This is a genomic window from Gilliamella sp. BG1, from assembly GCF_046635625.1.
In the GTDB taxonomy this organism is placed as follows: Bacteria; Pseudomonadota; Gammaproteobacteria; order Enterobacterales; family Orbaceae; genus Gilliamella; species Gilliamella bombi.
In genome coordinates this window covers 1-57,451 of the sequence record NZ_JBIDFG010000017.1, presented here as the reverse complement: position 1 = coordinate 57,451, position 57,451 = coordinate 1, and the positions used below count along the sequence as shown (strand labels likewise).

63 protein-coding genes, 1 tRNA gene and 3 pseudogenes (1 of these 67 cut by a window edge) are annotated in these 57,451 nt (G+C 33.4%); 53 read left to right on the top strand and 14 right to left on the bottom strand.

Annotated elements, in window-relative coordinates:
- The 3 genes from ACGH80_RS09960 to ssb form a co-directional block, all read left to right on the top strand.
- Window positions 1-473: the 3' portion of a PFL_4669 family integrating conjugative element protein gene (locus ACGH80_RS09960; RefSeq protein ID WP_174798377.1), read on the top strand. The gene continues 190 nt to the left of window position 1, outside the view; only the last 473 of its 663 coding nucleotides appear in the window; its start codon lies beyond the left edge, outside the window; its stop codon occupies window positions 471-473.
- A 17-nt stretch (window positions 474-490) separates the two neighbouring features.
- Window positions 491-1,006: a DUF3158 family protein gene (locus tag ACGH80_RS09955; protein WP_174798376.1), complete on the top strand. Its 516-nt coding sequence runs from the start codon at window positions 491-493 to the stop codon at window positions 1,004-1,006.
- 184 nt (window positions 1,007-1,190) lie between these two features.
- Window positions 1,191-1,688: a single-stranded DNA-binding protein gene (gene ssb / locus ACGH80_RS09950; RefSeq protein WP_174798375.1), complete on the top strand. Its 498-nt coding sequence runs from the start codon at window positions 1,191-1,193 to the stop codon at window positions 1,686-1,688.
- Between the two features lie 53 nt (window positions 1,689-1,741).
- Here ssb and ACGH80_RS09945 read toward each other — a convergent pair whose 3' ends face one another.
- On the bottom strand, window positions 1,742-2,041 hold the full coding sequence (locus ACGH80_RS09945; protein WP_202115371.1) for a transcriptional regulator: 300 nt from the start codon (window positions 2,039-2,041) through the stop codon (window positions 1,742-1,744).
- A gap of 99 nt (window positions 2,042-2,140) precedes the next feature.
- On the opposite strand from ACGH80_RS09945, the gene ACGH80_RS09940 reads away from it, so the two are divergent.
- Entirely contained in the window at window positions 2,141-3,073 is a 933-nt protein-coding gene (locus ACGH80_RS09940; protein WP_065606432.1) for a hypothetical protein, read from the top strand.
- 38 nt (window positions 3,074-3,111) lie between these two features.
- Here ACGH80_RS09940 and ACGH80_RS09935 read toward each other — a convergent pair whose 3' ends face one another.
- Window positions 3,112-3,564, bottom strand: a complete 453-nt coding sequence (locus ACGH80_RS09935; RefSeq protein WP_081297996.1) for a hypothetical protein — start codon at window positions 3,562-3,564, stop codon at window positions 3,112-3,114.
- A 163-nt stretch (window positions 3,565-3,727) separates the two neighbouring features.
- Here ACGH80_RS09935 and ACGH80_RS09930 point away from each other — a divergent pair, with 163 nt between their 5' ends.
- The 21 genes from ACGH80_RS09930 (at window position 3,728) to ACGH80_RS09830 (ending at window position 24,557) form a co-directional block, all read left to right on the top strand.
- Entirely contained in the window at window positions 3,728-5,752 is a 2,025-nt protein-coding gene (locus tag ACGH80_RS09930) for a DNA topoisomerase III (protein ID WP_174798374.1), read from the top strand.
- A gap of 767 nt (window positions 5,753-6,519) precedes the next feature.
- Window positions 6,520-7,086 carry a hypothetical protein gene (locus tag ACGH80_RS09925; RefSeq protein ID WP_065590115.1) on the top strand — a complete coding sequence of 189 codons (567 nt, stop codon included), beginning with the start codon at window positions 6,520-6,522 and terminating at the stop codon, window positions 7,084-7,086.
- Window positions 7,083-7,886 (top strand): hypothetical protein, encoded by an 804-nt coding sequence (locus tag ACGH80_RS09920; protein ID WP_174798373.1) that lies wholly within the window; start codon window positions 7,083-7,085, stop codon window positions 7,884-7,886. Before ACGH80_RS09925 ends, ACGH80_RS09920 begins: the two co-directional genes overlap by 4 nt.
- 2 nt (window positions 7,887-7,888) lie before the next feature.
- A complete protein-coding gene (locus tag ACGH80_RS09915; RefSeq protein ID WP_174798372.1) occupies window positions 7,889-8,653 on the top strand; it encodes a TIGR03759 family integrating conjugative element protein in 765 nt (254 codons plus the stop codon).
- Window positions 8,653-9,168, top strand: a complete 516-nt coding sequence (locus ACGH80_RS09910) for a PFL_4695 family integrating conjugative element protein (protein ID WP_174798371.1) — start codon at window positions 8,653-8,655, stop codon at window positions 9,166-9,168. Before ACGH80_RS09915 ends, ACGH80_RS09910 begins: the two co-directional genes overlap by 1 nt.
- Window positions 9,169-9,184: 16 nt before the next feature.
- Window positions 9,185-11,359 carry a type IV conjugative transfer system coupling protein TraD gene (traD, locus tag ACGH80_RS09905; RefSeq protein ID WP_174798370.1) on the top strand — a complete coding sequence of 725 codons (2,175 nt, stop codon included), beginning with the start codon at window positions 9,185-9,187 and terminating at the stop codon, window positions 11,357-11,359.
- Window positions 11,359-12,054, top strand: coding sequence for a TIGR03747 family integrating conjugative element membrane protein (locus ACGH80_RS09900; RefSeq protein WP_174798369.1), 696 nt, complete (start codon window positions 11,359-11,361; stop codon window positions 12,052-12,054). Before traD ends, ACGH80_RS09900 begins: the two co-directional genes overlap by 1 nt.
- Before the next feature lie 95 nt (window positions 12,055-12,149).
- Entirely contained in the window at window positions 12,150-12,464 is a 315-nt protein-coding gene (locus ACGH80_RS09895; RefSeq protein ID WP_411579504.1) for an RAQPRD family integrative conjugative element protein, read from the top strand.
- Window positions 12,457-12,702: a hypothetical protein gene (locus tag ACGH80_RS09890; protein WP_411579505.1), complete on the top strand. Its 246-nt coding sequence runs from the start codon at window positions 12,457-12,459 to the stop codon at window positions 12,700-12,702. Before ACGH80_RS09895 ends, ACGH80_RS09890 begins: the two co-directional genes overlap by 8 nt.
- A gap of 23 nt (window positions 12,703-12,725) precedes the next feature.
- Entirely contained in the window at window positions 12,726-13,103 is a 378-nt protein-coding gene (locus tag ACGH80_RS09885) for a TIGR03745 family integrating conjugative element membrane protein (protein ID WP_174798366.1), read from the top strand.
- 16 nt (window positions 13,104-13,119) lie between these two features.
- Entirely contained in the window at window positions 13,120-13,494 is a 375-nt protein-coding gene (locus ACGH80_RS09880; protein WP_174798365.1) for a TIGR03750 family conjugal transfer protein, read from the top strand.
- The gene (locus tag ACGH80_RS09875; protein WP_411579506.1) at window positions 13,491-14,159 is read left to right on the top strand and encodes a PFL_4703 family integrating conjugative element protein; all 669 of its coding nucleotides are present in this window, start codon (window positions 13,491-13,493) and stop codon (window positions 14,157-14,159) included. The genes ACGH80_RS09880 and ACGH80_RS09875 overlap by 4 nt, the downstream gene beginning before the upstream one ends.
- Window positions 14,152-14,964, top strand: a complete 813-nt coding sequence (locus ACGH80_RS09870) for a TIGR03749 family integrating conjugative element protein (RefSeq protein ID WP_411579508.1) — start codon at window positions 14,152-14,154, stop codon at window positions 14,962-14,964. The genes ACGH80_RS09875 and ACGH80_RS09870 overlap by 8 nt, the downstream gene beginning before the upstream one ends.
- 1 nt (window position 14,965) lies before the next feature.
- Complete coding sequence (locus ACGH80_RS09865) at window positions 14,966-16,372, top strand: TIGR03752 family integrating conjugative element protein (protein WP_411579510.1); 1,407 nt, start codon at window positions 14,966-14,968, stop codon at window positions 16,370-16,372.
- Window positions 16,372-16,785, top strand: a complete 414-nt coding sequence (locus ACGH80_RS09860) for a TIGR03751 family conjugal transfer lipoprotein (RefSeq protein WP_411579511.1) — start codon at window positions 16,372-16,374, stop codon at window positions 16,783-16,785. The genes ACGH80_RS09865 and ACGH80_RS09860 overlap by 1 nt, the downstream gene beginning before the upstream one ends.
- Window positions 16,785-19,550 (top strand): conjugative transfer ATPase, encoded by a 2,766-nt coding sequence (locus ACGH80_RS09855; protein WP_411579513.1) that lies wholly within the window; start codon window positions 16,785-16,787, stop codon window positions 19,548-19,550. The genes ACGH80_RS09860 and ACGH80_RS09855 overlap by 1 nt, the downstream gene beginning before the upstream one ends.
- Window positions 19,550-19,942, top strand: a complete 393-nt coding sequence (locus ACGH80_RS09850; protein WP_174798359.1) for a hypothetical protein — start codon at window positions 19,550-19,552, stop codon at window positions 19,940-19,942. Before ACGH80_RS09855 ends, ACGH80_RS09850 begins: the two co-directional genes overlap by 1 nt.
- Window positions 19,939-20,352: a TIGR03757 family integrating conjugative element protein gene (locus ACGH80_RS09845; protein ID WP_174798358.1), complete on the top strand. Its 414-nt coding sequence runs from the start codon at window positions 19,939-19,941 to the stop codon at window positions 20,350-20,352. The genes ACGH80_RS09850 and ACGH80_RS09845 overlap by 4 nt, the downstream gene beginning before the upstream one ends.
- A complete protein-coding gene (locus ACGH80_RS09840; RefSeq protein WP_174798357.1) occupies window positions 20,349-21,281 on the top strand; it encodes a TIGR03756 family integrating conjugative element protein in 933 nt (310 codons plus the stop codon). Before ACGH80_RS09845 ends, ACGH80_RS09840 begins: the two co-directional genes overlap by 4 nt.
- 2 nt (window positions 21,282-21,283) lie before the next feature.
- Window positions 21,284-22,600, top strand: coding sequence for an integrating conjugative element protein (locus ACGH80_RS09835; RefSeq protein ID WP_174798356.1), 1,317 nt, complete (start codon window positions 21,284-21,286; stop codon window positions 22,598-22,600).
- Between the two features lie 349 nt (window positions 22,601-22,949).
- Window positions 22,950-24,557, top strand: a complete 1,608-nt coding sequence (locus tag ACGH80_RS09830; RefSeq protein ID WP_411579515.1) for a conjugal transfer protein TraG N-terminal domain-containing protein — start codon at window positions 22,950-22,952, stop codon at window positions 24,555-24,557.
- A gap of 147 nt (window positions 24,558-24,704) precedes the next feature.
- Here ACGH80_RS09830 and ACGH80_RS09825 read toward each other — a convergent pair whose 3' ends face one another.
- Entirely contained in the window at window positions 24,705-24,968 is a 264-nt protein-coding gene (locus ACGH80_RS09825) for a hypothetical protein (RefSeq protein WP_411579517.1), read from the bottom strand.
- A 460-nt stretch (window positions 24,969-25,428) separates the two neighbouring features.
- Between ACGH80_RS09825 and ACGH80_RS09820 the strand changes: the two genes are divergently transcribed.
- From ACGH80_RS09820 to ACGH80_RS09795, 6 genes are all read left to right on the top strand, one after another.
- Window positions 25,429-25,782: a hypothetical protein gene (locus tag ACGH80_RS09820; protein WP_065590133.1), complete on the top strand. Its 354-nt coding sequence runs from the start codon at window positions 25,429-25,431 to the stop codon at window positions 25,780-25,782.
- Window positions 25,783-26,087: 305 nt separating this feature from the next.
- Entirely contained in the window at window positions 26,088-26,474 is a 387-nt protein-coding gene (locus ACGH80_RS09815) for a hypothetical protein (RefSeq protein ID WP_174798353.1), read from the top strand.
- An 85-nt stretch (window positions 26,475-26,559) separates the two neighbouring features.
- Entirely contained in the window at window positions 26,560-27,111 is a 552-nt protein-coding gene (locus ACGH80_RS09810) for a DUF3275 family protein (RefSeq protein WP_160430877.1), read from the top strand.
- Window positions 27,112-27,190: 79 nt separating this feature from the next.
- Window positions 27,191-27,769 carry a hypothetical protein gene (locus ACGH80_RS09805; protein WP_174798352.1) on the top strand — a complete coding sequence of 193 codons (579 nt, stop codon included), beginning with the start codon at window positions 27,191-27,193 and terminating at the stop codon, window positions 27,767-27,769.
- 15 nt (window positions 27,770-27,784) lie between these two features.
- A complete protein-coding gene (locus tag ACGH80_RS09800) occupies window positions 27,785-29,263 on the top strand; it encodes a DUF6094 domain-containing protein (RefSeq protein WP_411579519.1) in 1,479 nt (492 codons plus the stop codon).
- 81 nt (window positions 29,264-29,344) lie between these two features.
- Entirely contained in the window at window positions 29,345-31,645 is a 2,301-nt protein-coding gene (locus ACGH80_RS09795; protein WP_411579521.1) for an SNF2-related protein, read from the top strand.
- Window positions 31,646-31,761: 116 nt separating this feature from the next.
- On the opposite strand, the gene ACGH80_RS09790 is transcribed toward ACGH80_RS09795, so the two are convergent.
- From ACGH80_RS09790 to ACGH80_RS09755, 8 genes and pseudogenes are all read right to left on the bottom strand, one after another.
- Window positions 31,762-33,024 carry a restriction endonuclease gene (locus ACGH80_RS09790; protein WP_065637651.1) on the bottom strand — a complete coding sequence of 421 codons (1,263 nt, stop codon included), beginning with the start codon at window positions 33,022-33,024 and terminating at the stop codon, window positions 31,762-31,764.
- Window positions 33,021-35,535: pseudogene (locus ACGH80_RS09785) on the bottom strand (DNA cytosine methyltransferase). Before ACGH80_RS09785 ends, ACGH80_RS09790 begins: the two are co-directional and overlap by 4 nt.
- A gap of 356 nt (window positions 35,536-35,891) precedes the next feature.
- Window positions 35,892-36,149, bottom strand: coding sequence for a hypothetical protein (locus ACGH80_RS09780; protein ID WP_174798349.1), 258 nt, complete (start codon window positions 36,147-36,149; stop codon window positions 35,892-35,894).
- A gap of 107 nt (window positions 36,150-36,256) precedes the next feature.
- A complete protein-coding gene (locus ACGH80_RS09775) occupies window positions 36,257-36,670 on the bottom strand; it encodes a hypothetical protein (protein WP_174798348.1) in 414 nt (137 codons plus the stop codon).
- A 74-nt stretch (window positions 36,671-36,744) separates the two neighbouring features.
- On the bottom strand, window positions 36,745-37,137 hold the full coding sequence (locus ACGH80_RS09770) for a hypothetical protein (RefSeq protein WP_174798347.1): 393 nt from the start codon (window positions 37,135-37,137) through the stop codon (window positions 36,745-36,747).
- Window positions 37,138-37,403: 266 nt separating this feature from the next.
- Window positions 37,404-37,694, bottom strand: coding sequence for a type II toxin-antitoxin system RelE family toxin (locus ACGH80_RS09765; RefSeq protein ID WP_065583136.1), 291 nt, complete (start codon window positions 37,692-37,694; stop codon window positions 37,404-37,406).
- Window positions 37,684-38,061, bottom strand: coding sequence for a HigA family addiction module antitoxin (locus tag ACGH80_RS09760; RefSeq protein WP_174798346.1), 378 nt, complete (start codon window positions 38,059-38,061; stop codon window positions 37,684-37,686). Before ACGH80_RS09760 ends, ACGH80_RS09765 begins: the two co-directional genes overlap by 11 nt.
- A 178-nt stretch (window positions 38,062-38,239) precedes the next feature.
- Window positions 38,240-38,701 carry an STY4534 family ICE replication protein gene (locus ACGH80_RS09755; protein WP_296302663.1) on the bottom strand — a complete coding sequence of 154 codons (462 nt, stop codon included), beginning with the start codon at window positions 38,699-38,701 and terminating at the stop codon, window positions 38,240-38,242.
- Between the two features lie 367 nt (window positions 38,702-39,068).
- Between ACGH80_RS09755 and mobH the strand changes: the two genes are divergently transcribed.
- The 9 genes from mobH to ACGH80_RS09710 all read left to right on the top strand — a co-directional run bounded on the left by mobH (window position 39,069) and on the right by ACGH80_RS09710 (window position 45,957).
- Entirely contained in the window at window positions 39,069-40,925 is a 1,857-nt protein-coding gene (gene mobH, locus ACGH80_RS09750; RefSeq protein ID WP_174798344.1) for a MobH family relaxase, read from the top strand.
- Window positions 40,926-40,951: 26 nt separating this feature from the next.
- Window positions 40,952-41,269: a phage integrase SAM-like domain-containing protein gene (locus ACGH80_RS09745; protein WP_174798343.1), complete on the top strand. Its 318-nt coding sequence runs from the start codon at window positions 40,952-40,954 to the stop codon at window positions 41,267-41,269.
- Window positions 41,263-41,910 (top strand): site-specific integrase, encoded by a 648-nt coding sequence (locus ACGH80_RS09740; RefSeq protein WP_174798342.1) that lies wholly within the window; start codon window positions 41,263-41,265, stop codon window positions 41,908-41,910. The genes ACGH80_RS09745 and ACGH80_RS09740 overlap by 7 nt, the downstream gene beginning before the upstream one ends.
- Window positions 41,911-42,139: 229 nt before the next feature.
- Window positions 42,140-42,208 (top strand) — tRNA-Met (locus ACGH80_RS09735).
- A 161-nt stretch (window positions 42,209-42,369) separates the two neighbouring features.
- Window positions 42,370-43,605: an integrase domain-containing protein gene (locus ACGH80_RS09730; protein ID WP_411631064.1), complete on the top strand. Its 1,236-nt coding sequence runs from the start codon at window positions 42,370-42,372 to the stop codon at window positions 43,603-43,605.
- Between the two features lie 430 nt (window positions 43,606-44,035).
- Entirely contained in the window at window positions 44,036-44,848 is an 813-nt protein-coding gene (locus tag ACGH80_RS09725) for a hypothetical protein (protein WP_411631062.1), read from the top strand.
- Between the two features lie 104 nt (window positions 44,849-44,952).
- Entirely contained in the window at window positions 44,953-45,132 is a 180-nt protein-coding gene (locus tag ACGH80_RS09720) for a helix-turn-helix transcriptional regulator (protein ID WP_065569266.1), read from the top strand.
- Between the two features lie 11 nt (window positions 45,133-45,143).
- Window positions 45,144-45,431, top strand: coding sequence for a helix-turn-helix transcriptional regulator (locus tag ACGH80_RS09715; protein ID WP_065560022.1), 288 nt, complete (start codon window positions 45,144-45,146; stop codon window positions 45,429-45,431).
- Window position 45,432: 1 nt separating this feature from the next.
- A complete protein-coding gene (locus tag ACGH80_RS09710; protein WP_296207384.1) occupies window positions 45,433-45,957 on the top strand; it encodes a Bro-N domain-containing protein in 525 nt (174 codons plus the stop codon).
- Window positions 45,958-46,265: 308 nt separating this feature from the next.
- Here the strand turns inward: ACGH80_RS09710 and ACGH80_RS09705 are convergent, their stop codons facing one another.
- Complete coding sequence (locus ACGH80_RS09705) at window positions 46,266-46,433, bottom strand: YlcI/YnfO family protein (protein ID WP_065566595.1); 168 nt, start codon at window positions 46,431-46,433, stop codon at window positions 46,266-46,268.
- A 28-nt stretch (window positions 46,434-46,461) separates the two neighbouring features.
- Here ACGH80_RS09705 and ACGH80_RS09700 point away from each other — a divergent pair, with 28 nt between their 5' ends.
- From ACGH80_RS09700 to ACGH80_RS09645, 12 genes and pseudogenes are all read left to right on the top strand, one after another.
- A complete protein-coding gene (locus ACGH80_RS09700; protein ID WP_296207386.1) occupies window positions 46,462-46,791 on the top strand; it encodes a host cell division inhibitor Icd-like protein in 330 nt (109 codons plus the stop codon).
- Complete coding sequence (locus ACGH80_RS09695; protein WP_065636761.1) at window positions 46,784-47,011, top strand: hypothetical protein; 228 nt, start codon at window positions 46,784-46,786, stop codon at window positions 47,009-47,011. Before ACGH80_RS09700 ends, ACGH80_RS09695 begins: the two co-directional genes overlap by 8 nt.
- Window positions 47,004-47,225 carry a hypothetical protein gene (locus ACGH80_RS09690; RefSeq protein ID WP_296207387.1) on the top strand — a complete coding sequence of 74 codons (222 nt, stop codon included), beginning with the start codon at window positions 47,004-47,006 and terminating at the stop codon, window positions 47,223-47,225. The genes ACGH80_RS09695 and ACGH80_RS09690 overlap by 8 nt, the downstream gene beginning before the upstream one ends.
- Window positions 47,212-49,623 (top strand): phage/plasmid primase, P4 family, encoded by a 2,412-nt coding sequence (locus ACGH80_RS09685; RefSeq protein WP_296207389.1) that lies wholly within the window; start codon window positions 47,212-47,214, stop codon window positions 49,621-49,623. Before ACGH80_RS09690 ends, ACGH80_RS09685 begins: the two co-directional genes overlap by 14 nt.
- A 4-nt stretch (window positions 49,624-49,627) precedes the next feature.
- Window positions 49,628-49,948 (top strand): hypothetical protein, encoded by a 321-nt coding sequence (locus ACGH80_RS09680; protein WP_065560015.1) that lies wholly within the window; start codon window positions 49,628-49,630, stop codon window positions 49,946-49,948.
- Window positions 49,949-50,171: 223 nt separating this feature from the next.
- Complete coding sequence (locus tag ACGH80_RS09675) at window positions 50,172-51,329, top strand: phage major capsid protein (protein WP_411631058.1); 1,158 nt, start codon at window positions 50,172-50,174, stop codon at window positions 51,327-51,329.
- A 32-nt stretch (window positions 51,330-51,361) separates the two neighbouring features.
- On the top strand, window positions 51,362-51,916 hold the full coding sequence (locus ACGH80_RS09670; RefSeq protein WP_411631057.1) for an HK97 family phage prohead protease: 555 nt from the start codon (window positions 51,362-51,364) through the stop codon (window positions 51,914-51,916).
- 2 nt (window positions 51,917-51,918) lie between these two features.
- The gene (locus ACGH80_RS09665; protein WP_411631055.1) at window positions 51,919-53,121 is read left to right on the top strand and encodes a phage portal protein; all 1,203 of its coding nucleotides are present in this window, start codon (window positions 51,919-51,921) and stop codon (window positions 53,119-53,121) included.
- Window positions 53,114-53,413 carry a head-tail connector protein gene (locus ACGH80_RS09660; protein WP_174798137.1) on the top strand — a complete coding sequence of 100 codons (300 nt, stop codon included), beginning with the start codon at window positions 53,114-53,116 and terminating at the stop codon, window positions 53,411-53,413. The genes ACGH80_RS09665 and ACGH80_RS09660 overlap by 8 nt, the downstream gene beginning before the upstream one ends.
- 7 nt (window positions 53,414-53,420) lie before the next feature.
- Window positions 53,421-53,789 carry an HNH endonuclease signature motif containing protein gene (locus ACGH80_RS09655; RefSeq protein WP_065639114.1) on the top strand — a complete coding sequence of 123 codons (369 nt, stop codon included), beginning with the start codon at window positions 53,421-53,423 and terminating at the stop codon, window positions 53,787-53,789.
- Between the two features lie 149 nt (window positions 53,790-53,938).
- Window positions 53,939-54,283: a phage terminase small subunit P27 family gene (locus ACGH80_RS09650; protein ID WP_065639115.1), complete on the top strand. Its 345-nt coding sequence runs from the start codon at window positions 53,939-53,941 to the stop codon at window positions 54,281-54,283.
- A pseudogene (locus ACGH80_RS09645) lies at window positions 54,267-55,934 on the top strand (terminase large subunit). Before ACGH80_RS09650 ends, ACGH80_RS09645 begins: the two are co-directional and overlap by 17 nt.
- Here ACGH80_RS09645 and ACGH80_RS09640 read toward each other — a convergent pair.
- Window positions 55,929-56,585 (bottom strand): hypothetical protein, encoded by a 657-nt coding sequence (locus ACGH80_RS09640; RefSeq protein ID WP_411631052.1) that lies wholly within the window; start codon window positions 56,583-56,585, stop codon window positions 55,929-55,931. The pseudogene ACGH80_RS09645 and the gene ACGH80_RS09640 overlap by 6 nt on opposite strands.
- 440 nt (window positions 56,586-57,025) lie before the next feature.
- On the opposite strand from ACGH80_RS09640, the pseudogene ACGH80_RS09635 reads away from it, so the two are divergent.
- A pseudogene (locus tag ACGH80_RS09635) lies at window positions 57,026-57,070 on the top strand (hypothetical protein); the annotation flags it as partial.
- A gap of 9 nt (window positions 57,071-57,079) precedes the next feature.
- Here the strand turns inward: ACGH80_RS09635 and ACGH80_RS09630 are convergent.
- The coding region (locus ACGH80_RS09630) for a hypothetical protein (RefSeq protein WP_411578798.1) at window positions 57,080-57,451 on the bottom strand (372 nt) is incomplete at its 5' end.

Genomic DNA, 57,451 nt, shown 5'->3' with positions numbered 1-57,451 from the left:
CAGATATCAGATTGACTAAATTCTATGAGCATATTACTAAAATTGAAAAATTATTAGATGTTGAGAATTATCGTATTGATGAAATACTTAAATCAGTCCCGCCAGGTTTTAAAATAAGTGATGCGACATCAGTTAAACCCGTTGATCTGAACCTATTTATTAATGTGCCAAGTGGTTATCAATTAGTATTTTTACTGTGTAAATTTGATTTATTTGTCCGAAAAGTTCAGCTAGCTAAACATATTTCATTAATCAAAAATAGTGATGCATCAGATAGGCAGAATATGATTGCTCATGAATTACGTTCGTTAATTACTTATATTACTAAATATAAACGCACTGGTGTAACACGAAAAGATTTTGTCGATAATACCCCGTTAGCAACTAAAGCTATTGAGCAATTAGGGATTGTACCAGAAGAAATACTAAATGCAGATAAAATGCGAGACCGAACAGTATCAATAACTAATTAACATAATAAGGTGAGCTAATGAATGAGTTTTATAAAGATGAATATGCAAATACACTCTCTTCAGCAGATTATCAATTTGCAATACAACATCTATCCCTAAAAGGCCTTTTAAAGCCTTTTAAAGGTAAGGGGGAATATGAAGCTATTTTACAAGAAATTGAATCGTACATTTTTAGATTAGAAAACATTGCAGAAAGACTCATCAATGACACAAGAGATAAATTACCCATTAAGTATTTACCTTTTTATTTGAAAAAAAGACGCTTATCAAATGGTTCAGTATATTTAAGTTGGAAGTATAAGAAAATAGTTATTGTGAACGGTAAAACTAGTCGTACTGAGATTGAGGGAAAACGATTGATATTAGATGCATTGGAACAAAACAATTTGAGTCATGAGGATAAAAATTTTATCCGACAACTAGAAATTGATCGCTTAACGTTAAATTTTCAAATGCGAGTATGTATTCGAATCAGACACTTAATTAATGAAATGTTGCCCAAGTTTGATGAGCTTAACATACCAACTAAATAATATGAGTCGATAAATTATATTTAATTGACTGAGGCTTGGTTTCAAATGTTTGACTATGCTTAAAATTAGTTAGTAGTTAATTTACTGTTACGGGGGGTAACAGCTAGCTAAGTAGTCAAACTACTGTTTACTGTAACGGGGGGTTACAGTAAGCTAATATGTGTAATAATATAGGAGCAAAAGAATGGCAAGAGGAATAAACAAGGTAATTTTAGTTGGCAATCTGGGGCAAGATCCTGAGGTTCGTTATATGCCGAATGGTAATGCTGTTGCTAATTTTAGTGTTGCAACATCAGAAACATGGAAGGATAAACAAACGAATGAAACCCGTGATCGCACTGAATGGCATCGTATTGTTGTATTTGGTAAATTAGCTGAAATTGCTGGCGAATACTTAAAAAAAGGTTCCCAAATTTATATTGAAGGGCAATTACAAACTCGAAAATGGCAAGATCAGTCAGGACAAGATCGTTACACAACTGAAGTTGTAGTCAACCCAATTGGCGGTACTTTACAAATGCTAGGTTCACGGGATGGTTCACAAAATTGGGGACAAAGTGCTAACAACTCTTCATCTGCACCAGTGCCACAATCAACAACGCAAAATGCACCAACTACAGAACAAGCTACAGCTATGCCTGAGGAGCCACCAATGGACTTTGATGACGATATCCCATTCTAGAGTTTACTTTATAAATATTAAATAGATAATCTAGCTAAAAGTAGTTAGGCTATCTATTTTTCGAGGGTTATTTTTAAAATTCTTAATATTTCTTTTTTAGGTTTATTTTGCATTTCGTTGTATCTCATTTTTAATGATAATGCTTGAGTTGCTAATATGACTATGTGGGGAACTGACTCTGATTTTTCGTAATTTTGATATGTTCTTGTTGTCACGTTTAATTGTTCTGCTGCAATCTCTTGACACCAACCGAAACCTCTCCTCCAAATTTTTAATTCATATCCGTTCATATCGTCATTCTCTAATTTAAAAATACGAAAATTTTTCGTATTTTGGTTTGAAATTTTATTCATATTTATAACTGAATAAATCAGAAAATAAAATGATATATTGAATAATTTAAAAAAATTAATAATAATAAATTATAAGTATGTAGAAAGGTAGAAGATAATATGCACTTATATAAAGTTTTGCCTAATAGTACAATATTTCATGTCATTGAACGGAATCAATATGAAAAAGATACACAAAGTAAATTTCCTTTCGTTCAACAAAATGACAAAGGTGAAGCTTGCTATTTTGCTATTTGTCCTGCTTGTGATAATCCTATACAAATTATAAATCTATATCACAGCTCAGATAAATTATTGAAACCTTATGGAAAGCATTATCACAAACCAGTTAGTGGAGCTAATAATAACATTGTACAATTAGGTTATTTTAATCCAGATAATTATAAACAATGTCCATTTGCAGCCCATAACGCTAACAAACGCTATAAATCTTCTGATAGAAAATCAAAGCTAGATGAAACATCCAGAAAAATATTAACAATCTTGGGCCAACATTTAGATCGAATTATTTATCTTATCCAAAAAGATATTGGTTTTCACATAGGCAAGAATTTACTTACTAATATGTTACAAAATTATATTAACTTTGAAGGGTATCTTTATTGCGGAGCTACAATTCTTAATATCCCTTGGATATTTGCTTATATGGCTAAAAACCATTCTTTATTCGGTAAAAAAATAATTGACAGTACATTAAAGGACACAATTCTAGAAAAGACTAATAAATTTATAAAAATGGAAGAAGGATATTTCATTTTTTCTAGTAAAATTTTTACAGAATTAAATTTCTATTTTACAAATCATATTCCGCTTAGTGCTAATAATAAAAAAGAGTCTATCGATTTAGTCATTACTTATCGAGTTTCAAATAGTGAATTTCGTGAACCACAAGAAATTTACCGAAAAACTATCGAAATGAATCATGTTCATTTTAGTAATTTGATAAATCTGGATAAATGGCATAAAAATTCTTTTAGTGATTATTGTATAGAACAGGCAAATGAATTGATATCACCTATACTTATAAGATAAATTTAATATAGGTGATGTTTGTTGCAAAATTTACTAATTTAAAATTTATTGGATAAGTGGTAGCGATTTTCTACTAATATCCAAAATTGGACGTTTATTTGAGGTATATAGTTGTTTTGCTCTGCGATTTTTAAGCAATTAAGAATAGTAAAAAGCCCGATTTGAAACTCATGTTTGGTATCTTTAACTTTAAATAAAATAGGATTATCGCAATTGTCACAAATGCAGTTTGTAATAATAGCAGGGTTTTTCATACAAATTTTTTTATGAGCATTGTAACAGTCATCATTTTTATAATATTCATTTAACGTATTAGTCCATTTATCGTCTTTAGGAATATATCCGAGTTGCATTGCTAGTTGTGCAAAATAGATAATATTAAAAAGTCCAATACAAAAATTGAATTTGCCGTTTGACATGTTAAATATTAGCGTTTCGTGGTTTTTATAATCTAAAAATGAATGATTAACGGGAATAGCCATATCTATCATTATTTACTCCAATAATTGTTTATTGAACTTTAATTATAATTATGCTGTATATGTTTTTTATTATTAAATCAATATTCCATTTAGCAATATTGATTTAACTATCCCATATTTATTTCAATTAATTAATATTCAGTTATCAAAAACAATAAGAGAATGAATGTTAATGAAATTATTTATTTGTGAAAAACCTAGTCAAGCTAAAGATATCCAGAAACATATTGGAGCTACAGTTAATGATAACGGTTTTTATCGTAGCTCCGATGGAAAAATATGTATTACATGGTGTGTCGGTCATTTGCTGGAACTAGCAGAACCACATGTTTATGACGAAAAATTTAAGAAGTGGAGCATAGACGATTTGCCTATTTTACCTGAAAAGTGGGTTTATAATGTTGCTCAAAAAACGTCAAAACAATTCAAAGTGGTTCAAGGGTTAGTAAAAAAAGCTAACGTCATTATTATCGCAACAGACCCCGACCGAGAAGGTGAAGCTATTGCGTGGTCTCTGTTAGAGCGTTTTAACTGGAAAGGTGAAACTAAAAGATTATGGTTTTCAGCACTTGATGATACATCAATAAAAAAAGCCCTTGCTAGTCTTAAGGCAGCTAGTGAAACTTATCCGTTATATTTAGCAGCCCAAGCTCGAGCAAAAGCTGATTGGTTGGTCGGTTTCAATAGTACAAGACTATTTACTTTACTAGGTAGAGATTTGGGTTACGGCGTTTTATCTGTGGGTCGTGTTCAGACACCCGTCCTAAAGCTAATTGTCGATAGAGATAGAGAAATTAAAAATTTCATACCCAAACCTTATTTTTCTGTAAATATTCAGTTATCTAAGACATCCCAGACATTTAATGCCACTTGGATTCCAGAAGAAAATATAGACGAAGCGGGACGATGTCTTAATGAATCTTTTGCAAGACAAATAGCACAAAAGCTACAGCATTCAAGAGAAGCAAAAGTTATTGATGTTAACACTGAACGGGTTAAATTCTCTCCTCCTTTAGCATTTAGTTTAAGTGACTTGCAGAAAGCGTGCTCTAAAAAGTACGGTATGTCTATGCCTCAAGTACTTAATATTGCTCAATCACTTTATGAAACACATAAAATTACAACTTACCCAAGAACTGATTGCGGATATTTGCCTGAATCAATGTTTGATGAAGCCGAAACCATAATTTCTGTTATTATGAAAAATGATCCTGAAATGGCAAAATTTATGCCACAGATTAATTTAGCTTATAAATCTCGACTTTGGAATGATAAAAAAGTAACCGCACACCATGGCATCATCCCGACATCAAAGACTATAGAATTGTCACAACTTAGTGCAGATGAATTAAAAGTCTATGATTTGATTCGACGAAACTATTTAGCTAATTTTATGGTGCATAATGAAGTAGATAAAACAGTAGTTAATTTAATTAGTGCTGAACAGAAATTTCAAGCAAAAGGTACAGTGTTAGTTGAGCTGGGATGGAAAGTATTATTTACAAGAGACAACATTGAAAATGCTGAAGATGTTGATGATAAACAAAAACTTCCACTTTTATCTAACAATGATATTTGTACTATTTCTAAAGTTGACTTTAGATCGTTACAAACTAAGCCACCGACACATTTCGATGACGGTAGTCTGCTTGATGCAATGAAACAAATTGCCAAATATGTAGAAAACCCTCAATTAAAAAAAATGTTAAAAGAAACTTCAGGGATTGGTACAGAAGCAACAAGAGCAGGAATTGTAGAAACATTAGAAAAACGTAATTACATTGAACGAAAAAAGAAAATTATTCTGGCCACAAATATTGCATATGCACTGATAGATAGCCTACCTGATGTATTAAAAGATCCAGGTATGACAGCCCTGTGGGAGCAAGAATTAGAAAATATTGCAACAGGTCAACAGCAACAAAGCGAGTTTATGCGTAAACAGTATATTTTTATTAATCAACTAATTCAAACGTATAAAGGAGCCGAGTTACCTAAGAATATCACATCCCCAAAAGTCTCAAAAACAAAATCATACGATTGCCCTGAATGTCAAAGTGGTGCACTTATTAAAAGAGAAGGTAAAAACCAAAAAGGTAAATATATTTGGTTTGGTTGCTCTCGTTACAAAGATGGATGCAAATTTACTTGTTTTGGGGACAAGAAAGGTAATCCTGTTTTTGAGAAGACAGTGTGAATATAGTGATTATTACTAGAATAAAAACATACTTAATTAGATTCTATATTGTAAAATTAAACGAATTATGACAGAATCAAACTTCACTCCGCTTTTGTGGTTTTGCGGTCATAAAATCACTAATTTATTTTGGATTAATTTTTAACCCTTATTAATCTGAAATGTCCCAAGTCCATAATTTATGGCTGCTTGTAACAACTCTGTGTAAGTTACAACTATACATACGGTTGGATAGAGCTGTATGTGTATCAGAGCTGATTCAATTCACATCAATTTTGAAATAATATACAACAAGGAGCAAGGTGGTTCTTGTTCCTGTCTTTCCTGTCTTTGTCCGAACTCAGGGTAAATACCATTGTAAATTGTAGCAAGAAAAACAGTGGTATTTACCTTGTTTGTTCTATAACGACTAATAACAACACCAAACTGAATGGTAAAAAATCAGTAGCCCTTAGTGCGTTAACGCGTGCCTGATAAGACTGTTTAAAGCAGGCTTGTTTATTCGGTTCATCTCAGCTAACTAAATAGCGAATCGAGAATGTGTATGAAATTGCATGATTTTTGAGGGGAGAGTGCATTTTATCACTTTTTATTGAGTTGTCTTTAACTCTAATTATATTAATTACATATATACTTGGAAACAAAAGCCCATTTTGATAATTTTGATAAATGGGTTTTTTGTTGTACTCAGCATTGATTTATTTGTTTACTCAGTCATCATTGCATTTTACCTTTTTACTTTCTATATTAATCTAAAGGTAAATACAATGAAAATCGCTATCTCTATGTTAGCATTGCTTCCAATATTTGTATTAACAGCATGTACAAATAACTCTAAAACTATTAGTTCTAAGTCTAAAATAGAATCTAAACCTACACCAGTTTTGCAGACAGATCGATATACCATTGTTGAACTAGATGATCCAATTCATAAATATGTTTTAGATCAAATTATTAATATTTCACTACCTAAAAATTTAAATTTAACAGTTAAAGATGGAATGGAATATGCTTTAAAACAATCAGGTTATTCTCTTTGCACTAACTCAGATATCAATGTTCTTTATGAAAGCACTTTACCTAAAGTTCAATATAAAATGGGGCCAATTTTATTAAATGATGCACTACATGTTATGGCTGGCCCTGCTTGGAATTTAGATGTTAATGACGTTGAACGAGAAATCTGTTTTCATCTAAAAAAAGGATATTCTCGAAAACAACAACCTATTTCCTCAGTTAAACAGGAACCTCAATTTGAAACTTATCAAGCACCTCCTCAAATGATAGAAACAAAAGAACTAAAAAATGTTGAAACAAAAGGAGGCAAAAAATGAAGGATACGCTAATAAATAAATTAAATATAAACCAACCCATTGCAATAACTAAAAAAATGGTCGTTTTAATATGTGGTGTATTTGTAATCTTGTTTATATTAGTAGCAATAGCATTGCATTTATCTCTCCTTAACATGAATCAAGCATCTAATAACTATAAAGAACTGGAAGATAAAATAAACACGAATAATGTAAGTATAAATAGTATTAACACATTGGAAAAAAAATTAGATGAAATTCAGTTGGAACAGAAAAAAATCAATGTTGATTATGATAATTTAAATACACGCTCTGCACGAAGTCAACAGGACATAACGTCATTACAACTAATTCTAAATGATAAAAATCTCGATAGTAAATTAGATAATTTTGAAACAGCTATAGCAAATATTGAAGTTGAGTTAGAAGCAGTTAAGAATGTTCAAAAAATGCAACAAGAATCATTAGATGGCGTTGTGGCATCTTTCCAACAATTTAAAGATCAGATTATACAAAAAATTACAGTAATGCTATCAAATAACAATAGCAAGTCAACCAATACAACAAGAAGTAATATTATAAAGGCTAAAACTGCAACGGCAATAAATTTTAAATATCAATTATCTAGCATTGAATTTAGAGCTGGTGAATTAGTTGCTGTATTCCTACCTAAAAATGCGACATCACTATCTGCGTTGAAATTTGTAAATGAAGGTGAGTTTATAGATGATTTTTGGAAAGTTGCAAAAATTGATAAAAACTCTGTGAAATTAATAAATAGTAAGCAACAAACTTATACTCTAACAATAGATAAGGAGTAAATATGATACTAAAAAAACAAATATGTTTGTTATTGCTATTAAGTTTTATGTCTTGGGATTTATTAGCTAATTCTCAACTAGTTTCAAAGGATCTTGATTCCACAAAATCGGTTGAAAAATCTGATGAAGAATCTCGGAATACACAAGAAGAAAGAATTAAAGAGAAAGCATCTTATTGGGGATTGACAGTTACAGAATGGCAAAAATATGAAAAACTTATTAATGAAGGCGGACGGCGTTATTGGTCTCCTAATCTTGATCCTCTAACTACCCTTGGGGTTGAATCTGAAACTCAAGAAGAACGAGAACATTACGCAACACTTCTTGCAAAAAAAGAATTTGAACGTACGACTAAAGAACTTGAATTTCAACGGATTTATAATCGTATGTTTAAACAACTTTATACAAACGTATTACCTGTTGAGTTGGATGATAATCCTAATTTTGTAGCACCTCTAAATTATGAGGGGGACAGAATGATTTTATTTATTGATATTAATGATAATGTAAGAAGTGAAACATTATTAGGTAAAGCATTAAAAACACATAAAGAAATGGATATTTATTTGCTGAATACCAAACATGATGATCTAGCTGTCCAAAGGTGGGCTAGTCTAAATCATCTTCCAATTGATAAAGTAAAAAGTGGCAAAATCACATTAAATCACAATAGTGGTGAATGGGAACAAATCGGAAAAAATACCTTGCCAATTTTAGTACAAAATCAGGGTGGCAAATGGAGACAAATTGAATTGGGTGATTTGTAATGATTATAAACAAAAGAGCATTAATTTTTATTATCTCTATAACAGCTCATTCTGCAATAGCTGATTTGAATGTTGTCAGTGATTACGGCGGGAATTCGATGGGAGTGTATTATGAAATGTTAGATCCTCAAGATGAATATAGTGAGCAACAACAGCAATTTTTAGCCCCTGAAAACATGAAAATTGATGAGGGAACCTATTTACCAGTGCATAGTGAAAAACTTTCTCCAGGTATTTTTGAATCATATTCAATTGATTATCCGACATTGCAACCTTTTATCATCATAGGCGCTGATGAACTTTCTATTGAATGGTTGAAAGCTCGAAATAATGATTTAGAGACAATAAATGGTATTGTTGCCGTTGCTGTAAACATAGACAATGTCAATCAGATTAAAACATTAAAATCTCTTACTAATATTCCTATATATGCCATGTCTGGCGATGAACTCGCAGAGAAGTTTCAAATAACATCATATCCCGCTCTAGTTACTGCGAAAAGTATTGAACAATGATTATGGGAATAACATCATGAGTAATGAGCACAATATTGAGGCCATATTTAGACCCGCTTCTGAGCTGTATAGTGCTGTAACATCAATAAGTTGTGCATTTATTTGTCTTGTTGCTCCGTGGGCTGTAGCGTTGTCAACTTCTGTTAATATTGGTGTTGCAGGTGCTTTTTTATTGTTTGGCATTTACAGAGCCAAACAAGGTATTACCATTATTCGTTATAAAAGAAATATAAAACGTTTACCATTCTATTCACTGACAAGCGAACAAATTCCTGTTAGCCAAAAATTTCTTTTTCTAGGAAGAGGGTTTAAATGGGAGCAAAAACATTTACAACGAATTATTTTGTGTCGTAGAGAAGAATATAAGCGTTTTGTTCAACCATCAGCTATATATCGGGCTGCGAGACACTGGGAACAAAAACATGAAAGAAGCCTTATAGCAAAGTGTACTAGTTCAAATCGTTGGTTTAATCCAGTAAAACCATTACCACCAGTAGGCGGAAACCCATTCTTACACGGTGTCGAAATTAATGAGGTCGATATTATGATGCCATTTGTGGATAGGGGCGGTCATACGTTAGTATTGGGAACAACAGGTGTTGGAAAAACAAGATTGTTAGAAGTTCTTGTTACACAGGATATAGCTAGAGGTGATCCTGTTATTGTCATTGATCCTAAAGGGGATGCCGACTTATTAAAAAGAATGTATGCAGAAGCTAAACGGAATGGTAGACAAGACGAATTTTACATATTTCATTTGGGTTACCCTGAAATTTCAGCTAGATATAATGCTATCGGTCGTTTTAGTCGAATTACTGAAGTTGCGCAGCGTGTTTCAGCTCCACTGGCGGGAGAAGGCAATTCCGCAGCATTTAAAGAGTTTGCATGGCGATTTGTTAATATCGTTACTAAGGCGTTAATTGAACTGGGTCGTCGTCCAGATTACATTCAAATCAATCGTTATACAAACAATATGGATACCTTATTTTTAGAATATGCTCAGCACTATTTTGATAAACACGATCCAAAAGCTTGGATCACTATTAGTGAAATGGCAACAAAAGTTAATGACAAGAATGTTTCATTAGCAATGAGGGGAAGAGACAAGCTTGTCGTTGCTCTTTATGATTATATTGCTGCTAAAAAAATACGTGATGATGTTCTGGAAGGTTTACGTTCAGCTATTCAATACGATAAAACGTATTTTGATAAAATTGTTGCCTCACTAATGCCATTTTTAGAGAAGTTAACAACAGGAAAAACAGCACAATTATTAGCTCCAGACTACTTGGATATCAATGATGAACGACCAATTTTCGATTGGGAACAAGTCATTCGAAAAAAGGGTATTGTTTATATTGGGCTTGATGCTTTGTCTGATGCTGTAGTTGGTGCTGCCGTTGGAAACTCAATGCTAGCAGATCTTGTATCAATAGCTGGGTATATCTATAAATATGGTGTTGACGACGGATTACCAGGAGAAAATAGATCTAAAATCAATGTGTGTTTACATACTGATGAAGTGAATGAAATCATGGGTGATGAGTTTATTCCTCTTGTAAATAAGGCTAGAGGGGCAGGAATAAATGTTACTGCATACACACAAACGATTTCAGATATCGAAGTCAAAGTGGGGAGTGCCGCAAAAGCAGGGCAAGTGCAAGGTAATTTCAATAATATAATTATGTTACGTGTTCGTGAAACCAAAACAGCAGAACTTATTACATCACAACTTCCTAAAGTTGATATCTACAAAAATACGGTGGTATCAGGTGCAAGCGATACACCGAGTCCTGATACAAAAACGGATTTCACATCGAGTACACAGGACAGAATTAGTACTGAATCAATGCCATTACTTGAGCCATCGGAACTAATACAGTTACCAAGAGGACAAGCGTTTGTCCTGACTAACGGTGGTGTTTTATATAAAGTTCGCATGCCTCTTCCGTCTCAAGAGCAAGATATTATGATGCCTGATTCCATTAATACACTTTCTAAAGAGATGGCAAAAAGTTATTCAACAGGTGAACAATGGTGGGTAAATTCAAATTCAGTATGGGAAAAGCCTGAAATAGATAATGATTCAGATTGTCCTGAGGAAAATGAATTACCAGTTCATCTAGCATTGGACATTGATGATGATGAAAAAGCTTTTTTACATACTTTACAAGAGGAGAAAGATGAATAATGGCCAATGTTGAATCTGATTCAAATTCAAATAAGCCCAAAAAAAAGGGATTTATTTCATCTATAGTTTCTACACTTTTTTTTTCACTTCTTATAAGCATTGTTATTGAATGTATTGGCATAACGTTTTTTTGGACTGAACTCGGTGATAGTCATAGCGAAGAAATGCTCAATGTTGAGTTTAGTTATCTTGAACAAGACTTTGTCAATAGCTTTATTTTGTCTGAGCCTGTAGTTTTTGCTGAAAATATTATTACCAATACATATCAATTCATTGCTGTTAAAACGGGATTGATTGAAATAGTAGATGGAACTGTGAACGATGAAAGCTCGACTGTTTATAAATATATTAATTCGGTTGGCGTTTATGTAAAAGCCATTATTAATATTATATTGGTTTTTTTGGTTCGCTTAGTTATTTTGACTCTTTCAATACCGATTTTTATTCTTGCTGCTATTGTTGGTTGTGTAGACGGTTTGGTTCGGCGAGACATTCGGCGATTTGGAGCAGGTCGTGAATCAAGTTTTCTATATTATCATTCTAAAGCATGGATAAAGCCTTTGTTAATTTTATCATGGCTTATCTATTTATCAGTTCCTTTTACAATCCATCCAAATGCCGTTTTCATTCCCATGGCCTTTTTATTTGGTCTCAGTATTAGTATTACATTTGGTTCATTTAAGAAATATTTGTAAGCCAATTTTTTTTAAAAAATCAAAAAAGATTTAATTGATGTTTTTCGCATATTAATCATTATAGTAGAAATCCAGTTTAAAACTGGAGAAAAAATATGCGAAAGCATCCTAACATAATTCTTTCAATAGTTGGTTTATCTTTATTGTTAAGCTCTAATTTGAGTGTCGCAAATGAAAAAGAAGAACTCGCATTAGTGTTAAAACAACTTAAACAAGTTAAGCAATCGTTACTAAAAAGCGAGATTGTTTCAGGAACCGAGCAATCAGAACGTTATCATTTTAATTATAAAGCAATACAAAATGATATTGATCATGTTATGCACGGTATCGAAAGCTACATATCCCCGACAAGATCTCAACCTCGTACGCTTAACTTTCCAGTGATTGAAGGTGAATATCAAAATGAATGATATCAGCGAAAAAACTTATAAGGCTTTTAAAGATGGTGCAACATTTACAATGGATGACTCATTTAATTTTTTCGGTGCGATATGTTTTGCTGTAGGGCTATTTTTAATTGCTATCATTATTTTATGTCTTTTGAAGGGGGTCGGTGATGAAAGTATCAAAGTTGATGATTTGCCGTCAATCATTATTCGGGCTGTTGTGTTTTTATTAATACTGGGATCTTTTATTTATTTTCGATAAAAATGTTTAAGGAGAAAAAATTCATGTTCAAAAATACAAAAAAATTATTTCAAGTAAAAAATAATAAGATGTCTATAAACCTAATATTACTGTCTTTAGCTTTATGGGGACAAAATGCGTTGGCAAAAATGCCGAAAATAGATGATCCCACACAAGGGAAAAAAAGCGGATTTTTAGCAAATATGCAAGCATATATATATGACGGCTTCGTTTTTGGCGGATTGATTATCGTTGGCGGTGTTTTTATTGTTGCAGCAAAAAATATCATCGTTGAGTATAACAATATCGGTGAAGGGAAAGGGTCTTGGGCAAAGCTAGGCACTTTAGTTGTTATAGGTATTGTATTAGTTGTCGCTTGTATTTGGCTTGCAACATTGGCGGCTGAAACACTGCAAGATTAATAGAAAGGTAAATAAGATGAAAGAGAATGACATTGATATGCTTCCTGACCGTCTCAACCGTATGCCTGTAGTCTATAAGGGCATGACAGTCCGTGAAATATCGTTGATGGTAGGGGTTGGTGCAATTATTGGTGGTTTGTTCGGAATTATCTTATTTATCTTATTTGGTCGCTGGGTGTTAATTCCCTCAGCGATCGTTTTCATGCCATTGCCAACCCTTTTTTTTGGTGGAAATAAGATTACTAAATTAAAGCGAGGTAAACCAGAAACCTGGTTTGCACGGTCTATTGATTTGTTTTTTGCTAAAAAAGGATTCAATGGAAATAATCTAATTTTTAATGATCAAGAATTTATCGTTAGACGAAAAAACAATAAGGTAAAAAACAAATGAAATATTTACACGCACTTACAGGGCGAGATAAACACATCCAATCACTGAGATTTGTGATTATTGTATTGCTTGTAATTATTTTAGCCATAACCTGGGGCTGGCGGTCAGCGCCTAAACATTTGACTATTCATATTCCTCCTGATACTCGTTCAGGTAGTACTAGGCTTTGGTCAGATATAGATCCAAGTAACATTTATGGATTTGCATTTTATATTTTTCAGCAACTACATAACTGGCCAACGAATGGTGAAGTTGATTATAAACGTAACATCAATACGCTTACTCCGTTTTTGACACCTCAATGTAAATCACAGTTATTGAATGAATATGAGGAAAGAAGGCAGGGTGGTGAACTAAGAGAACGGGCTCGAAACATTGCTGAAATAGATGGCAGGGGCATTAATTCAGGAATTAAAAATTACGAAACAAATCAACTTGAGCATCGAGTAAAAATTTTATCAGATAAAGCATGGATTGTGACATTCGATTTATACATTGATGAATATTACAAAGGGGAAGCGGTTAAACGAGCGCTGGTTCGTTATCCGATTAGTGTTGTTAAGAGTGATACAAATCCAGAAGAAAATCCCTGGGGTTTAAAGCTTAATTGCTATGCAAGTCAACCGTTAAGACTCACTTCGTCTACAGGAGAACACAATGAATAATAAGATGATTATAAAACTTTCTCAACTAATCATAACATTATTTATTTTTGTATCGTCAATCAATAATGCTATTGCTGTTGAATTAATTACATGGGACAGAACACCTATTAAAATTACTATTAATCAAAATGATGAAAGAATGGTGATTTTAGAAAGAAATATATCAGTCGGATTACCTGGATCATTACAAGATAAGCTTCGAGTACAAAGTCTAGGAGGTGTTATATATTTAAAAAGCAATGCGCCATTTACTGAAACTCGATTAATGCTAAAAGATCTTGAAACAGGTGAAATTATTTTAGTTGATCTGACGGGAAATGGACCATCCAAAAAGAAATTAGAAACAATTAAAATCACGACCGATAATGAAAGTGAAGCTAATTTAAAAAAAGCAGAAGAAAATTATACTGAGCAGGTATTACCAACTCCCGTTTTGCTTACTAGATATGCTGCACAAAATTATTATGCTCCATTGCGTGCAATTGAAAAAGTACCTGGTATTAAACAAATTTCTATGTCATTACCCCCATTATTAACTAGGCTGGTACCACAGCTTCCTATCAGTGCTGAGCCAAAATCAGTGTGGCGTTTAAAAAATTATGAAGTTGTCGCAATTAAATTAGTTAATCAGAGTAAAAATCATGTCAATTTAGATGCAAGATTGTTACAAGGCAACTTTTATTCTGCAACATTTCAACACAACACATTAGGCCCTAATGGTGATCCGACAGATACAACAATGCTTTATATTGTTACTAAAGGTAAAGTAATCAATGCATTTTTACCTGAGTTAAGAGAGGAATAATATGGCGACAATTAAAGGAAATAAGCTGTTACCTCTTATCGTTGGTGGAGTAATATTAGTTGGAATTTTTATTGTAGTCATTGCAAATAAAAATAAAAAAAATGAATCTTCATCAAGTGATGAAATAGTTGAAATAGCTGATTTAAATGAAGAAGATTTATCTGTGCTCGGCATTACGGGTGATACGGAAAAAGATACCGTTCAGACGTTAGTGACGCTAGTTAAGACTCTAAAAAAGGATCAAGCGGATATAGTAAGTGAACTGAAAAAGTTAAAATCCGAAAATGAAAATTTGAAAAAGACAAGAGTACCACAGTATAAGATAGAGCCACCATCAAATGATTCAAAATCTAATGAGCCTACTGAGCTAGAAAAAAAAGTTTCAATTCTAACAGATAAGCTTAATCAATTAGCTTCAAGATCCCCTATATCTAGTGAAACAGCTGATTCCAAACCAGTTTCAATTCCAATTGGGAGAGGGCAAACAAGTAGTAAAGTTGATATGACTAATGATGATGAAATTCAATGGATTAATCCAGCTGACCAAATTGTTAGTAGCAATAAAGGTAAAAATACGACGGGATTTCAGTTTCCGACTAGCTTTGGTAGCGATCCTATTCGTTCAAAACTAAAAGACCATAAAGAGAGTATCAATCAGCCTATTGGTGAACGAAAAAATGAAAAAGATCGTCAACCATTTTATACAGTACCCGCCAATTCAACGTTAACAGGCTCTGTTTCAATGACATCATTGCTAGGTCGAGTTCCCATTGATGGTGTTGTATCTGATCCGTACCCGTTTAAAGCTGTTATTGGTCGAGATAATTTAATCTCAAATGGAATTGAATTACCACATATTGAGGGGGCGATTGTTTCTGGGACAGCCTCTGGTGATTACGTTCTATCTTGTGTAAGAGGCAACGTTAAATCAATTACATTTGTTTTTGATGATGGGCGAATTATAACGATCCCCGATTCATCAAAAAATAGCAAAGATGAAAGTATTGGGTGGTTATCTGACGAATACGGTATTCCCTGTGTTTCGGGAGAAATCAAATCTAATGCGAGCCAATATTTATCAACTGTAATAGGTCTAGGTACAGCAGCTGCTGCTGCAGATGCAATGGCACAACAAAATACTACTGTTGTAACAGATGGCTCAAATGTTACCAATGCAGTGACAGGAAATAACGGCCAATATGTTTTAGGTAAGGGGCTGAGTGGCGGAATTAATCAGACAATTGATTGGTTAAATAAACGTTACGGTCAAACTTTTGATGCTGTTTATGTCCCTCCAGGTAAAGAAATTGCCATTCACATTAGCAAGGAGCTGCAAATTGATTATTTATTTGAGGGCAGACTTGTTGATTATGAGATGAATACTAAAAAAATGGGAGGGCTTGATTAATGAAACAGAAACGAAAAATAACAATATTTTTATTAACTTTTGGCACAGCTCTATTTTTATTATCTGGTTGTAGTACTTCAAAAGAAAAAATGTTTCCACATAGTAGTGAGACGATGAGTGATATTTACAATAAAAAATCGGGAGGGGGAGCTTCTCAATTGTTTGATAATCGACTTCAACTTAGGAGAGAAGTTGATAATTTAACGCAAAATGTTGAAGTGGTAACGCATACACGAACAGCAGAACAAGAAATTAATAATCTTTTTCAACGATTACCAAATCCCGATTTAGTCATGTATGTCTATCCTCATTTGAGTGACGGAAAAGTTCCAGTTCCCGGTTATTCAACCGTACTTCCATTTTATGCGGAAGTGCAATATGCAATGCCAGGTGAGAGGGTGGAGAATTACTAATGAAGTTATTTGGTAAGAAAAAAGTTTCACAAAAAAAAGTTCAAGAGAAAAGACCGAAACGCAAAGGAAATTTGACTCATAGTCATAAAAAAAACTTTCTTTATGCCAATAATGGCAAAAAATCAATTATTGATTATTTACCGTGGATTGAGTTTGATGAAGAGCATAATTCAATTTTATTAGAAGATGGTCGATCTGTAGGTGCTGTTTTTGAAATTACACCTTACGGCACTGAAGCAAAACCAACATCTAAACTTCGTGCAATAAGTGATATTGTAACAAATAGTATTGAGGACTCTTTTGATGAACGAGATATGAACCCATGGGTTATACAATATTTTTGTCAAGATGAAGATAATTTACAAGATTATATCTCTTTATTAAAACAATATCCTAGACCTCACGCTCAGGGCACTGAATTTACAAAAAAATGGCTAGATATTATGGAATATCATTTAGATAGTATCACTAAAAGTGATGGCCTTTTTTTTGATAACACAGTGACAAAAACACCATGGAGAGGAAAGGTTCGGAAAACGAGGTTAGTTGTATATCGGTATATCGGACCAAAAGAACGTGAAGATTTAAATGCACAAGAAAAGCTAGATATTGTTTGTAACAATTTGATACTTGCGTTGAAAGGAGCGGGAATTGCTGTCAAGAGATTGGGGAAGAATGAGGTTTCTAGGTGGTTAGCTCAAATATTTAATCCAGCACCTTTACAAGGTAAAAAAGACTTTATTAAGCAATTAATGGATGATCAAAAACAGGCTGATGAACTGCCGATCATTAATGATTTTGCCGAAAGCCTTTTCTACAGTGAACCAGAGATTAAAGAGGGTTACTGGCATTTTGATAATATACCGCATGCTGTTGTTATGGTGGATCGATTAAAAACACCACCCAAAATTGGTCATATTACAGGCGAGACAAGTAAAGCCGATGGAATAAATGCGCTTTTTGATGTATTGCCTGAATCAACAATGATGAGTTTGACAATTGTAACTCATCCTCAAGATAAGCTAGAAGACCATATCAATTTTGTTCGAGGTAAAGCCATCGGTGAGAATGCTGAATCATTGTCTGTCAAGGAAGATTGTGACGAAGCAATGGAGTATATCAGGCAACGAGAAAAAATGTATTACAGCTCTATTGCATTTTATGTGAAAGATTCAAGTATCGGTGGATTGAAACGTAAAATACAGGGGCTGAGTTCAGTACTTAATAATAATGGACTTGTCACAGTAGCTGAAGCTAATGAAGTTGCTCCAGCATCGTCATTTTTAAGATGGTTACCTATGAATTATAACCCTCAAAATGACATAAAACGACTGTATGTTAAATTTAATTGGTGCAAGCATTTAGCCAATTTATTACCTGTTCTTGGAAGAAGCAGTGGAACAGGTAATTCTGGTGTGACATTTTTTAACCGCGGTGGAGAGCCGTTGAGTTACGATCCAATGGTCGATAAAGCACAAAATGGTCACAAGCTTATTTTAGGGCCAACGGGAGCAGGTAAATCAGCAACACTGAATATCGAAATAGCACAGCTTGTTGCTATGTATCGGCCTAGAACAATTATTGTCGAAACAGGTAATTCTTTTGGTCTTCTTGTTGATTTTATGGAGCGACTTGGAGTCAGTGTTCATCGAGTAAGTTTAAAGCCTGGAAGTGGTGTAGTGCTTAATCCTTTAGCTGATTCTCATTTAATTTTACAAAATAAGGATATTCAGTTTGAAATTGATGAAAACAATTTGAGCGATGACATTGTTAATGAAGCACTAGAACAAAATGAGGAAGATGATGCACAACGAGATGTACTCGGTGAAATAGAAATTTCTATACGTCTAATGATCACGGGAGGGGAAGAACGGGAAGATGAATTACTTCGTCGTTCAGATAGAGCAATGATTAGACAAGCTATAGTTATGGCTGCTCAAGTTGCTTATGATGAAAGACGGCAAGCTGTTCCCAGTGATGTTCAAGAGGCATTGTTTACCTTAAGCAAAGATACTCATTTACCTGAAGCTAGGCGTGCAAAAGCATATGAAATGGGTGAATCATTAAGTATGTTCACTCAAGGATTTGAAGGTGAAATATTTAATAAACAAGGCACACCATGGCCAGATGTTGATGTCATTCATGTCGATTTGGCAACTTTTGCAAGGGAGGGTTATGAAGCTCAATTATCAATTGCGTATATTTCTCTTATTAATCATATCAACAATATGGGCGAACAATATCAGCACCAAGCCAGAGCTATCGTTAATATTACCGATGAGTCACATATTATTACTGTAAAACCACTAACAGCAGCATACTTAACAAAAGCGTCAAAAATGTGGCGTAAACTGGGAGTATGGTTGTGGTTAGCCACCCAAAACATGGAAGATTTTCCCGACGCAGCTTCAAAATTATTGTCAATGATTGAGTGGTGGGAAATGTTAGTAACAGAATCATCTGAAGCAGAGAAAATACGTCGTTTTAAAGCATTAACAGATGAACAAATTTCAATGATCACGTCTGCTTGTAAAGCTGCTCGTCAGTACACGGAAGGCGTTGTGTTATCAAAAAATGTGGAATGCCTTTTCAGAATTGTTCCACCAAGCCTTTTCTTAGCTCTAGCTATGACAGAGAAAGATGAAAAAGCGGAGAGAATGAAACTGATGAATGAGTTTAATATCAGTGAGCTTGATGCTGCCATTAAAGTATCTGAAAAATTAGATGAAGTTCGAGGTATTACACGACAATATGAGGATTTATAATGAACGATAATAATTTTTTATTTAATGCTACTTCATTAAAAAAATCAAATATTAATATTGAACACAGTAAAGGTTTTGAACAATTCTGCTCTGAATTATTAGGAAAAATTGGGGCAATAATTTCGACTAAATTACGTTTATGCCGTATACCTGCAGATGATCCTACAGAATTTGGAATATTGTATCAGCAATATGCTTTAATCGCTTTCGAAGGCAAAAAATCAGCCTGTTTAATTGAGGTGTCATGCAATCCTAATTTGAACAAAATTCATTGGCCACAATTAGCTGATATTGAAACAGGGAAACGGCTATGTATCAATGTTGTTGACTGGATAGATGCCTTTTTGCTGATTAAAAATTTGATGGCTTTAACAGAGGTAGCTGATGCATGAAACGTATATTAGGACTGATTGTATTTGTAAGTTTTCAAAGTATTGGGGCAGATATTTATAGTATTGATGTTTTTGTGAATCATGAGCAAGCAAGTCGAGTTAAAAATTGTCATGATAATTGTCAAATATATGATCTAGATAGCACTGAAGTACTTTTAAATTCATTTTTTGGTGAGTTATCGAGTGATATTGATGAAGCTTATTCAGTTGTTGAAAAAAAATTAAATTTACCAGAATGGAAAACGCATGAAGCTCAAATAATTGAAGCTCAAAAGACAATTACAAAAGCATTTTATCTCGGTGTTAAAAAATATCCTGCGATTGTTATTAATGAAAAAAATGTGATTTACGGAATAACAGATGTTGCACGTGCAGTTAATGATTTTATGGGTAATGAGGATAAACGATGATAAAAAAAATAAAATGTAGTTTACTTGGACTCATAATTACTATGCCGAGTTTTGCAACATCTATTAGTACTCAACAAATAGTTCGATCAGCTCTCTCAACTAGTTGTACTGAATATAAAATTGCTGGAACCTGTTTTTGGCTGTTTTGTTCTTACGGTTGCAAAATTCGTACATCTGTAAAAGTAAAGCATTACATCCCCGATGTTGTTATGTCAGCATATGAACACCCATTTGAAAATCCGTGGACTGAAATTAACACTATTACCTCATCAGCAAGTTCATTAGTTGGGTCAAATATTCAAGGAGGGGGAGATACAAATAATCGTCAAGCAAATAATCGAACAAAAATTCGTTTTAAAGATGTTCAAGCAATCGGCCACCCTGGTGGGGCTGTTTTCTCTCAAATGCTATCAGGCATGGGCTACTATTGTAATAACGGGGTAACGCCATTTTATCCTTATTTTGTGAGTGAACTTGATTTTATTGCATGGCGATTAGCACTTGTTGAATCTGTATACCCAGAGGCATTAATACCAGGTAAAAGAGAAATTGGTAATTCATCCGATATGTGGGGAAACATTTATCCAAGAGCTGGGGCTGTTACTCAAAATGACGACTTCAAGGCAGGAGCGGTGGTTGTTCAACGAGGTGCTGATGTATTAACAAATAGTAATTCATTGCATGTCGTTCAAAATTACACTAAGCGTAAAAAAGATGGATTTTGGCCACCAGCTCCTGTTAAAGAAAATACAAAAAATCATAAATGGCAAGAATTGGCTCCAACATTAAATATGTCATGCGGTATTTTTCCAAATATTAATGATACAGCGAGCGTTGATGGAGCCTATGTTTATGCTTTGTGGAGACCTTATGCATGTTGTAAGAGACGTGGGCAAAAATTTTTATACAGTATCGATTTTGGGGGATGATCATGGCAAAGAAAACAACAATGACTATAACAGCATTATTATTGACAATTAGCTCCTATAGTTATGCTAATTCAACTGGCGGGATATCTGATAGTCTTTATTATCGTATCGGCGGTGGTTCGGTAAAAGGATCTACATATACATTTGATAAACCCAAATCCATTATGAATACGGGCAAATGGAACTCTATGATGTGCGGTAATTTTGATATTAGCTCAACAATCTCTAATCAACTAAATGGTGTAACAGAGGGGTTTAACAATATTATGAGTGAAGTTGTTAACAACGCCAAAGGCGCAGTTGCAAGTTTACCAGCCCTAGTTATACAACGAGCTAATCCTCAACTGTACGATTTGTTAACAAATGGTGTGTTACAAGCAAAATTAGATTATTCAGACATTAAGACAAGCTGTAAGCAACTTGCTGGAAAAATGGCTGATTACACAGATTCTGCAAGTTTGGTTCAAGTAGCTAAAGCCGAAAATATGGCCGAGATGTTAAATGGAAAGAAAGTTGATGCTATTCGAGCTGATAAACAAATTGATAGTGATGCAGGGAAAAACGGTATTTCATGGGTTGGGGGAGTGAAAAGGGGAGGGAAAGGACAAGATCCGATTAAGATAACCAGTGATGTTGCTTTAGCTGGCTATAACTCATTAATAAATCGAAACGTTACGGATACAACTCCCGTTGGTGATGCAAAAAATAAAGGGGGGGTTTATAAAACATGGAATAAACCTAGTGAGGCACAAGTGTGGCTAACTGATGTGGTTGGTGAGCGCACCATGGTAACTGATAGTGAAAATCAAAACGGCAATGATACAGGTAAGCCAGGAACTGGTTTAAGCCCTAAAACCGAAGAATACTACGAATTTTATTATAAAAAGTTGGTTGATTTAGTAAATGGTACAAAGCCTATTAGCAAAGCGGAATTAGAGGCACTAGAAGGTAGCTCTGTAAGTGTCACTCGAAGTGTCATTGAAACATTGAGAGAAGATAATGAGCGTGTTGTACTAGTGAAACGTTTAGCGAGTGAAATGGCGTTGTCTAGGACTATTGAAGAAGCGATGATGGCGCGACGTATCATGTTGGCAGGCCGTAAAGAGCCAAATGTTGCTAAAAATGAACCAGTACAGTCTACAATTTTGGACCAGATAGGTGAACTGGATATGGAGCTGAATCAAATTAAATTAGAGTACGATATGCGTAAATCCATTGCAGGCAATACTTTATCTGTCATACAAGAACGAAAGCAGCAAAGACAGCAAGGCGCTATTTTGCATATCGATAATCATGAATCTTTTGACGCAAATAAATAGCGAGTTAAATATGAATAAGAAAAAAATTATTAAACTTGCAATTTCTCTTATTTTTTTACTTGGATTAATTTGTTGCATATTATCTGTTTTTTCATTAACAGAACGTAAAATTGCTTCTATTAATGTATTTTTGAGTAGCTATTACTTTTTTTTTCTTGTAATGCGTTTGTGTATTTATTGTTTTACTGGTTTTCTTTTATTAAAACTAAAAAAAATGATAAAGACAAAAGTAGTAACAACTGAAAAAAAGATATATTACAACAGATTAGTTTTTAGAATTAGCATGTTATGTGTTGCTTTAATTTGTTTTAATGAAGTGATGCTATTTATTAAAATGGGGTAATGATATATGTCTGCAATGAGTTTTTTTGATTATGTGACATTGTCACTAGCATGGTTGGTAAATAACGGAATATGGAGCATTATATCATCTTCTGGTCTTTTTATTGTCCCTTTTATATTCAAAATGCTTAGCATCACGATAAATGTTATGGAGGATGGAGAATTAAAAGGTAAGCATGCAAACGTTATTCTGACTAGATTGGAAACGTACATTTATATTAGCATGGTTGTCATTTTCTTTGCATGTTATCCGTCAATCCCTCTTGATATTCGTGTATTACACTATGAGCACAGCGGATTTTCAGCAGCTATCGATAACGGAAAAATTACTCGACAGAAAATGGAATGTTCATACGCTGAAATATCTCCAGAATCGTCATCATTTAAAAAAAATAGTATTTTATTTAATGGACAACAAATTTATGTTCCTATTTGGTGGTATTTTGTTCATTCGTTATCTTCAGGCTTCACGCAATCTGTAGTTACGACATTACCGTGTAATACGGATTTACGAGAGATTCGTACAACAATTTCAGAGCTAGCAGTAAAAGATCCAATTTTGAAAAAAGAAGCTAATGAATTTTATTCATTTTGTTTCAATCCTTCGTTTAACAAATTAAGTACTGAGTTGTCTAAATTACCTGATGATTTAATTAGTGATGTGACATGGCCAGGATCGTCATACTATTTAAATACACCAGGATATTATGATTCGTTTAGAGCTCAAACTCCGCAACATCGCTGGCCATATGATGAACAACGAGATGTTGGATTAACACCAGGAGAAGGTAATACTGGCTATCCTTCATGTAAAGCGTGGTGGAGTGACAGTAAAAATGGCTTAAAAAAAGCACTGATTGCTGATATTAATCAGCAGATTAAGATCGAGTCTAATGAAAAATCAAAAACAGGTAATTTAAATCCAAACATTAATAAATTTTCGTTTTGGGAATGGTTGACAAACAGTAAAGAAGAGCTGAATGAAATTGTTTTACGTTCAGTTTTAAATCCCAAAAAAATGTTACAGAGCTCAGATTATCTGTTTGTTGACTACGAAAATAGGGATCCATCGATATCTGAGCAAGTTGGCAGTTCAATTGCGTCAGTCGGGGCATTTTTTTCTTCTATGTCGAACTTTATTGAAATTGATGCGTTGCGACAAGCAGCACCCATGATTCAATCGATATTAATAATGTCTATTATTATTTTATTACCTATCATTAGTTTAATTGGGGGATTTGAACCGAAGACGATAATCACGCTAACATTTGTCCTGTTTTCATTGATATTTTTAACATTTGTCTGGGAACTGGCACGTTTTCTAGATTCTAGACTGATTAATATTATGTATGAAAATAATGCTATTCATTTTATGTCAGATAGATGGAATATTAATAAATCGTTAGTTGATATTATTACGTCATTTGTGTTTATTGGGTTTCCTTTGATTTTACTTGCAAGTTTGTCGTGGGCTGGGTTTAAAGTTAGTTCAGGACTAGAGAGTTTTATGAATAAAAATTCAAGTAAAATGCAAGAGGCAGGAGAAGATGGAATAAGTAAGGCTAAACAAGGAAAAGACATTGCAATGAAAGTTGCAACAAAAGGGAAAAAATAGTTAAAGGGAATTAGATAAGTTGTGTCAAAATAACTGGCATTAGATTAAATGCCAGTTATTTAAAATAGATTGTGTTGACTTATCCTTATTTTCTATTTTTATGTCTCTGCTTAATTAGCTTATTATTTATAATAACCTTTTCTTTTATCACCACATTCTATCGCCATCGCTTGTGTAAGCATGACCTTCATCATCGTAATAAGATATTTCATTTCTTCTTCTTTTCTTTCTTCTTTCTTCATCTGGTGTTGTTTCCAAAAAAAACGGTAATACGTAGAGTATGCCTTTGAATATAAACAATATAAATGTTACAGAAACTGATAAAATTTTTATAAATAATTCAAATCCGTCGCTATTAAACAGCATTTTATGGTTTGTGTCAGATTGTGTTGACTTATCTTTATTTTCCATTTTTATGCCTCTGATTAAAATTTAGCCTTTATATATAAAATATATTTTGCTTTGTGTCAATGCTAAATACTTAAATGGCAAAAACAAAGGGTAAAAGGGTAAGGAAAAAAGGTAAAGGTTATTAATGGTAATGGGCCATAATGGGAATGGCCCTACCTTGAAAAGGCTGAAAAGGCTAAAAATAAAAAGGGCATAGCATAACTAGTTGTTGATTTTAAATTTAATATTGAATTTAGTGAATCATTTGCATTATAATGAAACTAGTTTTAGTTACTTTTTTAGTAACAAACAACGAGAAGATGATCGTTAATTCTCAGACATAGCCAGTAAAATGGTATGTTCCTTTTTTAAGGTGATCACACACTAACAGCCAACAAACTCACTACTTTCGTAGGTTGGTAACATCTGTTTGATGTTGAGTTTTTATAGACTATCACATTCACATATTGAGGAATACTCAATGTCTTATGCAATTACTTTTGACTTCGATACTAGCAGGTTAGAGCACTATTATCCTGGTGCATATACTAATGCTTATAAAGAAGTTAGAGATGAGTTAAAAAAGCTTGGTTTTGAATGGAAGCAAGGATCTGTGTATTTTGGTAATAGTAGTATTAATGCAGTAACTTGTGTTTTAGCCGTTCAACAATTGGGACAAAAGTTTAGTTGGTTTACACCTTCATTGAAAGATATTCGAATGCTAAGAATTGAGGAATACAATGACTTACTTCCAGCATTGGTGCAACAACGAGAACTAACTCATGCCTCATTAGAAAAAAATGAGATCCAAAATAAAACAAGAAAATTATTTTAATAAGTAATTAATTGTTTTTATCTTTTACCCATAGGGGAATATTTTCTCCTGTGGAAAGTATTCTCCTTTTTTATTCAACTTTTAATTAGGAGAATATCCATGTTAACTAACGAATACATACTTCTTTCGACAGAATATTTCCTTGCTTTAATCAATTGTGAAGCAACTATACCTGATGATGTATCATTAAGTTCAATCATTCAAGAATACTTACATAAGTCTTAATTTTAATGTGTCAACCAGGAGGGGGATTTTCACTCCTCTTGAGTGATATCTCCTGATTTTGTTTGAGGAGGTTTATTATTATGAGATGGTATTCAGAGCATAATATTCATACTAAATCTGAGTTAATTAATTCATTAATTGCTCCTGTTTATAGTGAACATTATGAAGAAAAAACATTGCAATTTCATGTTTGTAATGACTATATTCATGGAGTAACCATATTATGGTCATTAATTGAATTTAATGTCATAAACGATTATCGAAACATTTTACTGGCAGGTAAATACCGTTACATAAAATGTAATTTGATCAGACAAATTGACGAGGCTTGGAGCTATTCATATTATTGTGAATTATCTTTTCCTCCTTATTATTCATGTCCACTTAATTACCTTGAATTAGCTAATTTTGAAGTAAATCACGAATGGCGAACTCAAGTTAGAAATTATCATCAACTACAAAAATAGTTTTCCTATTTCATTTAAACCAGCTTACTTTATTACGCATAAAGTAGTTGGTTTTTATTTTTACTTTTTATACTGGAGCATTAATATGATTTCAATACCTGGTGAATTAGTCATTACAACAAGAACGGGTAAATATGGCAATTTCAATGTCGCCAAGCTTTTTACATCCATTGGTGAATTTTCTTTAAAAGATAATAAATTATTGGATCAGTATGAAGCTGGAAAATATGAAGGGTCGTTTGTGATTAAACAAATCAAATCTTCTTCATATAGTTATGGCAATCGTGTTGTTATTGAATGTTGTGCGTATATTGAAGATATGGATCTGGTTAATTCATCCAAATTAGATGAAGCAGATTCGGAAAAAATACATGTATCAGAAGACCCTATTTGTCAGACTGAGTCATCTGAAGTTCAGAAAGTTAATACTGAACATCAACATGAAGAAACTATGGCTACCTCAGGTTCAGGTGATGCTGAACTGTTTGGTATTTTATGGCCGATAGGTGATCAAGTTAAACTAGATTCAACGGAGGATCGCTTAAAAATACGTTCCCAGAAAAAACGTTTAATCGAACTTGGTTACCATTTTGACTATAAAAGCCAATGTTGGAATAAATTGCCAGAACAATTTTAACTTAACTTATCTATCTCTGGGGAGAAACAGGTCTTCCTAGAGATCGTTTCTCCTTATATTGATTTAAGGAGAAACTTTAATGAGTAACATTCTTACATTACAAGATATTCCAGATTTGAAATGTGATTGTTGTATTGCGAATAATGACTCCGAACTGATTTTTTTATCAGTATGGGGGAAAGATACCGCAATGCAGGAACTCTTTGCAAAACTTACGATTGGCGAAACAACTACACATGGTTTAACGGATATTAAGTTAAATCATCATCGAGTGTTTTTAGCTGAAGGAAAGTATTATGCAAAGCGCACATTGAAAGTAACTAAAACGTTATTTGGTTCGTTGATTCATGCTTTTATTTTTGATAAACGCATTATTGAGCCAAACCGTGATTCAAATTCAATGATCTCTATTTATAAGATAGAAGATGTTTCCACTAGACATAATCGTTACTTTGATGCAATTAAAACACTTTCATCTGTACCCATTTTAGAACATTGGGCTGACGAAATTGTGTCGATTGCTAAACAACAAGGAATGATTAAAGAACATAAAGCAATTGTTGGTGATATTGATGCAACAACAATCATTGTAAACGACACAATATTAACTCAAATCATGAGCCAAAAAATTCGTGATGGTATTTTAACTTTATCATAATCATAGGGAGTATTTATGGTTGCACTTATATCGCCGAGAGTGGCGCATAATTTTGCTAAAAATGGCTATTATCCAACGGATGATGCTACAACAAATGCAATTATTAGCCATTTTGTAAGAACTGATACTGCTATTCGAGTTTTAGATCCTTGTGTTGGTGAAGCTCGAGCAGCAAGTAATATTGCGTATTCACTTAGTCATAAAGCAAAACTATATGGTATTGAATACAATCGACATCGAGCAGAACTAGCCCAAAAATATTGTGATGTTTTGTTAAGAAGTGACTTATTTGATACCGTTATTTCACCTAATTCCTTTGGTTTATTATTCTTAAATCCACCATATGGAGATTTAACTAGTGAACATAATGGAGCAATTACAAATTATCAGAAAGACTACAAACGACTAGAGAAAATATTCTATCGTTTTACGATCCCGTCGCTTCAGTATAACGGTATTTTAGTATTAATAATTCCGTTTACTCAGCTTGATGAGATGCTTTCAAATTGGATTGCAAGTCAGTTCACTGATATTTCAATATTTACAGCTTGTGATAAACAATTCAAGCAGATTGTTATTTTAGGAAGAAAGGTTCGACAAAATGATATAGCACTTCAGGAAAAAAATGATATGAAGGCAAAATTTGAAGCTATTTTTGAAGGAGAAATTGTTCCTGATGAGATAGCTGTTACAAATAAGCCGATGTATCAAATTCCTGAGCCAGAAAGTGAAGTTAAATCTTTCTATAAACTATCATTTACTGATGAAGAGTTAGGTCAGGAAGTTCAAAAGATAGGTGGACTATGGAATGACTTTAATCTTTTTTTCAAAAAATGTTGTGAACGCAAACGCAAACCGTTGTGTAAAATGTCGGATTGGCATTTATCGTTAGCACTAGCTGCTGGTGAAATCAATGGTATTGTAAAATCCAATACAGGTAAAACTTATATCATTAAAGGTGATACTTACAAATCAAAGTCAAAAAGTGTTGAAAATACTTTGGATGATGAGGGCTTTATTGTTGAATCAAAAACAATTTTGACCGATAAATTTGTTCCTTCAATTAAGGCATTTGATTTCACTCCAAATTCTGAAACATTTGGTTCGTTATTGGTGATTTCTAGTCAAATTAACGAAGTTGATGAATTGGATGAATTGGATGAAAATGGTACACATGTTGAAGATAATCAATCCTGCTCAGTTGTAACTGGATTGATTTATTCCACAGAAGGGATTAAGTGCTTAGCTGATCGTGATTTTAATATGGCACTTGCTGTTTCAAGCGCTCTTAGTCGTTATAGAAATGGCGATTGGGGAGATGATATGGACGATAGTGACAAAAAATTAAATGATCAAGTGTTAAAGCAAGGACAAAAAAATGACCGCTTATTTGCAAGTTATAAGCTTTCTGATGATATAAAACTATGGATTATTACCGAATGGCATGGTGAGCGAGGTTTTATCACTACGTTGATGCTGCCAAATGAATATTAAATCTATATTAATTTAAACATTAACCCATAAGGGATACAATCCCTTGTGGAGCTTGTATCCCTTTTTTTCTAAGGATTAAAAATGGAACAAGTAACATTAAATACACAAATTGATTTAAATAGTTTTATTAATGAATTTAAAGATTCATTATTGGATAGTTTGAATGCATCTAATCCTCCAGTTTACAGCGAGGATGATATGTCATTTGAACGACAATCAATTATGGAACAGTTAAAACGTAAACCATTTAGTGAACAAGCTAATGTTGTACAGGCTGTTACAAAATTGTTATTAGATCAGAATGAACCAGCAGCGATTATCAACGCTGAGATGGGAACAGGAAAGACAATGATGGCAATTGCTGTGGCAGCAGTACTTCACTATGAAGCCCAGTATCGACGTAATCTGATAATTTCGCCACCTCATCTTGTATATAAATGGCGACGAGAAATTTTAGAAACGATACCAGGTGCAAGAGTATGGGTTTTAAATGGCTCAGATACACTTGTGAAGCTATTAAAATTGAGGCAAGAGCTTAAGTTAGGTATTACATCTAATGTGCCTGAATTTTACGTTTTAGGACGTGTTCGAATGCGAATGGGATACCACTGGAAACATGCACTGAAATCAAAACCTATTTACCAAAAGCAAAATATTCATGAACGTGGGGAAGTTAAAACAAAATACATAAAAAAAGACTGTGCTGCTTGTCCCGACTGTTATAATTTTTGTCGTGATGACGATGGGGAGTTAATTCTTTTTAGCGATTTTGTTTTGAAAGAACATCGAACAACTTGTGTGAATTGTGGCAGTGCTTTATGGACTTTGATTAGACCATTAAATAACTCGAATTCTAGTTTTAGAGACAGAGTTAAAAAATCGATGTGTCAAATTCCGACAGTTGGGCCAGTGAAAGCTGAATCTCTAATTAATAAATTTGGTGACGATTTTCTATCTGATCTGCTTGCGGATAATGCATCAGATTTTGTTAATCTTATGAATGAAAATGGTGAGTTTATTTTTACTGACAGACAAGCAATAAGAATGGAAAAAGCTTTAGCTAAACTTGAATTTGGTTTTGGCGAAGGTGCTTATCAAGCTACCGAATTTATCAAAAGATATTTACCACAAGGATTTTTTGATTTATTGATTGTTGATGAAGGTCATGAGTATAAAAATCAAGGCTCTGCACAAGGGCAGGCCATGGGGGTGCTTGCTAGCCAAGTTAAAAAGATTTTACTTTTAACTGGTACTCTTATGGGAGGATATGCAGATGACCTATTTTTTTTACTTTTTCGTGTATTAACGTCTAAGATGATTGAAGACGGTTATAAACCGAATAGCAGAGGTTCACTTGGTACCGCAGCAATGGAGTTTATGCGAGATCATGGAATCATTAAAGACCTATATACGGAAAGGCATGGAAATAGTCATAAAACAGCAAAAGGTAATCAGATTTCTCATCGAACACAAAAAGCTCCAGGTTTTGGACCAAAGGGTATTTTACGATATGTATTACCGTATACAGTATTTCTAAAGCTTAAAGATATTGGTGATAATATTCTCCCGAATTATACTGAAGAGTATATTGATATTCCAATGTCATATGAGCAAAGAAGTTATTACGATGATTTATCGAATAAACTTAAGAGTGAGTTGAGAAGTGCATTAGTGAAAAGAGATACAACATTACTTGGTGTTGTACTCAATACCTTACTTGCATGGCCTGACTGCTGTTTTAGAGCAGAAACAGTCACTCATCCAAGAACACGAGATAAGCTGGCTTTTGTGCCATCTGTATTTAGTGGTGATGAGGGTGATAGTTTTATTGAATGTTCGCCAAAAGAGCAATCTTTAGTTGAACATTGTTTAGCTGAAAAAACAGATGGTCGTAAAGTATTAGTATATGCAACTTATACTGGTACTCGAGACATAACTGGACGGCTTAAGCTTATTTTAGAACAAGCTGGTTTAAAAACAGCTATATTAAAATCAAATGTGTCGCCAGAAAAGAGGGAGGATTGGATCTTAGACAAAGTGGATAAAGATTATGATATTGTCATAACAAATCCAGAACTTGTTAAAACAGGTCTTGATTTACTCGATTTTCCGACCATTATTTTCTTGCAAACTGGTTTTAATGTTTACACATTGCAACAAGCAGCAAAACGTTCGTTCAGAATTGGCCAGAAAAATGATGTAAAAGTGATTTATTTGGGCTATGAAAATTCAGCACAAACAAGCTGTTTAAAATTAATGGCAAAAAAAATAGCGGTTTCACAAAGTACTTCAGGGGATATGCCTGAATCGGGATTAGATATACTTAATTCTGATGATGAATCCATTGAAGTGGCTTTAGCAAAACAGCTAATTGCCGTATAAAAATAAGTGATATAAAGTAAAAGCTGGCACGTTATGTGTCAGTTTTTGTTATTATAAATTCATCAACAACATGTTCCCCATTTTTGTATAGTTTAATGGGAAATATTTTCTAGTTTTTATATTACTGGATAATTACTTTCCACAAGAGCTGAATATGCACCTCCTAAATAATCACTACAGAAAAAATCAATTTGTTTAATTATAGATGCAAAATCTAATGGGGGAATATAATTAAATTTATCGGTTTTAAAGCCAACGTTTAATACAAAACGATAATCTTCGAAATCATAGATTTTTATGCCCTTTGAATGAGTTAAATTTTCCATAATAGATGAACATTTAGCAATTAAACAGATGTACTGAAAATTTTTATCAATATAAGCGGTCTTATTTTCAGGGTGTGCCATGCCAAAATGTTGATTTGGTGTTATAGCAATTAAATTTTCAAGGTAATCTGCAATTTCAGGAAAATCAGACTTTGTGAAAATATGATGAATCTGGCTTGCTAAAATATCTTCACCTAATTGATACACTTCAGATTTTCCGTTTCGATATAGATCGTTAAATTTACGCACATCTTTTTTAGCTTTCTGTACCAAATATTCGTGGTAATTTTTTGATTGTTGTTGTTCTAGTGATTGGTGTTCTTGACGTGAAATTTGTTTCGACTTTCCAGATAGTTGATCTCGCCAATTTAAGCGATTATAAGTGAGATCTTGCAGTGTAATTAGGTTTTTAGATATATGTCCTCTTTCTGTTCCCCGCTTTTTATATTTGAATGCTAATGGATTGATAATTTTTGTAAAAATTCGTCCACACTCTATACTACCGTTAATCGGTGTGTTGTCAATCGTAAATGATGTAAACGTATCTTTTAATTGTTGATAACTCTCTTTATTTTGGACTTTAAGAAAATCATTAAAACTAGTAGCCAATCCACTGTCTTTTAATACTTTTTCGATATAATGAGTAAGGAAATTCAGTGTATTTAATGGACGTAAAGCAATATGTTGTAATAATTCAAGGTTATTAATTCGATATAAGTACCTAGTACTAACTTTAGTTTCAATTAAAATTCGACTATAAGCGAGTAACTTAATAGGTTGTCCAAAATACTTATCATATTCATTGCGTGATTTTTGGCTAGGATCTGGTTTTGAAAATATCGTTTGCACATTTTCCTGAGCATATTTACTATCCCAAATGTCTTTAACTGTAAAAGAGGTTGATGTGCTTGATTGTGTATATTCTAGAATACAGTCAGCAATAATTTGCACAACATCATAAGTGCATTTTTGATCAATCCAACGCGCATTACCTGATAGTTTCACATCGTAATCATATTTTGATAAGAAATTTTGAATAAAGTCATTACTCATTTTATCTCCCTATTTTTTAAACCAAACCAAAAAACGCTATTAGCATCAATATTTAACGATCTTGTCTGATAATTCCTTGCTATTTGATAAAAATGTCTAAATTCAGAACTTGCATAATATTTTAATTCATCATCTGATAGATGATATGAAAATTTAGGTATTAATACTGCAACTGAACCATTCATAATGTAGCCTTTTTGTTTTCGCATTAACCTAGGCTTATATGTCATATTTGGTGTTAAATAAACATCTTCACGATCAAAATATTTAGCAACGGATAATTTCATTAATTTTGTTTGCTCAATATAAGCATCATAATTTTCTATATCTATAATTTTATCACCTAAATCACTAATATTTCTAGATTTTAATACTCTAACTTGTTCTGAATGTTTTTTTACTAATGACAAATTTTCATTTGTAATTTGACGATCTCTGAAAACAGTAAACTGGTTAAATTTTAACTTTTTAAACACCTTATCAAAATCTTGATCCCGATATATAACCCAATAAGGTAAAGCAGAATCAAAAATATAATTTGCTTTTTGGATTAATTTTAGTTTTTTAGGTAAAGAACATACATCAATATTTCTTTGATTATTTTCTTTCAAATTACAAATTATATTGATTGTTTCTACCAATACACCTTTAAAACCTAATTCACCAAAATCCAAAATAGATTGGATCTTATTATTTGTTAGCTTTTCTCTCGTTTCCTTATATTCAGGAGTATTAAGTAAATTTTTAGGCATAATTAAAGAAATAACGTCTGCACATTGTAACGATTTTTCAAGGAAAAAGGCCGAGAGATTTTTGACATTTTGGCTATAGTTTTCTATATCAAATAAACTAAGGTCTGTTCTTTTTAGCTTTGTAAAAGGCGGATTACCAATTATTAAATCAAACTTTCTCTCTGGTTGATATAACATAAAATCATTACAAATAAATTCTAATTCAATATTTTCGGGTAATCTTTGTTGATTATAAATTAATTTTACCCATTCTAAAGTTTTGGGGTTAATATCGATTAACGTGAATTTCACTTTTGGGATATGCTTATATTTCTCAAATAAGAAAGGTAAGAAATTACCTGCACCTACTGATGGTTCACAAATATGTAGTTGTGATTTTTCCAAAAAATCAGGTAAATAATTAATGATTTCTTGAATAATAAAAGGGTTTGTATAATAAGCAGAATAATTTTCTCTTTCACTATTACTTAATTCAATAATACGAGAAAGTACCGTAGTATCTATAGTGTTATTTTTAAGTTGTGATAAAAGGTAATTAGATAAACAGTTTTCATCATTAAGTTCATGTCTTTCGATCAGTTGTAATATTTCTTTCTCTGTCATATCAAATTACTTGCTTAATTTTTTCCGCAACCGTTTTAAATATTGCTGTTGGTACAGCTTCCCCAATGCTTTGACGAATATTCATCTCATTTTTCTTAGAAATTTTTTGTTTTTCTGCTAAAGATAAATTATTCAATGTTTCTAATGATATATCGACCCATTTAAATTGATCAGGGATAGTCATTAATTTCATTAATTCACGAATAGAAAAGACACGATCATCTATTGGATGTACAGTATTTTGGCTTGCTAGTTGATCATTTCTAGTATGAATACACGGAGCGACTTTATCATAAAGTTGGCGAGTGTATTTATCCCCATTTTTGGATTTGTTAAGCACTATTTCACCATTTACAATTTTATGAGGACGTTTATTTAATTCAACGTTATCAAAAGCACTTTGCCCTTGCTTAATATCAGTTATCCAAGCTCGCATATGTTCAGGGTAAACACGAAAACTATGATAAAAATCATTATTATCATATTCTCCCCAATCAAGTGATTTCATGTTGCCAATTACTTTCTTAAGAGTAACTTCATCACGTTCATCAGGAAAAAATTGGCTAGGGGAATGTGATAAATTTTTATCCACTCCAATTACTAAAGTTCTTGTGCGAGATGAATTTGAACCATAATTCTTAAAATTGATAATTCGATGTTCAATTTTATAATCCGTTGCCAATTCAGCTAAGATTAAATCGCCAATAGCAACCAATTCTCCTTGATTATTTGTACAACCTGTTTTCCAAAATGCCTGAACATTTTCTAAAATAAAAAAATATGGACGAATATTTTTTATTATATTTACACTTTCAACTACAAGGCTATTTCGCTCAATTTCATTTTCTTTTTTCTTATGATTAGCAACACTCATACCTTGACAAGGAGGTGTTGCAATGACGACATCAACACGATGATAACCTAACTTTTGCCAACGCTGAATTTCTAGATAAATACGTTGTTTGATTTCATCTTGTTTAATATCACCATTAATATATCCAGAATCAAAACGACACTTTTTATTAATTTTTTGAATATTAATTCTTCTTTCAATTAATTCATTAGTTGCAATACATTCATAATTATTTAATTTAAACCCATAACATCCGACTCCGGCAGATGAAAAAAGACTTATGTATGTATGTTTTTTGCTCATCAATTTCTCCTTAATATTATCCAACTATTTTATCCCATATATGTTTTTTGAGAAATGGCCGAGAGGAGATGAATTAGATATAAAAACTAAACCATTTGTATCTTCTATATTTTTCGTAATAAGATTTTATTCATTCGCATATAAACTTTATTACGAAAAATATAGTTTATGATCGTATTAATAATAAACTACATATTGTTCAATAAATTGGACGATTAATTTAAGTTCTAGCTGATACTTCTATCTTAAGTGATTTTATCATATATCCTGTAATCCAATTAGATATATTTTAGTTTGCTTACTTATTTCAAATAATAAGAAATGTTAGATCATTCAGTTTAGTTTCATTAGTATTGTTAATTACATTCAATTTTAAAAATCCTTTTTACGAGTTCTCGAGAACCATCTGGTTTAACTCGCCAGATTTCATTTCCAACTTGTTCAACATAGCTTTGAGTCTTGAATAACTCTTGAATTTTTCGTTTAGTTAACTCTCCAAATGTATCATCATCAAGTAGACCATGATCAGTATTTTCATAACGTAAATAATCCTCTTCAGACGGGTTCTTGATTGCCCTTGCTTTAATGTCTGGATAAATTATTAAATGCCTCATTTATTTTTTCCTTAGTCGAAAAACAAAGAATTATAATTTATTTCTTAGTATGTATTACATCATTGTTGTAAAAAAAGCAAGTTTCCTTGCTTTTTATTGTGAATGTTTTAACTAATTAAGAGACAGATATTATCAATAATTTCACCATCAATACTTAATACAGCTTCAGAATACAAATCAAAATAGGCATTATGACCTAATTCTTTTAAATGCTCCAAAAAGCAAATCAAAAAACATTGTGTATAATCTCCTGATGATAAAATTTCTTTATAAGATGAATTGAAACGGCTAGCAATTTTATGATTGAAATCATTTAAATTATTACATTGCCATTGTTTCATCAACCAATCTTCCATTTTTGATAGATAGAGATTAAATTCAACGCCTTCTCCATCAGAGAATGAATTAATCAAATCATATCGTTTAATATTAGATAATATATCGTCATCAATCTTTATAATGTCATCTCTAAGATAGAGTCGTTTACTAGTATCATTATCAAGTTTATTTTCAATATACATAAGTGTTCTCCTATAGTTTAATTGATGGAGAACACTCCATTAGGAGTATTCTCCTAATGGAATGTGTAGAGTTTTTATAAAGCTAATTCATAACGAGTTAGATCAATGAGTTTAGCTATTTCAATATTACGAACAATAGGTAATTTGCGTTTCAGATATTCGATGAAATTAGTTGTTGGGTTTAACTGCCAATGAACTAATACTACATTTACTAAGCCGCTAATTACTATGTTCTGGGTAGAATTGTCTACTATTGATGCACGTTTAACTTCACACGGACGATTATTAATTTCACCATCCATCCAAATATCACCAAGAAAGTGAGTAATTTCATTTTCAGCCTCAATAATTGAATTGAAACTACGCTCAGAAGTGATAATTTCGACCTGATTATTGTCAGTGAAATTGATCTCTAGTTTAAATCCATAATTACTTGTAAATAAGTCTTTAATGTAATTAATTGTCATGATAATTCTCCAAAATTAAGTCAATAAAAAGGAGAATTTATGCCCAATAGGGATAAAATTCCCCTATGGGTGAGTAAAAGATAAGTTTATAAGAACTCAACATCAAACAGATGTTACCAACCTACGAAAGTAGTGAGTTTGTTGGCTGTTGGGATGTGATCACCTTAATTAAAAGGAACATACCATTTTACTGGCTATGTCTGAGAATTAACGATCATCTTCTCGTTGTTTGCTACTAAAAGTAGCGGAAAAATTAGTATAACGATTTAATTAATGCGCTGCTTTGCATCGTTGTAAACATTTAAAGATTCTCGCTTACCTATCGCTAACACTTTGATAATAATAAGCTCATCAATAACTTTATAGACCATTCTGAATCCAGATGACCTCAATTTTATTTTGAAACACCCAGACAGTGAACCACTTAACTTAGCTGATTCAATATAGGGGTTAATCTGAAGTTTTTTTAACTTTTTTTTAAATTGAAGCTGTATACTCCGATCTAATTTATTCCATTCTTTAAATGCCTTTTCATCGAACACGACTTTAAAGGTCATCCACATTCACCTCAATAATTTTACCTGGATTTCTGAGTCTATCTTCGGCAATTCTAAGAATATCCTCATCTTCGTCAATGCACGGAACTAAACGAATTATTTCTGGTTGGTTTGATTTGTGTTTAATTTGCCATAAATCATACTGGGATTGTAATGATAACCACATTCTTGCAGTGCTAATTCCAGCTAGTTCTAATCGCCAAGCTAGGGTTGGTGAAATAGGGGCTTTACCATGTAACACTTTTGATATTGTTTCACGTGAAAAACCTAGATGTTTAGCAAAATCAGTAATAGTCATATTTAATGTATTAGGTAAAATTTCGTCTAATAAAATTTCACCTGGATGTGAAGGGTTAAACATTTCCATAAATGCTCCAATACCTCTAGTTGAACCAGTTTCAAAAAAAGTTCCAGTTCTTTATGTTCAAAACTTTTTATCATATAAGCCTTTTCCTGTGAGGAATTTCATCACAAATGGAGAGTTGAAGCAACTGATTTAACAATTAAAAAAGCAAGTTTCCTTGCTTTTTTTGAGTTGTTAATTGTTACGCAACATTATTGAGTTCTTCGTCATGAGGTTCACTTTGATTTTCTAAATGTTCGATTTTATCCGAATATTTAAGTTCACCATCAATTTTAAGGCTGGAGATTTTTAGTAATCGAGCTTTTAAATTGATTCCAACGTCTCCTTTTTTAACTCCAGTGCTGTATGTAAATGTTTCAGCATAGATATCACCGACGCAAAAACTGATTAAGATTTTTTTGTTGGCTTTATTTGCTTCAATGCATTTTTCAACTAAGCTTTTTGCTTTTTCACCAGTAACGTTACAGTTAATGTAGGTATATTCGGCGTTTTGGCAATTTCCCCTTAGTGCTGCGATTGTACATGATAAATAAGGTTTACCATTTTTGACTTTAACTTCACGGATTCGGTTTAAATAGCCAATTCCAGTTGTATGTAAATCAAAAAATTGTTTAGTTACTGTGTTATTAGTTAAGTTAGTCATAATATTCTCCAAAATTAAGTCAATAAAAAGGAGAATTTATGCCCAATAGGGATAAAATTCCCCTATGGGTGAGTAAAAAGTAAGTTTATAAGAACTCAACATCCAATAGATGTTACCAACCTACGAAAGTAGTGAGTTTGTTGGCTGTTGGGATGTGATCACCTTAAAAAAGGAACGTCCCATTTTATTGGCAACGTCTGAGAATTAACGATCATCTTCTCGTTGTTTGCTACTAAAAGTAGCGGAAACGAACTAATTATACTAATTAAGTAAAAATTCGCAATATGAATATTTATTTTTCTATATTAAATATGGTTCATCAAGTTTATATTGATAAATATACAGGTATTTAAAAATTGTATTGATTATGCTTCATTTCTTAAAAAAGTTAATTGTTAAAAATAAACAAGAGAGTATCAGTACTCATGAGAATTCATCATCATTGGAAGACTGGTATATTCCAAAATCGGCAACAGAATTGCTTGATACACCTTCTCGAAAAAAGCTGATCTCACTAATTTGGCAACGAGTATCAATTGATCAACAGCGGTTTAATAAATTATATATGGATGTTATCAATAATTATGTTGAAATAGTGCAATTACTGCCCGCTTCGGAGGCACACCATCATTCGTATACAGGTGGTATGATTGATCACGGACTTGAGGTGGCAAATTATGCATTGAAGTTGAGGCAATCTTACTTACTTGGAGCTAACGCAGAAGATATTCCAAGGCAAGCTCAGGCTTGGAGTGCGGCAGTTGTATACGGTGCATTGTTACATGACATAGGTAAAGTTGTTGTAGATGTTCATGTTGAAATGAACGATGGCAAAATTTGGTATCCGTGGAAAAGCAATTTAGATTTACCGTATCGGTTTAATTATAAAAAAGATAGGGATTACTCTCTTCATCCGAGTGCTGCAGCATTGATGATTAAACGAATTTTACCAGATGAAAGTATCATTTGGTTATCACAATTCCCTGAATTGTTTAAATCTTTTTTAAGTTTATGTTCAGGCCATACTGAAAAAGCTGGCGTATTATCCGAAATTATACAAAAAGCAGATATGTTTTCTGTATCGAATAATCTAGGTGGAGATCCGACAAAAATACTAAGTAAACCAGTATCACTAATGAGTAAAATGATTGTTTCGATAAGGTATTTAATTGAATCAGAATTAGTGTTGAATGGCCCAAAAGCCTGTGATGGTTGGTTTGATGGAAAAGATGTTTGGGTTATTAGCAAATCATTTACCGATAAAATGAAAGCTAATTTGCTGCAAAACGGTATAACTGATATACCTACTGATAATGCAAAAATATTTAATATACTAAAAGAGCACGGGATAGCAATAGCAAATGAAGATAAAACTATTTGGCCGTGTAAAATTGAATCTGATAGTGGTTGGGTTGCTGAAAAACTAACACTTATCCGTATACCTGCCAATGTGGCTTTTCATAATATTACTAATGCTCCAGAACCATTCAAGGGTTCAATCACTCCACTGTTAACAGAAGCAACAGAAGCAGATAATCTTAACTCCATACCTGATAATATTTCAACGGAGGAGGTTAAAGAAGAGTCTAAATTAAACATTGCATCTGAGTCTGTAGATGACAAAGCTTCTAGAATGCAAGATATAATATTAAACCTATTTTCTAATGAAAAAACAAATACTGAGATATCTGAAACAGATATGGCTGATAATCATGATGATTGTGACAATTCCAAAGCGGATCGTCAAATAAAAGAAAATGATTTAAAAAATAATAATATTTCTATTTCAAATGAGTGTATTTCTAACACATTAGATAATGATGATATCTATAATCACCCATTTTTTAAATGGGTTAGAAGTCAAATTATTGGTAAAAAATTACCAGTTAATAACCAAAATGCGTGCATTCATACTGTTGACAGTAAAATATTCATGGTAACTCCCAAAATTTTTAGAAAATACAGTTTATATATAAATGGTAATGATGATGATAGCAACTGGAAACAATTACAACGTGAATTCCAAAATTTAAAAATTCATACCAAATTTAGTGATGAAGGATTTAACATCTGGAAATGCTTCATTTCGGGAAAAAGAAAGAGCCATACTTTTATCAAAGGTTATTTAATTGATAACAAACCATTATTTGCTATTGAGAATAATTTCCCTGATAATCCACATCTAACATTAATTCATGATGTTAATATTTACAAAAACAATTAGTGAGAAAATGAGAATCAGGAGTATTTATGGAAATAACAAAAGAAAAAATGTCTTGGCAGGAATTGCTCATAGTATATCTAGAATTTAAACAATTGCGTAAACAAACTATCTATAATTATAGAAGGTATATTGAAGCATTTACTCGATTTTTTAATAGTGATTTTACAAATATTAACTCAATTAACCATAAAACAGTATCAAACTTTAGAAGCCATATTTTGGAAGTCAGACAATGTAAACATGTAACATGGAATAGTTATTGTCGTCATTTTAAAGCGTTAATGGGATTTGGTATAGAACAAGGCTTAGTTATTCAAAAAAAAATCCATTTGATAAGATGTTAATAAAACCAGGGAAGAAAGCCAAAAAGACTATATCACAAGCAGATATTGATATTTGTTTAAGTTTTCTTAAAGAAAAACAGCTAAAAGAATCACCAAGAGATTTTTGTTATCCAGCCCAATTTTGGATAACACTGATTAAAATTTTGCAATATACAGGTATTCGACGTAATCAATTGTTGCATATTCGTATTTGTGATATTAATGATAAAGATAAAAAACTTTTTTTAAGAGAAGAGGGCTCGAAAACTCATAACGAACGAGAAATCCCACTAATTGACGATGTTTTTCAAGATATTGTTGAATTAAAGAAACAATTAAAAATGTTAAATAAAAAACCGAACATGCAGCTATTTAATATTTATCATTTTAAAAATGGTAAATGTGATTTTTACAAAGAAATGAATTTTGATCGAATAGATGCGTTTTTTCAGCGATTATCAAAAGTTTGCAATGTTAAAGTCAGCCCACATAGGTTCAGACATACATTAGCAACAAATCTGATGAAACAACCCGATCGAAATGTAACATTAGTAAAGGAGCTATTAGGGCATTCATCGTTATCAACAACATTAGAATATATAGTAACAGATCATGATCAATTAAGATCTTGTTTAGATGAGCATTTTAATCAATTAAAATAATGGTTAATTATATAAATAATTGTTTATTGATTATGAAAATTATTCAATAATGGTTTACTACTAGTATTCAATGTAATTGATATAGAATACTAGTAGTAATACATTAGTAATTATACAATAATTGGTGATTATTAATGTTGACAAAATTTTTAATTTATTTATTATTTGTTAACAATATCTATCCCTCTATTATGAGATTTATTAATACGTAGAAATTATTTAAATATTAAAATCAATTAGTTGTTTGGTTCGACTCATAATCGATTGGTCACTGGTTCAAGTCCAGTAGGGGCCACCATCGCAAGAATCAAGTAAGTTTAAAAACGTTCAAAAAACCTTTATCTAACAAGCTTTCCAGTTAATTTACTGTTCAACTAAGTTCATCCTGATTTAGCAAAATTCAAACTTTTATGTTATATATTATGTTATACGTTTGAATATAACATCGAGTTGTATAACATGGTAAAAATAGTTAAGCCTCTTACTGATACACAAATTAAAAACGCCAAGCCAAAAGAAAAGGATTACACTTTATCTGATGGAGACGGATTATATTTGCTGATTAAAAAGACTGGTTCTAAAATATGGCGCTTTAATTATATTCGTCCATCAACTAAAAAAAGGGCATTAATTAGTTTTGGCCATTATCCTCAAGTTAGTTTAATTGATGCTAGAAATCTTCGTAATGAATCCAGAGATTTAATTAGGCAAAATAAAGACCCATTAGAAAAAGAGTTAATCAATACTCAAAAGATAAGAACACTTAAAAGTGTGGCCGATGATTGGCTTATATTGGAGAAGTCACAAGGTTATAAGGATGAGACAATTAAAAAAAGTTGGCAGTCACTAGAAAATCATGTTTTCCCTTATCTTGGTAATACACTAATAACAGATATAACCCCGACACTATTTATTAATATATTAGCTCCATTAAAAGCAGCTAGAAAATTCGATATGATAAAACGAGTAATTAGGCGAGTTAATAAAATAATGGATTATGCTGTTAATTATGAATTAATAGAATCTAACAAGTTAATTAAAGTAGGCAAAGTATTTGAAAGCCCAACACCTACAAATATGCCAAGTATTCGACCTGATGAACTGCCTGATTTTATGCAAGCCCTTTCTTTGGCTAATATAGAATTACAAACCAGATGCTTAATAGAATGGCAATTATTGACTATCACAAGACCAAGTGAGGCAGTAGGTGCTTTATGGGAGGAAATAGATATCAAACAAAGGATTTGGACAATTCCTGCTAGTAAAATGAAAATGAAGCGAGATCATATTATTCCGCTACCATATCAGGCTATAAAGATACTTGAAATCATGCTACCTATAACCAGTCATAAAGAATTCGTATTCCCAAGTATGAAAGGTTCTATTAATAAGCCTATGAGTAGCCAAACAGTTAATATGGCCATTAAAAGGATGGGGTTTGGTGGTCGCCTTGTTTCTCATGGGTTAAGGTCATTAGCAAGCACGGCATTAAATGAACAAGGCTTTAATCCTGACTTGATAGAGGCATCTTTGGCTCATGCTGATAAAAATGAAGTTAGGCGTATTTATAACCGAGCAAATTATCTTGAGCAACGTCGTGAATTAATGAATTGGTGGGGTGATTTTGTAGAGCAAGCAAGCCAAGGGAATGTGTCTTTATTAGGGAGTAATGCTTTGAAAACCGTTAATGATTAGTTTTGCCATAGCCATATATTAAGCCAGTCAACTAGACTGGTTTTTTATTGCCTCTTATATAGGAATATACTTTATATATTATTTTTAATAACACTAACAACACTAATAACATAATATAATTGATTTATATATATTTTTTTAAGTGTTATTAAAAGATAATAATAACATATATAACATTAAATTATGTCATTAGGTTTGATTTTAAATCCGTACTGATTTCTAAATGAGAGCCTTTCCTTTGGCTAGCCAGATTTCTCTAAAAAGTGATATGAAAAACATATGTAATTTTATCCAGTGGTGATGTAATTATATTTAAATATATTCAGTAAATTAAATTAGTTACGCCTAGGGTAGCTCCTGAACATTCGTAACCCTAACGAACTGGCGTAACTTCTTCATTAGGTTAGGGTGCTCGTGTTTGAGGGAAACAATGGCTTTATTACCGAAAAGACCATATATAAATTTAGAACGTGCATGCAATGAATTAGATTGTACAACTGATGATCTGGTCGATTGTTGGTTATCAGAGCAAATTAATTTTTATTATATGCTTCAAGGTGAAAAAATAGTTATCAATTATCAATGTGATTATGGTGGTTTAGGGAAAAAATTTTTCCAATATGGAACACATTTTTACAATGATGATATCACCCAATTGTACAACGTTAGAATTCAGCGAGAAAATGACCATGTCAACGTTAAAGGAAAAGGATATGGTGCTTTTATTATTAGTCCAATGAAATCAACTAGGTTTGTTCATGAAACTGTTTATATAATATCTCCTGATTTTGTTAATGAAAGAGAAAGAAACGGATTAATAACAGCAGGGTTCTGCCATTTACACCACCCAAAAACAAAAGATATTGTTATTATTGATGATGCATGTTCAATTGATGGATTAAAAGTTCATTTAAATAACTTATTTGTTATGCGTGAAGATATTGATAGATTTATTGATCCATCAGGATGCGATCTACCCAATGATCAAAGATACTGGATTAATGTTGCTATATATACTCAGAATCATTATTTACAACAAAATATCCACATTCCTAAATCAAGACTTGCATCTAAGATAGCTAATATTTCAGGTAAAGCCTATAGCACAGTAATGAAAGATTGGTTTAAAGATACTAACATAAAGACAGCAGAAGAGCTAAAAGGTACAAATAAACACGGGAATAAACCAGTAGATGATTTTGATTTATTTAACCCAGAAACAGGTGTAAAACTTAGCTTTTAGTAGGGGGTGGGAAATCCTACCTATCCCCACCACTGAAAACAAACTTCCATAAACGACATAATTACCTCATTAGTTAAACACAAATGAACTTAATGAGGTAAGAAATGCAGTTAAATACTCCTAAATATTATTCCCTTGATGAACTGGCGTTAATCTTAGGTTGTGCTAAGAATACATTACGCTACGATCCAAATTTCCCCAAAGGTATTAAAGTTGGCAAGCGTCGAGTAGTTTACGATATGGCCGAAGTTAAAACCTATTTAGAAAGCAACCGAGTACAGTAAGGGGGCTTTCAATGTCATATTCAATCACTCCAGAACAACACAAAGCCATTAGGGATAAATACGGTATCCAATATGATCGCCTTGTTCGTGAAAATGAAAGATACAAAATTACAAGTATCGCCCGTTCTACTGCTTGGCAACTTGAGAAAGAAGGTAAATATCCATTAAGAAAATCGTTAGGAGCTAATTCTTGCGGTTGGTCATTAGTGGAATTACTTCACTGGATAGACAACCCTCCAGCAGTAGCAAAGATAAATCAACCGACTAAACGCCGAGGGTTTGCTAATGGGAGCTACTAAGATGATTGTTAAACAAGATGAATTGAGTGTAATTAAATTTGATGGCATCGAAGTAAGAATCATTACTCATTTGGGTGAACCTTGGTTTATTGCTAACGATGTGTGTTTGGCGTTAGAGCATAGCAATCCAACCAAAGCAATTAAATCATTAAATAGCCTTGAATTAATGACCCTAACTTTAAGTTATAGTCATTCAGGCAAAAGAGGTGGGGCAAGAAAATTGTTAGCTGTATCTGAATCAGGATTTTACAAGTTGATCGCTAGAAGCAGAAAAGCAATTCAACAAGGAACATTTGCTTATCGATTTAGTAACTGGGTATTTGGTGAAGTTATTCCAACAATTCGTAAAACTGGTGCTTATGGTGTGCCTTGGGCTTTCTTGAATGATCATGCTAAACGTGAAAAAGAATATCGTATTGAATCAAGCAGAAGAGGACGTAATTTAGAAGCTTGTAAAAAATGGAAAGCTAATTTAATCGCAGAGGAAAAAGCGTTATGGGCAAAATACCAACCCGAATTGATTTAATAAAAAAGGCAACCTGTTACAGTTGCCTCTATTCAATCACTCAAATCAATTAATAAGGAATTTTCAATGACAGTAGAAATAATTAAATGCATTGAGATTGTGCCAAAGCGTCACGCATTTAAAGCACGTTCTTATAATAGCGCAGAGTTAAAAAATTGGGTAGATTTCGGAAGCGTTCGAAAAGATTTTAGTTATTCTTTCTTTTGGCAGAGAACATCCTTCGGCGAGCAAGGAGTATTCCATTTATTATATACAAAATACCCAGCAATAGCGATTACTATAATAAATAATACTATTTTTTTCATAAATTATTCTCCCAATCTCATTTTACATGCAGTTTTCACCCAGCCAGAGAATGATTCCCCGTTTTTATTTGTTTGTCGCTCAATTTCCTTTAGTAGGTTGTCTTCAAATCTAATAATTTTTCTCGTGCTGTTTGAGCGGTCAGTTTTCTTCTTATCTTTTTTCTCTTGCATTGGTGCATACCTTTATGGTAGATCAAATATGAATGGTATGAACCATTATAGAGGTAAGTACCACAAAAAACAATCCCCTGATGTGCTCGCAACACTATCAAGGGATCTAACCACAATAACATTAACAGAGGTAATGATTATGGCTAACCGCTATGATAGCGTACACCTATGCGCAAGACAACCCAAACTATATAAATTCTATGACCTATCAATGGCTCAAGTAGTCCAAACAACGGCAACAACCGAACGCCAAGCACGCAAGAGCCTAGGCAAATCATCCCTTATCTTTATTGCTAGAATTCGCTTATATCCAGTTATTGAAAGAGCCAGAGGCTTTGGAGGTTATAGCCATGAATAATGATCAGTTAATTTGTAATGTTGAATCTAAACTTATTCAAGTTCGGAGCATGGCTAAAATCGCTTTGGATAACACTAATTATAAGTGCGCAGGATATGACGAGCCTTTTATCGAACAAACCGATATGAGTAATTTACTGTGGGTTATCGTTGATTTAGTAGAGCAAGCTTTTGATGAGTTACAGGGGTACGGGTTAACGGAGGATAAGAATAATGGCTAATATCTCACTGGACGCAATAAATACTATCAATACAAAACTAGGGCAAGCTGATGCTATCACCACGCTTTTAATGCTTGATTGTGATTCTGATATGCCAATTAATGATGAGTTACGAGCTTATGCCCTTGATGCTGTATCAGACTTGATTAACGATTCTAAAAAGCTATTTAGAAGCGAAACCGAGCACAAGGGGTTACAAGATGAAAATCAATGAAATTACAACCCAAGCCGTAGGTAAATGGGATTATATCTTTCAATCATTAGGTATTGAGGTGGGTAATGGCAAGCATTGCCCCTGCCCTGTTTGTGGAGGTAAGGATAGATTTAGATTTGATAACCAAAATGGTAGAGGTACTTACATCTGTAACCAGTGCGGTAGTGGTGACGGCTTAGAGCTTATCAAAAACTATTATCACTGTGACGCTAAAGAAGCATCGAGTAAAGTAGCGGAGTGTTTAAATCTGTCTAATCAGAATAACAAAATACGGGAAAATCTCGTATTTAGAAAAATAGATTCTGAACAATTACATAATGATAACATACCAGATAATCCCGTATGTAAAAAGGTTGAGTATTTGCTATCTAAAGCAACATTAGGGCAATCAGATTACCTGGCCAAGAAAGGGTTAACCTTTGACTTACCCTTGTTAGATAACGGGCGCATTTTTGTGCCCATGCTGAATCTTCATAATGAATACGCAGGCGGTCAATTTATTGAGCTAGACGGCAGCAAGCACTTAATGAAAGGCTCGAGCAAAAAAGGGGCTTTTATTTTAGCCAGCTCAATTTTGAGTAGACCTGCCGAGGTGTGCGCAAATTTGCTCGCACACAATGAAATTATTATCTGTGAGGGTTTAGCCACAGGGATATCGATAGCGGAATTCCGCCAACAGTCTATTGTTATATCCGCTATTGACGCAGGTAATCTTATTCATGTAGCTAAAGACATTCGTGAGTTAAAGCCTACCGCTAAAATCATTATTGCAGGTGATAACGATATTGGTCAAAGCCCTAATACGGGCTTAGCTAAAGCAATAGAAGCAGCTCAAGCGGTAAATGGTTATTACTCCGTTCCTGATACAGATTATAAATGTGATTGGGATGATTATAGGCAACAACATGGCATGAATAAAACTACAGCGGTATTTGACAGCAATATCAAAAAAGCTGAATGTAACTTACAAGGTAAAAGTCAAGACGTTGGCATTACGAAAAATGCCCATAATCCCGTTCCCGACTTATCGCAAATGCAAGCTAGCCAGAAAGCAGATGTACTTATAGAGCACTATGACAATAATCTTGCTTTAGATATGCTTACTAATGAAGTCTATCAATATAAGGATAATGTTTGGCAGATGATTGCTGAAATGGATCTAAAGCGTGAATTAGTTCAGCTATTCAGGCAAGCAAAAGCGCATTATTCAGAAAAAGGGGTTAAATCAACCATTGACACCATGAAGCTACAGATACCGTTAAAAGGTGAACAAGCTAGAAATTTAATCGGGTTTAAAAATGGCGTTTTTGATTTACAAGCTCGTGCGTTTAAGCCTCATTCTAAAAGCCATTGGTTACAATCAATTAATAATGTTGATTATGTTGATAGTGTATCTAATGAAAACTTGGAACGTCATGCACCACATTTTTATCAGTGGTTATCACGCTCAGCTAAAAAAGATAAAATCAAAATGGATGCGATAAAAGCTGCGCTATACATGATTTTAGCCAATCGTTATGACTGGCAATTATTCTTAGAGGTTACAGGCGCAGGCGGTAGCGGTAAAAGTGTTTTTGCTGAGATTGCTACCATGCTAGCAGGCAAGAATAATACGGTATCGGCAAATATGGAAGCCTTAGAAAAACCAAGAGAAAGGTCGCTTATTGTTGGGCAATCATTAATCATCTTACCTGACCAAGCCAAATATATCGGTGAGGGTAACGGTATCAAGGCGATTACTGGAGGTGATGAGGTGGCGATAGATGAAAAATATAAGAAGCCTTATTCAACTAAGATACAGGGGGTTATATTAGCGATTAACAATAACCCTATGACATTTAGTAATGATGATGGTGGTATCTCACGGCGTAGGGTTATTTTTCACTTTGGCGAGCCTGTCCCAGCTAACGAAAGAGATCCTAATCTTAAAGATAAAATTAGCGCAGAGTTATCCGTTATTATTCGGCATCTTTTTAACTATTTTAAGGATGATAGCAAGGCTAAATCATTACTAATTAAACAGCAAAAATCATCGGAGGCTATCGAAGTGAAACGATTAACTAACCCACTGATTGATTTTTGTAGTTATCTTTTTGCTACAGATAAACCCGATGGAATGATGATAGGTAAATACTCGACACCCATACAGTTTAAGCGGTTTTTGTATCATGCCTATATTACTTTTATCGAAAATAATAACTTGAAAAATCCATTATCGCTTCGAAACTTTGTTAATGCTTTACCATCAGCCATGAAAGAATATGATGTAGAAGTCATTATAAGAGCAAGGCATAGTGAGGGACGCAGGACTAACTTACACCTTGATTATGATAAGTGTAATGACTGGTTCCCTGATGCTGCGTTAGAAGAAAATAATATTAACTATAATAAAAGGTAACAAAATGAAAAGACTAATTGATACTAAAATTATGGCGATTGCATTAGATGAAATGTTGCATGATCCTATTAAAATAAATCAAATAACAAACGAATTTAGCAATCTAAAAATGTATGTGCAAAACCAGCGCAAAATTTTGGATAAGAAACGAACTAATAATGAATTAACTGAATTAGAGGAATATTTTATTTTCCCCGCTTTAGATGATGTTTATTTTTATTTATTAGATAGCCTAAAAAGTAACGCCAAACCTAGTGGCGAAATGAAGAGAATTGTTAGTGATATACCAAATAGAATTGATTATTGGCTAATACAAATAAAATAATTTTGTTTTCATGCTTTCAGGTGGATTTTATCTAATTCATTGAATTAACAATATTATTTTGTTTTGTTAGACTGCTATTTGGGTTAATAGAATAACCACGAATTAGCGCAGATATGGCAGTCTAAAACCAAAGCGCAGCACCTTCTATAGTTTAACCACTATCAACTTTCAAAGCCTTTCATATCTCGCTGTTAATAATTTATTAATACAGGTAAATATAGATATGAAAAAACTGATTGAATTACGTCAATTAAAAGCAACCAAAGTAACCGAAATGCGCTCAATGCTTGACAAAGCAGAGCAAGAAAACCGCAGTATGACCCCTGAGGAAAAAAAACAATTTGATACCATTAAGGCTGATGTTGAGCAACTCAATACAGATATTGCTAACTATGAAACCTTAGCCAATGAAGAGCGTAGCCTTGCGGATAAAGGTAAGCCCGTCGATAAAAAACTTACTAATGAAGAGTTACGTAACTATATCCGCACGGGTGAAAGCCGTTCATTATCGACTGGCGTACCTGCTGACGGCGGTTATACGGTTATTCCTGAGTTAGATAAAGAAATCATGCGCCAGTTATCGGATGAATCGGAAATGCGTGCGATTTGTACGGTTAAAAAAATCGGTTCAAACGAATATAAAAAACTGGTATCTGTAGGTGGCGCAGCGGTTAATCACGGCGAAGAGGGAATAGCTAGAACGGAAACCGCTACCCCAAAACTTGAAGAAGTATCAATCAAGTTATACCCGATTTATGCTTATCCTAAAACAACGCAAGAAATCTTAGACTTTAGTGATTTGGATGTCTTAAGTTGGTTAACCGATGAAATCAAAGATACTTTTGTCGAAACCGAAGAATTAGACTTAATTAATGGTAATGGCACTAAAAAAGCTAAAGGATTCCTTGCTTATCCGCAAGCAGCACAAGCCGATAAAGTGCGTCCATTTGGCACACTAGAAAAGATGACAACTACCGCAATCACGGCGGATAGTTTAATTGATTTACTTTTCAAACTTAAGAAGAAATACCGTAAAAATGCTGTATGGGTAATGAACTCAAATACTGCAGCAACATTACAAAAACTTAAAAATGGTAATGGTGATTATATTTGGCGTGATGGTTTGAAAGCAGGCGATCCTGATATGCTGTTAGGTAAACCTGTTCATTATTTAGAAAATATGAATGATACGGGTGCCGTTGTTGCGGTGGGTGACTTTAAACGGGGTTACTACATTGTTGATCATGAAACAGGGGTAAGAACCAGACCCGACAATATCACAGAACCAGGATTCTATAAAGTCCATACCGATAAATATTTAGGCGGTGGTTTGGTTGATTCTAACGCTATCAAAATCTTAAAACTATCAGCAGGTAAATAATAACAGGGGCTATATGCCCCTTTGAGGTTGATATGGATAAGAAAAAATATGAAATTAGAAGCACCGAAATAACACGAGACGATACTAAACTAGTGGGTTATGTGGTTAAGTGGAACAGCCGATCGCAATTAATATGGGGTGATTTTTATGAGCAATTCGCTCCTAGGGCTTTTAGCCAATCATTAAATAATAATCCTGATATTCGTGCTTTATTTGAGCATGATCCAAAGTCTTTATTAGGTCGTACTACTTCAAATACATTAATTCTTAATGAGGATGATATCGGATTAAGGTTTGAGCTTACACCACCCGATACTCAATTAGGGCGTGATTTGCTTGTCAGTGTTGGACGTGGTGATATTCGAGGTATGTCGTTTGGGTTTATGGCTACTCAAGAATCATGGGATTTTAATCAAGAGCCTTGTTTAAGAACTGTCAGCGCAGCCGAATTATTTGAGGTGACGGTCACCAGTATACCCGCCTACCAAGAAAGTGATATCCAAATTGCTAAACGCTCGATGCTTGAAGCTAAAACAAAATTACAGCCTGATTTAAGTAAAGCATGGCTTGACCTTATGGAGTTATAAACATGGGATTATTTAGCCGTAAGAAGAAAGAGCAACGAAGCATGACGGTTGACGAGTTAATCTCTTACCTTGGCTTGCCTAATACAAATTCGGGCGAATATGTATCGCCTAGCTCAGCCGAGGCATTACCAGCCGTGATGAATGCGGTCACGGTAATCAGTGAAGCCCTTGCCTCAATGCCGTGTTATCTCTACAAGCTTAACAAAAAAGGCGAACGTGAACGCATATCAAGCCATCCTGTTGAATATTTGCTAAATGAGATGCCAAACACCAAACAGACACCTTACCAGTTTAAACGCACGATGATGCGCCACTGTTTATTAGGTGGTAATGCTTATGCGGTCATTCACTGGGGTAATGATGGGCGACCTAGTGGGCTTGAAAGCTTCCCACCTTATGCCGTTACCCCAAAACGATTGGGTAATGGGCGTTATGCTTACTCCATTGTCGATGAGGATGGTAATGTCACAAATTACTTACAAGATGAGGTATTACATTTACGTTATGCGAGTGATGACGGCTTTATTGGGCGTTCACCTGTTACTATTTGCCGTGAAGCAATAGGATTGGGGCTAGCACAGCAACGCCATGGCTCATCTGTCATGAAAAATGGCTTAATGGCTAGTGGTTATGTTTCAATGGCTGAATGGATGGACGATGCAAAAGGCAAAAAAGCCTTAAACGCATTAGAGCGTTATAAAGGGGCAAAAAATGCAGGGAAAACGCCTATCCTTGAGGGCGGTATGAAATACGAGCAATTAGGTATGAGTAATCAAGATGCCGAGTGGTTGCAAAGCAGGCGGTTTACTATTGAAGATATTGCACGTATTTTTAACATTAGCCCGATGTTTATACAAGAATATTCCCATAGCTCATACAGTAACTTTTCAGAAGCCACACGCTCATTTTTAACATTGACGTTAAGACCATGGTTAACTAATTTTGAACAGCAGTTAAAAGATGCCTTGATGATAGATGTTAGCGAAGATAAAAGCCGTTATCTAATTGAGTTTGATACATCCGATCTGATGCGTACCAGTCCGATAGATCGCTTTAACAGTTATAATATTGCGATTAAATCAGGAGTAATGAATCCTAATGAAGCACGACTAAAAGAGGGATTACCTCCTTATGAGGGAGGCGAAGAATTTAGTCAGGCATGGAAGCAAACTGTTGAAGTGAAAAAGGAGATCGATAATGAATAACTTGATTACTTTACATGAAGTTAAAGCACATTGTCGTATTGATTATGATGATGTAGATGAAGATACACTATTACAATTATATATTGATGCTGCAATAGAAGCTTGTCAAAAGCATATAGGGAAAAGATTTGATAATGGCTTGGAATTTACACCAGCGATTAAAGTAGGATGTTTACTTTATATTGGATCGTTATATGCCAATAGAGAAACGATTGCCGACTTAACAATTAAGGAAGTGCCCCATACTGTTGATATGCTTTGGAGCGTTTACCGTGACCCAGCTATCTATTAGGTGAATGATGCCAATACAACCATTAAAAAGATGTTCATATCCTAATTGTCGTAACCGTGTTAAATCAGGGCGATGTGATGAGCATAGAAGAGATAAACAGCAAGATAAAGCACGAGGAACAGCAGCACAACGAGGCTATAATCATCGATGGCAAATATATCGAGCTGAGTACCTTAGGCATAACCCACTATGCAAGATGTGTAATGATAAAGGATTACTTACTCCTGCTACTGTGATAGACCATATCAAACCAGTTGAGGATGGACAAAGTGATCCTCTCTTTTGGCAAGCAAGTAATCATCAACCATTATGCCGTGATTGTCATAGCTATAAGACAAGAGTAATAGATAAACGAGGTTATGGCGCTAACCGCTAGGGATGTGCATTTTTGCATATCGATTAATTAATGAACAATATAAGGGGTGGGGGGAGTTATTTAAAGAAATTCAAAGCGCTAAAAGACCGCCCCCCTCCTCAAATTTTTACGCACGGTGATTTTTTAGAAAGTAGAGGAAAAATAATAAGATGAAAGCACCCAAATATTTAGATAAATTAGCTAAAGAGCAATGGAAACTCAGAGCCGACCACTTAGCACAGCGTGATGATATTCAGCCAGCCGACTGGACTAACTTAGAGCTATATTGCGTTAATTATTCAATGTATCGCAAAGCAATGGAAGACATTGCAAAGCGTGGGTTTTCAATCGTTAACTCACAAGGCACAGAAAGCCGTAACCCTGCATTAAGTGCAAAGTCAGAAGCTGAAAAAATTATGATTAAAATGGCCTCATTACTGGGCTTCGATCCTGTTAGTCGTCGCAAAAATCCCGTAGAAGTTGAAGAGGAAGACGAGCTTGACCGCTTGGCATAATTACGCATTATCTGTTAAAAATGGGGATATTTCTGCTTGTAAACGCTTAAAACAAGCAGTAAATCGCTATTTTATTGATTTAGATAATCCAAATTATTACTTTGATAGTGAGATAGTCACTAAATTTATCTCATTCTCAAAGGTTTGTCCTCACGTCAAAGGACACCTTAGAAGTCAGCCTATTAACTTAGAGCCGTGGCAACAATTTTTATTTGCTAATCTGCTGGGTTTTAAGCACATCAACACAGGGCTACGCAAGTATCGCAGTGCCTATGTACAAGTACCGAGAAAAAACGCCAAATCAACAACAGCGGCAATATTGGCTAACTGGTTCTTAGTGATGGAAAAAGGACAACAAGATATCTATACCGCAGCCGTTAGCCGTGACCAAGCCCGAATCGTGTTTGATGATGCCAGACAGATGGCCATATTAAGCAAGCCAATAAAGAAAAGGGTCACCATTCAACAGCATAAAATCATCAATCCTAAGCAAAATAGTCTATTACGTCCTTTAGCATCAAAAGCAGCAACGATTGAGGGGACTAATCCTAGCTTATCCATTGTGGATGAATATCATCTACACCCTGATAATGGCGTATATTCAGCCCTTGAGCTAGGTATGGGTGCAAGACCTGAGGGGATTTTATTTGCTATCACTACCGCAGGCAGTAACACAATATCAGCCTGTAAACAGCATTATGATTATTGTTGCCAGATTCTAGCAGGTGACGAGGTTAACGAATCGCAATTTGTACTTATTTACGAACTGGACGATGAGAGCGAAATCGACAACCCTAATTTATGGATAAAAGCCAATCCCAATCTTGATATCTCCGTCGATAGGGTTGCCTTAGAGGACACAATTAAGAAAGCCAGAGGCATACCCTCGCAATGGGTTGAAATGCTAACTAAACGCTTTAATATTTGGTGTAATGGTGCCACGCCTTGGGTAAATACTGGTAGCTGGATTGCGTGTAAGGCTGATTACTCAGAAGATGATTTAAAAGGCTTAGATTGCTATGCTGGATTAGATTTATCATCTACTAGTGATATTACTAGTGTCTGTTATTCGTTTCCGTTTGAAACCGAGGTAAGATTATTAACACGGCATTACATTCCTGAATATCAGCTTAATAATGTGGCCAATAAAAACCGTGAGATGTACCGTAAATGGGTTAATCAAGGATGGATACGAGTTACTAAAGGTGATTGTATTGATTATGACCAGATACGGGATGATATTTTAAAAGATAGCGAGCAATTTAATATCAAGCTAATTGGCTTTGATGTATGGAATGCCACACAATTACGCACTTAATTACAAAATATTGGCTTAGACGTTGAGCCATTTCCTCAAACCTATGCACGTTATAGCCCAACGTCAAAAACGGCTGAGGTATTTATCAGCCGTAAACGCATTAATCACAATGGCGATCCTGTCCTTTCTTGGGCGGTAAGTAATGTAGTGATGGAAACCGATGCGAATGCAAATATTAAACCCAACAAAAAGAAAGCAGCCAACAAGATTGACCCTGCGGTTGCTTTCCTAATGTCATTCGGTACTTACTTGCTTGAGTATGGTGAGATAGATATCAACCTATCAGATGAACAAAAACAAGCATTGAATGAGTTTAAGGGGATTGAATTATGAGACACCTTTTTCTTCTGCAAGTTCTGCAAATAAAATATTAAATTCATTAGTCACAAAATCATAACTTTTGACAAACTCATCTATAATTTGCTTTAATTTAGCTTGACATTTAAAAAGTTCATCACCAAACCTCGCAAGGTTTTGCACATCGCTATATAATACCACACATGATTCAAAACATTTAGTTAGCTTTTCATAATCTTTTGAATTGTTTTTTATGCATTCATATTCATTTGATTTTTTAATTTTTTTTATTCTATCTAAGTATTCTTTCCCTAACCACCATTTATATAGTCCAACATTGATAGCTGATTCTTCGAGAGGTTTAGTTATTCTTTCTGATATCAATTTTTCCATATTAGCTATGATCAGCTTACGATCATTCAGAGTTTTTTCCACATTTTGTGGAATAATAGAATTGTCACTAAGTTCTAATATTAATTCATGATATGTATTATAGAATTGATTATGGTTTTCATAATAACCAAAAAGTAAACTTGATGTTTCTTTTTGCAAAGTAAATAAGATATCTTTATTTTTCGCTATGTTAGTTTGTTTACCAATAAACTTAAAACCAATAATAGTACAAACCAATACACCTAATGCAGATATTGTTGATAATATATTACAAATTAAAGTCCAATACTCCATTTTACTAATCCTATTCTGTAGTTGTTTAATATCATTTTACCATGTCATTAACAACATACAACACTATAATAACACACTGATAACGTATTGATTATTAATAATTAATTTTGTTAGTGTTGTTAGTGTCATAAAATTGCAAAAAAGAAGTTTTCTTTTAACTTTTGAATTTCGAATGCTGAAATGATTCTTTAATTAAGAATCAACTAATATAGGTTAATGTTATACGTTATGTTATACGTTAAAAGGTGATTTTTATATAATAATTTGATTAATAATATTATTTATTATTTGTATAGAGGCAGTAGGGCCACCATTAAACACTATGATTTATATAAGTTCTTAAGCATTTCTTAGATTTTCCATTGTGCCGTTTAATGAGCCTTGTGCCGTAAATAGGTTTGGGATAATACGGTTGTTGGAAGTTTTTTTCATACACTAAAATCCCTATTATTCATGGTTGTTACTATAAAACGAGGAAGTTGTCTAATAAAGCACTATTTGAATATATTCAAATATATCATAATTGTATTCGTCTTCGGCAGCCAACGGCTGGATATCGCTTGAACAATATGAACAATACTATTACCAAAACAATAAAATAATAAAGAAGGGTAATCTCTAATATTTTTGAGAGGATCAGTATTTTGCCTTGATACACTGGAGTATGGTATGTGTTTTTTATCCCAGCCCCATAATTTAAAATCACTCATCAGCGTCTTCTTTTTCATACGATCATTTATATTATTGTCTTTATTACTATCGTAAGCTGTAAAAAGCAACAAGAGGTTAGGGCTGTTGATCTTTGCTGTACATAAATTACTCAACAATACATTGGCAGCCACATTAACATAAATGCCAGTGATACC

Bases quoted from the DNA above. Each gene is read 5' to 3' on its own strand.
- ACGH80_RS09820 (WP_065590133.1), top strand. From the start codon at position 25,429: ATGTCTTATGCAATTACTTTTGACTTCGATACTAGCAGGTTAGAGCAC.
- ACGH80_RS09695 (WP_065636761.1), top strand. From the start codon at position 46,784: ATGAATAATGATCAGTTAATTTGTAATGTTGAATCTAAACTTATTCAA.
- ACGH80_RS09655 (WP_065639114.1), top strand. From the start codon at position 53,421: ATGCCAATACAACCATTAAAAAGATGTTCATATCCTAATTGTCGTAAC.
- ACGH80_RS09825 (WP_411579517.1), bottom strand. From the start codon at position 24,968: ATGGAAAATAAAGATAAGTCAACACAATCTGACACAAACCATAAAATG.
- ACGH80_RS09720 (WP_065569266.1), top strand. From the start codon at position 44,953: ATGCAGTTAAATACTCCTAAATATTATTCCCTTGATGAACTGGCGTTA.
- ACGH80_RS09830 (WP_411579515.1), top strand. From the start codon at position 22,950: ATGTCTGCAATGAGTTTTTTTGATTATGTGACATTGTCACTAGCATGG.
- ACGH80_RS09650 (WP_065639115.1), top strand. From the start codon at position 53,939: ATGAAAGCACCCAAATATTTAGATAAATTAGCTAAAGAGCAATGGAAA.
- ACGH80_RS09815 (WP_174798353.1), top strand. From the start codon at position 26,088: ATGAGATGGTATTCAGAGCATAATATTCATACTAAATCTGAGTTAATT.
- traD (WP_174798370.1), top strand. From the start codon at position 9,185: ATGAGTAATGAGCACAATATTGAGGCCATATTTAGACCCGCTTCTGAG.
- ACGH80_RS09660 (WP_174798137.1), top strand. From the start codon at position 53,114: ATGAATAACTTGATTACTTTACATGAAGTTAAAGCACATTGTCGTATT.
- ACGH80_RS09890 (WP_411579505.1), top strand. From the start codon at position 12,457: ATGAATGATATCAGCGAAAAAACTTATAAGGCTTTTAAAGATGGTGCA.
- ACGH80_RS09770 (WP_174798347.1), bottom strand. From the start codon at position 37,137: ATGACAATTAATTACATTAAAGACTTATTTACAAGTAATTATGGATTT.
- ACGH80_RS09790 (WP_065637651.1), bottom strand. From the start codon at position 33,024: ATGAGTAATGACTTTATTCAAAATTTCTTATCAAAATATGATTACGAT.
- ACGH80_RS09725 (WP_411631062.1), top strand. From the start codon at position 44,036: ATGGCTTTATTACCGAAAAGACCATATATAAATTTAGAACGTGCATGC.
- ACGH80_RS09895 (WP_411579504.1), top strand. From the start codon at position 12,150: ATGCGAAAGCATCCTAACATAATTCTTTCAATAGTTGGTTTATCTTTA.
- ACGH80_RS09675 (WP_411631058.1), top strand. From the start codon at position 50,172: ATGAAAAAACTGATTGAATTACGTCAATTAAAAGCAACCAAAGTAACC.
- ACGH80_RS09870 (WP_411579508.1), top strand. From the start codon at position 14,152: ATGAATAATAAGATGATTATAAAACTTTCTCAACTAATCATAACATTA.
- ACGH80_RS09680 (WP_065560015.1), top strand. From the start codon at position 49,628: ATGAAAAGACTAATTGATACTAAAATTATGGCGATTGCATTAGATGAA.
- ACGH80_RS09775 (WP_174798348.1), bottom strand. From the start codon at position 36,670: ATGTATATTGAAAATAAACTTGATAATGATACTAGTAAACGACTCTAT.
- ACGH80_RS09715 (WP_065560022.1), top strand. From the start codon at position 45,144: ATGTCATATTCAATCACTCCAGAACAACACAAAGCCATTAGGGATAAA.
- ACGH80_RS09740 (WP_174798342.1), top strand. From the start codon at position 41,263: ATGTTAATAAAACCAGGGAAGAAAGCCAAAAAGACTATATCACAAGCA.
- ACGH80_RS09845 (WP_174798358.1), top strand. From the start codon at position 19,939: ATGAAACGTATATTAGGACTGATTGTATTTGTAAGTTTTCAAAGTATT.
- ACGH80_RS09800 (WP_411579519.1), top strand. From the start codon at position 27,785: ATGGTTGCACTTATATCGCCGAGAGTGGCGCATAATTTTGCTAAAAAT.
- ACGH80_RS09880 (WP_174798365.1), top strand. From the start codon at position 13,120: ATGAAAGAGAATGACATTGATATGCTTCCTGACCGTCTCAACCGTATG.
- ACGH80_RS09700 (WP_296207386.1), top strand. From the start codon at position 46,462: ATGAATGGTATGAACCATTATAGAGGTAAGTACCACAAAAAACAATCC.
- mobH (WP_174798344.1), top strand. From the start codon at position 39,069: ATGCTTCATTTCTTAAAAAAGTTAATTGTTAAAAATAAACAAGAGAGT.
- ACGH80_RS09690 (WP_296207387.1), top strand. From the start codon at position 47,004: ATGGCTAATATCTCACTGGACGCAATAAATACTATCAATACAAAACTA.
- ACGH80_RS09915 (WP_174798372.1), top strand. From the start codon at position 7,889: ATGATACTAAAAAAACAAATATGTTTGTTATTGCTATTAAGTTTTATG.
- ACGH80_RS09705 (WP_065566595.1), bottom strand. From the start codon at position 46,433: ATGCAAGAGAAAAAAGATAAGAAGAAAACTGACCGCTCAAACAGCACG.
- ACGH80_RS09640 (WP_411631052.1), bottom strand. From the start codon at position 56,585: ATGGAGTATTGGACTTTAATTTGTAATATATTATCAACAATATCTGCA.
- ACGH80_RS09760 (WP_174798346.1), bottom strand. From the start codon at position 38,061: ATGGAAATGTTTAACCCTTCACATCCAGGTGAAATTTTATTAGACGAA.
- ACGH80_RS09805 (WP_174798352.1), top strand. From the start codon at position 27,191: ATGAGTAACATTCTTACATTACAAGATATTCCAGATTTGAAATGTGAT.
- ACGH80_RS09730 (WP_411631064.1), top strand. From the start codon at position 42,370: ATGGTAAAAATAGTTAAGCCTCTTACTGATACACAAATTAAAAACGCC.
- ACGH80_RS09795 (WP_411579521.1), top strand. From the start codon at position 29,345: ATGGAACAAGTAACATTAAATACACAAATTGATTTAAATAGTTTTATT.
- ACGH80_RS09940 (WP_065606432.1), top strand. From the start codon at position 2,141: ATGCACTTATATAAAGTTTTGCCTAATAGTACAATATTTCATGTCATT.
- ACGH80_RS09955 (WP_174798376.1), top strand. From the start codon at position 491: ATGAATGAGTTTTATAAAGATGAATATGCAAATACACTCTCTTCAGCA.
- ACGH80_RS09835 (WP_174798356.1), top strand. From the start codon at position 21,284: ATGGCAAAGAAAACAACAATGACTATAACAGCATTATTATTGACAATT.
- ACGH80_RS09945 (WP_202115371.1), bottom strand. From the start codon at position 2,041: ATGAATAAAATTTCAAACCAAAATACGAAAAATTTTCGTATTTTTAAA.
- ACGH80_RS09850 (WP_174798359.1), top strand. From the start codon at position 19,550: ATGAACGATAATAATTTTTTATTTAATGCTACTTCATTAAAAAAATCA.
- ACGH80_RS09930 (WP_174798374.1), top strand. From the start codon at position 3,728: ATGAAATTATTTATTTGTGAAAAACCTAGTCAAGCTAAAGATATCCAG.
- ACGH80_RS09885 (WP_174798366.1), top strand. From the start codon at position 12,726: ATGTTCAAAAATACAAAAAAATTATTTCAAGTAAAAAATAATAAGATG.
- ACGH80_RS09755 (WP_296302663.1), bottom strand. From the start codon at position 38,701: ATGACTAACTTAACTAATAACACAGTAACTAAACAATTTTTTGATTTA.
- ACGH80_RS09910 (WP_174798371.1), top strand. From the start codon at position 8,653: ATGATTATAAACAAAAGAGCATTAATTTTTATTATCTCTATAACAGCT.
- ACGH80_RS09840 (WP_174798357.1), top strand. From the start codon at position 20,349: ATGATAAAAAAAATAAAATGTAGTTTACTTGGACTCATAATTACTATG.
- ACGH80_RS09865 (WP_411579510.1), top strand. From the start codon at position 14,966: ATGGCGACAATTAAAGGAAATAAGCTGTTACCTCTTATCGTTGGTGGA.
- ACGH80_RS09900 (WP_174798369.1), top strand. From the start codon at position 11,359: ATGGCCAATGTTGAATCTGATTCAAATTCAAATAAGCCCAAAAAAAAG.
- ACGH80_RS09670 (WP_411631057.1), top strand. From the start codon at position 51,362: ATGGATAAGAAAAAATATGAAATTAGAAGCACCGAAATAACACGAGAC.
- ACGH80_RS09855 (WP_411579513.1), top strand. From the start codon at position 16,785: ATGAAGTTATTTGGTAAGAAAAAAGTTTCACAAAAAAAAGTTCAAGAG.
- ACGH80_RS09920 (WP_174798373.1), top strand. From the start codon at position 7,083: ATGAAGGATACGCTAATAAATAAATTAAATATAAACCAACCCATTGCA.
- ACGH80_RS09860 (WP_411579511.1), top strand. From the start codon at position 16,372: ATGAAACAGAAACGAAAAATAACAATATTTTTATTAACTTTTGGCACA.
- ACGH80_RS09935 (WP_081297996.1), bottom strand. From the start codon at position 3,564: ATGATAGATATGGCTATTCCCGTTAATCATTCATTTTTAGATTATAAA.
- ACGH80_RS09665 (WP_411631055.1), top strand. From the start codon at position 51,919: ATGGGATTATTTAGCCGTAAGAAGAAAGAGCAACGAAGCATGACGGTT.
- ACGH80_RS09875 (WP_411579506.1), top strand. From the start codon at position 13,491: ATGAAATATTTACACGCACTTACAGGGCGAGATAAACACATCCAATCA.
- ACGH80_RS09685 (WP_296207389.1), top strand. From the start codon at position 47,212: ATGAAAATCAATGAAATTACAACCCAAGCCGTAGGTAAATGGGATTAT.
- ACGH80_RS09710 (WP_296207384.1), top strand. From the start codon at position 45,433: ATGATTGTTAAACAAGATGAATTGAGTGTAATTAAATTTGATGGCATC.
- ACGH80_RS09925 (WP_065590115.1), top strand. From the start codon at position 6,520: ATGAAAATCGCTATCTCTATGTTAGCATTGCTTCCAATATTTGTATTA.
- ssb (WP_174798375.1), top strand. From the start codon at position 1,191: ATGGCAAGAGGAATAAACAAGGTAATTTTAGTTGGCAATCTGGGGCAA.
- ACGH80_RS09765 (WP_065583136.1), bottom strand. From the start codon at position 37,694: ATGACCTTTAAAGTCGTGTTCGATGAAAAGGCATTTAAAGAATGGAAT.
- ACGH80_RS09810 (WP_160430877.1), top strand. From the start codon at position 26,560: ATGATTTCAATACCTGGTGAATTAGTCATTACAACAAGAACGGGTAAA.
- ACGH80_RS09745 (WP_174798343.1), top strand. From the start codon at position 40,952: ATGGAAATAACAAAAGAAAAAATGTCTTGGCAGGAATTGCTCATAGTA.
- ACGH80_RS09780 (WP_174798349.1), bottom strand. From the start codon at position 36,149: ATGAGGCATTTAATAATTTATCCAGACATTAAAGCAAGGGCAATCAAG.